Below are 57,048 nucleotides of genomic sequence, written 5' to 3' on the forward strand. Positions count from 1 at the left end.
TACCGCACCGCACTGCGCAACGTGCTGGCCCACAAGGGCCGACTCCTGATGACGGCCCTCGCCGTCATGCTCGGCACCGCCTTCGTCGCCGGCACCATGGTCTTCTCCGACACCTTCGGCAAGGCCATGCAGGACAGCAACTCCAAGAGCTACTCCGACGTGTCGGTCCAGATCGTCGACCGGTCGGCCGGCTCCTCCGCCTCCGCCCGGGAGAAGAGCGAGACGAGCGCGGCCACCCTGACCGACGCCACCGTCCAGCAACTCGGCGCGCTCCCCGGGGCCGCCTCGGCCCGCGGCGTGGTCAGCGGCTTCACCGGCGTCGCCGACCGGAGCGGCAACCTGATCGGCCAGGCCTGGACCGCCAAGGGCGCCAACTTCGCGCCCGGCGCGGACGGCAAGGACGTCCGCTACCCGATGGCGGAGGGTCAGGGCCCGAAGAAGGCCCAGGAGATCGCCCTCGACCGCCGGACCGCCGAGAAGGGCGGCTACAAGGTCGGCGACACCGTCCGGATCGCCTCCAACGGCCCGGTCGCCGAGGCGAAGCTCACCGGCGTCTTCACCACCGACGACCCGGTGGTGAACACCGGCGGCACGCTCACCCTGTTCGACCGCGCCACCGCCCAGCAGCTGCTGCTGGAGCCGGGCCGCTACAGCAGCGTCGTGCTCGCCGCCAAGCCCGGCACCACGGAGGCCGCGCTGCTCGCCGAGGCCCAGCAGAAGCTTCCGGCCGGCCGGCAGTTCGACGCCGAGACCGGTCAGCAGCTCAAGGACGACGAGCAGAAGATGATCACGAGCAGCACCGACGGCATGCGGACCATGCTGCTCGCCTTCGCCGGGATCTCACTCTTCGTCGGCATCTTCATCATCGCCAACACCTTCACCATGCTGGTCGCCCAGCGCACCAAGGAGCTCGCCCTGCTGCGGGCGATCGGCGCCAGCCGCAAGCAGGTCACCCTGTCCGTGCTGATCGAGGCCCTGGTGATCGGCGCCCTCTCGGCCGCGGCCGGCCTGGTGGTCGGCATCGCGATCGGCGCCGGGCTGCAGTCCGCCGTCCACTCGCTGAACGACGGCCTGCCCACCGGCGCGCTGGTGGTCAAGCCGCTGACCGTGGTGGTCACCCTCGTGGTCGGCGTCCTGGTCACCGTCCTCTCCGCGCTGCTGCCCGGGCTCCGCGCCTCGCGGATCGCCCCGGTGGCCGCGATGAGCAGCGGCGACCAGCCGACCAGTCAGAAGAGCCTGCTGGTCCGCAACATCATCGGATCGATCCTCACCGCGGGCGGTGGCGCGCTGGTCGCCTACGGCGCCTCCACCGGCAACGGCGACGGCCGCGCACCGGTCGCCCTCGGCGCCGGGCTCGCCCTGATCGGCGTCTTCATCCTGCTGCCGCTGCTCTCCCGCCCGGTGATCGCCCTGGTCGGCCCGGTGCTCGGCAAGCTGGCCGGTACGCCCGGCAAGCTCGCCCGGCAGAACGCGGTGCGCAACCCGCGCCGCACCGCCGCCACCGCCGCCGCCCTCACCATCGGTCTGACCCTGGTCACCGGCCTGACGGTGATCGGCGCCTCGGTCGGCGGAGCCCTCGACAAGGCCGTCACCAGCTCGATGAAGGCCGACTACCTGATCTCTACCGCGAACGACATGAGCCTGTCGCCGAAGGTCCCCGCCGAGGTCGCCAAGACCGCCGGAGTGACGGCCTCCTCGCCGCTCACCACCGTCTACTGGGACCTGAACGGCACGAACAAGTCGATCAGCGGCCTGGACGCGGACAGCTTCGACCAGCTCGTCTCCGTCAAGCTGACCAGCGGATCCACCGCGGGCTTCGCCCAGGGCCAGGCCCTGATCGACACGGACGTCGCCAAGAAGAACAACGTCACCACCGGCTCGACCCTGACCGTCACCTACCCGGACCAGTCCACGGGCCGGCTGACCGTCGGCGGTGTCTACGAGTCGGGCGGCATGCTCGGCCCGGTGGTGCTGGCCAACAGCGAGATCGTCAAGCACGAGCCCACGCCGTACGTCAGCGACGTCCTGGTCAAGGGCGCCGACGGCGCAACCGACTCGCTCAAGAAGGCGCTCAAGGACGCCACCGGCGCCAACCCGGTGATCGAGGTCAAGTCCAAGCAGGACGTCCGCGACGACTTCAGCCAGATCATCACCATCGCGCTGAACATGATGTACGGCCTGCTGGCGATGTCCGTGCTGGTCGCGGTCCTCGGTGTGGTCAACACGCTGGCCATGTCGGTCTTCGAGCGCAAGCGCGAGATCGGGATGCTGCGGGCGATCGGCCTGGACCGCAGCGGCATCAAGCGGATGGTCCGCCTGGAGTCGGTGGTGATCTCGGTCTTCGGTGCCGGCATCGGCGTACTGCTCGGCTGCTACACGGCCTGGGGGATCCTCGGCACCCTGAAGTCCAGCATGGCGGGCCTGACCACGGCGCTCCCCTACGGCCAGCTGCTGCTCTTCCTCGTGCTCGCCGGCCTGGTCGGCCTGGTGGCCGCGATCTGGCCGGCCCGCCGGGCGTCCAAGCTGGACATCCTGGAGAGCATCAAGACCGACTGATCCACCGGCGCCGGGCACCGCACCGGCGCCGGACACGGAAAGACCCCCACCGGAGGGTTCGGTGGGGGTCTTTCGCTACTTCTGTACTCGCTACTTCTGTACTCCGCCCGGTCGCACGGCCGGCTGAGCACCACGGAGGTCGTGGTCCGGCGACGCTGCCGGGCGGAGGGCCTCCGACTCATTTCCCGGTGCTCCCACACCGGGATCTCAGTCGCTTACTTGCTGCTGGCGAGTTCCTTGTCGGCGGCCGGCTTGGCGGCCTCGACCGGCTTCGGCGCGGGCGCCGCGGCCTCCTGGAACGCCTCGAACGGCTTCTCCATCTGGGCCAGGCCGACGGCCTCGCGCTTCAGGAAGACCGCCAGCGTCCAGTCGGTGAAGACGCGGACCTTGCGGTTCATGGTCGGGACCATGGCGCCGTGGTACAGGCGGTGGAACCACCAGGCCGGACGGCCCTTCAGCTTGTACTTGCCGAAGAGGATCGCCACACCCTTGTGCAGGCCGAGACCGGCCACCGCACCGAGGTTCTTGTGCTTGTACTCGGCCTGCGGGAAGCCGCGCATGCCCGAGATCACGTTGTCGCCGAGGACGGCGGCCTGCCGGACGGCGTGCTGCGCGTTCGGCGGGCACCAGGCGCCCTCGCCCGCGGCGAGGTCCGGCACCTGGGCGTTGTCGCCGGCGGACCAGACGTAGTCGAAGCCCTTGACCTGCAGGGTCGGGGCGGTGTCCACGTGGCCGCGCGGGCCCAGCGGGAGGCCGAAGTTGGCCAGCACCGGGTTGGGCTTGACGCCCGCCGTCCACACGATGGTGGAGGCGTCCGCCTCGACGCCGTTCTTCAGCACGACGTGCTGGTCGACGCAGGAGTCCATCGAGGTCTCGATGTAGATCTCGATGTTGCGCTCTTCGAGCTTCTCCTTGGTCCACAGACCGAGGTCCGGGCCCATCTCCGGGAGGATGCGGTTGGCCGCCTCCACCAGGATGAAGCGCATGTCGTCACGGCTGACGGTCTTGTAGATCTTGGCGGCGTCGCGCGCCATGTCCTCGATCTCGGCGATCGTCTCGACACCGGCGAAGCCACCGCCGACGACGACGAAGGTCAGCGCCTTGCGGCGGATCGCCTCGTCCGTGGTGGACTCGGCCTTGTCCAGCTGCGCCATGACGTGGTTCCGGAGGCTGATGGCCTCCTCGACCGTCTTCATGCCGATGCCGTGCTCCGCCAGACCCGGGATCGGGAAGGTCCGGGAGACCGAGCCGGTCGCGACGACCAGGTACTCGAAGGGCAGCTCGTACGAGTCGCCGGCCGCCGGCTGGATGGTGGCGACCTTGCGGGCGTGGTCCACACCGGTGACAGCACCGGTGAGCACCTCCGCCTTCTTGAGGGCGCTGCGCAGCGGCGCGACGAGGTTGCGGGGCGCGACGTTGCCGCCGGCCGCCTCGGGGAGGAAGGGCAGGTACGTCATGTACGACCGCGGGTCGACGACCGTGACGGTCGCTTCGCCATAGCGCATCTTCTTGAGGATGCGCATCGCGGCATACAGGCCGACGTAACCACCGCCGACAATGAGGATGCGAGGACGCTCCGTGGTGCTCATATCCGAAAGTATCCAGCACCGTCCGGAGCAGCCTTCGTGAGGCCGGTCACAAGCTCCTGGACACCCTGTGCTACACTTCGCGGCCACTTTCTCGGCCCTGGGGAGCTGTCTCACAGCCCTCCCCGCCCCCCCGTGAGGCTATGGACCCGAACGGCCCTGCTGAGCAGCAACGATCCATGGCACGCCTGGGTTCCCGCGCGTGATTTCGATTTTCAAACCCGCACGGGGGCGTCACCTGCGATCCAGCGGGCGACACGACGGACAGGCCTTCGGTCCCACATTTCGGACGTAGCGGACCGGTCAGCGCGACGAATGGCTGGATCGCCATGTGAAGAAATTCACGAACTTTCTCGCAGGGCCCCGGGCGCGCCCCGGCCCCGGACCCCCCGAAGGGGTTCCGAGGCCGGGTCGGTAAGCCTCGCACCGGGCTAGGAGGCGATACTCCAGGCGATGCCGTCCAGGATGTCGTGCTCGCTCACGACCAGCTCGGCGGCGCCGGTCCGCTCCATGATCTCCAGCAGCTCCAGCGCGCCGGCCGCGATGACGTCCACCCGGCCCGGGTGCATCGACGGGATGGCCGCACGCTCGGCGTGGGTGGCGGCGAGCAGCTCGGAAGCGATCCGGGCCACGTCCTCGCGGGTGATCCGCGAGTGGTGGATCCGCTCGGAGTCGTACCCGGGCAGGTCCTGGACGATCGCCGACACCGTGGTGACCGTCCCGGCCAGACCGACCAGCGTCGCCGCACCGGTCAGCGGGACGACCTCCTCGGCCTTGTCCAGCTCGGCCCGGACGTGCGCCCGCGCCTCGGCGACCTGCTCCGCCGAGGGCAGCTCGGCGCCGCCGAAGTGCCGCTCGGTCAGCCGGACACAGCCGATGTCGACCGAGCGGGCGGCCCGGACGTCCTCGGCGCCGAGCACGAACTCGGTGGAGCCGCCGCCGAGGTCGAAGACCAGGTACGGCGCCGGGAACTGGCCGCCGGTGAGCTCCTTGGTGGCGCCGACGAAGGAGAGGTGCGCCTCCTCCTCGCCGCTCACCACCTCGGGCCCGACGCCCAGGATGTCGCGCACGCCCTTGGCGTACTCGTCACTGTTCTCGGCGTCCCGCGAGGCGCTGGTGGCCACGAAGCGGATCCGCTCCGGGGCCACCCCGAAGCCGGCGATCACCTCGGCGTACTCGCGGCAGGCCGCGAAGGTGCGGGCCAGCGCGTCCGGGTGCAGCCGGCCGGTCCGGTCCACGCCCTGACCCAGCCGGTTGATCACCATCCGGCGGTCGAGGTCGGTGATCGCCCCGGTCTCCGGATCGAGGTCGGCGACCAGCAGGCGGATCGAGTTGGTACCGCAGTCGATCGCGGCGACCCGGGTGACACTCATGCGTCGGGCTCCTCGGCATTCTCCTGCGCGGCCCGCTTGGCGGCGCGTTCGGCGGCCTTCTGCTGCTTGGCGGCGATCACGGCCTCGTGGTCCTGCTGCTTGGCGCGGTTCCTCGCGACCCGCTCGCCGGCGGCCTCGACCTCGTCGGGGGAGACGCAGGGGCCCTTGGCCCACCAGTCCTCCAGCATGCCGATCGCCTCGTCGCCGAGCGGGTTGACGCCCTCGCCGGCCGCCAGCGAGTGGCCGACCAGCACGTGCAGGCACTTCACCCGGTCCGGCATGCCGCCGGCGCTGGGGAAGCCCTCCAGCACCTCGATGGCGTCGCGGCGCGCGATGTAGTCCTCGTGCGCCTTCTGGTAGGCGGCGGCCAGCTCTGGGTCCTCGGCGAGCCGGGCGGTCTGCTCCTTCATCACGCCGTCCGCCTCCAGCGTGCCGATCAGCGAGGCGGCCTTGGGGCAGGTCAAGTAGTAGAGCGTCGGGAACGGCGTGCCGTCCGCGAGCCGGGGGGCCGTCTCCACGACGTCCGGGTTGCCGCAGGGGCAGCGGTGCGCCACCGAGCGCAGGCCGCGCGGGACCCGGCCGAGCTGTGCGGCGATGGCCGCGACGTCGGTGTCGGAGACAGAGGGGTGGTTCTCAGTGGTCATGGGGGGAGCTGGCTCCAGCAGGGGCAGGGGCGGGTGAAGAGGGTGGGGCGAGAGCGGCGGTGTCGGCGGCGTCCACCGAGTCCCAGACGCTCGCGTACCAGGGCTTGGCGGCCTTGGCCGCGCCGTCGGAGGGGGCGGGCGGGACGGCGGAGGACTGGGTGGCGCCCCGGCCCGCCGGATCCACCGCGATGTACGGGGTCTCCCCCGGCATCGCGTAGTGCAGCCGGCTGCGGGCCTGCGCCTTGACGTACTCCGGGTCCTGCCAGCGGGTCTTCTCCCGGCGCAGCTGCTCGACCTGTTGCCGGGCGTGCTCGGCCCTCGCCCGCTGGGCGGAGATCTCGGAACGCTGGGAGATGAACTGCCTGGTCGGGTAGGCCAGGATCGCGACCAGGGAGCAGAGCACCAGGACGAGGACGGTCGCCCGGCTCGTGAAGCGAGGCCGGGCGGCAAAGCCCGGGATCCTCCAGCCTGCCATCTCCCGTGTCCCCTCCTGATCGCGACGGTGCCCCGCCGTCCACCCTACGGGGTGAACGGCGGGGCACCGGTCAGGCTTGCGCTACTGGGCGCGCTCGGCCCTCGTGACGGGCCCGGGCCGACGACTGCTCGGCCGCGCGGTCACTACTCGGCGGAGCGGAAGCGCGGGAACGCGCCGCGGCCGGCGTACTCGGCCGCGTCGTCGAGGATCTCCTCGATGCGCAGCAGCTGGTTGTACTTGGCGACGCGCTCGGAGCGGGCCGGGGCGCCGGTCTTGATCTGGCCGCAGTTGGTGGCGACGGCGAGGTCGGCGATGGTGACGTCCTCGGTCTCACCGGAGCGGTGCGACATCATGCAGCGGTAGCCGTTGCGCTGGGCCAGCTCGACGGCGTCCAGGGTCTCGGTCAGCGAGCCGATCTGGTTCACCTTGACCAGCAGCGCGTTGGCGGTGCCGGTCTCGATGCCCTTGGCCAGGCGGGCCGGGTTGGTGACGAACAGGTCGTCGCCGACCAGCTGGACCTTGTCACCCAGCTTGACGGTCATGGCCTTCCAGCCGTCCCAGTCCGACTCGTCCAGCGGGTCCTCGATGGAGACCAGCGGGTACGCGGCGACGAGCTCGGCGTAGTACTCGATGAGCTCGGCGGCGGAGAGCGCCTTGCCCTCGAACTGGTAGGCACCGTCCTGGTAGAACTCGGAGGCGGCGACGTCCAGGGCGAGCGCGATGTCCCGGCCGGGCACGTAACCGGCCTTCTGGATGGCCTCGGTGATGAGGTCCAGGGCCTCGCGGTTGCTGTCCAGGTTCGGCGCGAAGCCGCCCTCGTCGCCGAGGCCGGTGGACAGGCCGCGCTCCTTCAGCACGCCCTTGAGGGTGTGGTAGACCTCGACGCCCCAGCGGACGGCCTCGGAGAAGGACTCCGCGCCGATCGGAGCGATCATGAACTCCTGGATGTCGACGTTGGAGTCCGCGTGCGAGCCACCGTTGAGGATGTTCATCATCGGGACGGGCAGGACGTGGGCGTTCGGGCCGCCCAGGTAGCGGAACAGCGGCAGGTCGCTGGCCTCGGAGGCGGCGTGCGCCACGGCGAGCGAGACGCCCAGGATCGCGTTGGCGCCGAGCGAGGACTTGTCCGGCGTGGCGTCCAGGTCGAGCATGGCCTGGTCGATCAGGCGCTGCTCGGTGGCGTCGTAGCCGACCAGCTCGGGGCCGATCTGCTCGATGACGGCCAGGACGGCCTTCTCCACGCCCTTGCCGAAGTAGCGGTTCTTGTCACCGTCGCGAAGCTCCAGCGCCTCGAAGGCACCGGTGGAGGCACCCGACGGGACAGCGGCACGGCCGGTGCTGCCGTCGTCGAGGCCGACCTCGACCTCGACCGTGGGGTTGCCACGCGAGTCGAGAATCTCACGGGCTACGACGACATCGATGGACGGCACGAGGCATCTCCTAGCGGAAGCAGGTTCGGCTGACGATGGGTGCTGTCGGCCGGATGGTTGCGGAGTCGTTACGACCAGAGCCTAACCGCACGGGCTCCCGGGACCACGTCGGCCTCGGTCCCGTCTCAGCGTGTGGCCGGGCTACCCACCGGTAGTTCACCTGGTTGTCCCACGAAATGCGGCCGGATGCGGACGAAGGGGGCCGAACCGGCCCCCTTCGTGGCGTCACCGCAAGGGGAGTCACCACACGGGCGGTCAGCCGAGGTCGAGCTGCTGGCCCGGGAGGATCAGGTTGGGGTCGGTGCCGACGGTGCCGCGGTTGCCGTCGTACAGCGTCTGCCAGCCGCCCTCGACGCCCTGGGCGGCGGCGATCGTCGACAGGGTGTCACCGGACTGGACGGTGTAGCCGTGCCCGGTGCGCTGCTGGGCGGCGGGAGCGGCCGCGGCCGGGGCGCCGTGGGCGGCGGCGGGGCGGCTGTCCTGGCCCGCGTACCCGCTCGTCTGCTGGGTGGCCTGCTGACCGGCGTACTGCTGGTAGACGCTCTGGTGGCTGGTCCAGTACCAGGCGCCGTCGCTCTGGTACCAGAAGACCTTCGCGTCGGCGTCCCAGCCCGGCTGGCCGGCGAAGCCCGGAGCCCGGCCGTCCTGCTGGGCGGGCTGCTGGGCGGCGGGCTTCGGGGCCTGCTGCTGGGCCGGCTTCTGGGCGGGCTTCTGCGCCGGCTTCTGCGCGGGCTTCGACTGGGCCGGCTTGGCGGCGGCCGTCGGCTCGGCGTCCGAGGAGGTGTCGACCGAGGCCGCCGCCCCGCCCTTGGCCAGGCCCGCCTTCTGGGAGCAGACCGGCCAGGCGCCCGGCCCCTGCGAGGCGAGGACCTTCTCGGCGACCGAGATCTGCTGCGCCCGGCTGGCCTGGTGGGCCTGCGGCGCGTACGAGGTGCCGCCGAACGCCTTCCAGGTGCTGGAGGTGAACTGGAGGCCGCCGTAGAAGCCGTTGCCGGTGTTGATGCCCCAGTTGCCGCCGCTCTCGCACTGGGCGACCGCGTCCCAGGTCGAGGCCGGGGCGGCCGAGGCGCCGGTGGCGGTGAGGAGCGGCAGGGCGAGTCCGACGCCGGCCACGCCGGCAACGGCGATGGCCTTCTCGGTCTGGGTGCGACGACGGTGACGGCCGGTTCCGACGAAGAGCATGGGGAAGTCCTCTCCGCACGCCTGCGAGGTGAGCTGTCGGGTTCGGACCGGGAGGTGGCCCGGCCGCACGACGCGGACGCCTTCTGCCCGCGTGGGCGGCTTCACCCCAAGCCGTGGGGGACGGCAACAAACCTGGTTCCCCCGCCCCTGCCCAAGGGTTCTGGTCGGTTTCCCGTAACGCGGCGGGCAGGATTCGGCGTTCCGCGCACGAGGTCCGCAGCTGCGAACTCCAGGGAGGGTAGACAGATCCTCACATCAATAACAAGCTCATATCGCAGGTATCACACATAAATTACGGCGCGTGGCCGATCGCCTACCAACGACAGAGCTATGTCCGGTTTGATGCTGATTCATACCCGCTGCCAGGGCGTGTCGGCGACATCCCGTCAGCGTGTCGAGGTCTCGGCGCGACGAGATCGAGACACCACCGTGGGCGCCGGACGGATTTGCTCAGAGCCCGTCCACCGGTGCAGCGGAGGGCTTCTCGGGGGTGAATTCCACCGGGAGATCGCGCAGTCCACGCATGATCAGGCCACCGCGCCAGCGGAGCTCCTCCGGGCTGGCGGCGAGTCGCAGATCGGGCAACCGGGTGAGCAGGGTGGTGAGCGCCGCGCGCCCCTCCAACCGGGCCAGCGGCGCACCGATGCAGTAGTGGATGCCGTGCCCGAAGCCGAGGTGCGGGTTGTCCGTCCGGGCCAGGTCGAGGGTGTTCTCGTCGGCGAACCGCGCCGGGTCCCGGTCCGCCGCCGCGAGCACCACCAGCACCGGATCGCCGACCGGGATGTCCACGCCGCCGATGGTCAGCGGGCTGGTCGCGAACCGCCAGGTGGCGAGCTCCACCGGCCCGTCGTAGCGCAGGAGTTCCTCGATACCGGTCTCCAGCAGCGCGGTCTCGCCGCGGGCGATCGAGTCCTGGAGCAGCGCCCGCTGCCCGGGGTTGCGCAGCAGGGCGTAGGTGCCGTTGCCGATCAGGTTCACGGTCGTCTCGAACCCGGCGAAGAGGAGGATGAAGGCCATCGCCGCGGCCTCGTTCTCGGTCAGGTGCTCACCGTGGTCGCTGGCCCGGATCAGCCCCGAGATGAGGTCGTCGCCGGGATCGGCCCGCTTGCGGTGGATCAGCTCCGCCAGGTAGGCGCGCATCCGCTTGACGGCGCGTCCCACCCCGCCGCGCTGCCCGCTGCCATGGCGGATCATCATGCCCGCCCAGTCCCGGAAGTCGTCCTGGTCCTCGGCCGGCACGCCGAGCAGGTCGCAGATCGCGTAGATCGGCAGCGGGAAGGCGAACTCGTGGATCAGGTCCGCCGAGCCGCGCTCCGCGAAGCCGTCGATCAGCCGGTCGGTGAGCTGCTGCACCCGGGGCTCGAACTCCGCCACCCGGCGCGGCGTGAACGCCTTCGAGACCAGCCGGCGCAGCCGGGTGTGGTCCGGCGGGTCGATGTTCAGCAGGTGGGTCATCAGATTGGCCTGGCGCTCGCCGGGGATGCCGACCCGGCCGCTGCGGTGGGCGTGCCCGCTGTGGTGGGCCAGGTTCTTCGAGAGCCGGCTGTCGGCGAGCGCCTGCCGGGCGTCCGCGTACCTGGTCACCAGCCAGGCCTCGACCCCGCTCGGCAGGGTGGTGCGGTGCACCGGTTCGTGCTCCCGCAGCCACGCGTACGCCGGGTACGGGTCGGCGGCGAACTCCCAGGTGAAGAGCGGCGGGCGGGCTGAATCGGGCTGAACTGGCATGTGTCGACCGTATCCGGTGGGGAACCCCGGCGTGGCAGGCGTGAGCCTGGTCACCTGAGGGGTAATCCCTGTTGCGGAGGGTCAGGACCTGCCTACGATCCTCCGCAAGCAAAATGCGTGGGCGCCGGTGCGGAGCCGCCCACAGGGAGGAGCGCACCATGCGGGTCACCGGGGCAGTCGTGGTCATCGCCGTACTCGCCGGCGGGTCGGGAGCCGGCCTCGCCCGCCGGTTCACCGCCGCGGGCGCCTCCGGCGTCCTCATCGCCGACCAGCAGGTCGGCATCGCCGAGGACCTCGCCACCGAACTCGACCGGCCGGGCTGCCCGGTCGTCGGCGTCTGCGGCGACATCCGCCGCCCGAGCGACATCGCCGCCCTGGTCGACACCACCGAGAAGCACCTCGGCCCGATCGACCTGTTCTGCGTCGCCGGGCCGGGCGGCGAGCGCGTCCTCTCCCTCGCCGAGCTGCCGGACCACCTCGACCTGGAGCGACTGGCCGAACTGCTCGCCCTGGTCGGCGAGGCGATCGCCGAGGTCGTCGACGAGGTGGTCCCGGTGCAGCGCCGGGCGGTGGAGGACGTGGCGGCGGTCTGACGGGGGGCGCGGCGGTTCGCGGTGCGGGCGGCGTGCCCGGGCGGCGGTCGCGGTGCGGGCGTGCCCGGGCGCGGGTCTCGGCCCGGGCGTGCCCGGGCGGCGGTCGCGGTGCGGGCGTGCCCGGGCGCGGGCCTCGGCCCGGGCGTGCCCGGGCGGCGGTCGCGGTGCGGGCGTGCCCGGGCGCGGGTCTCGGGCGTGCTCCGGGGGCCGCTCGGGGCTACTCGGGCTTGAGCCCCTCGGCGGCGCGCACGGCGTCCCGGTAGCCGCGCGCGGCCGCCCGGAGCGCGGCGTCCACGTCCACCCCCGCGTCGAACGCCCGCTGCGCCACCGCGAGCAGCAGCCGGCCCGCCGACTCCGCCGTGAGCTCCGCGGGCAGCTCGTAGGCCGCGTCCGGCACACCGGTGAAGCCCGCCCGGCGCACCCGGGACACCAGCTTCGCCGCGTACGCCAGCGCGGGAAGACCGGCCGGCACGCCGTCCAGCACCGACTCGCGCTCCGACTTCTCGGCGGCCTTCAGCGCCTCCCAGTTCGCCTCCACCTCGGCGGCGCCCTCGGCCTCGACGTCCCCGAACACGTGCGGGTGGCGGTACATCAGCTTCTCGACGATGTCACCCGCCACGTCGTCGATGGAGAACGCGTCGGTGGGGTGCTCCTCGGCGATCCGGGAGTGGAAGAAGACCTGGAGCAGGACGTCGCCCAGCTCCTCCCGGAGCGTGTCGCGGTCCCCCTCCTCGATCGCCTCGACCAGCTCGAAGGACTCCTCCACCAGGTACTTCACCAGGCTGGCGTGGGTCTGCTCGGCGTCCCAGGGGCAGCCGCCGGGCGAGCGAAGGCGGTCCATCACCGAGACCAGGTCCAGCAGCCGCGCGCCCGGCAGGTCGTACGAACCGGGCAGCACCTCGATCTCGGGCACCTCGCCCGCGTGCTCGACCGCGAGGCGCGCCAGCGCGTCGGTGAGCCCGGGGTCGCCGTCCGGGCTGCCCAGCCAGACCGTCGGCCCCGAGGCGGCCGGCTGTCCGGTCAGCAGCCGGGCGAGCGCGGGCGCCGAACCGGGCGCCACCACCTCCACCTCGACCCCCGCCTGCCGCACCGCCGGCAGCTGCGGGTGCGCGGCGTCCCCGGCGAGCACCCGCCCGGCCGACCGCAGCGCCTCCCAGGCGGGCCAGGCCAGCAGGCCGGGAGCCACCCGGTGGGTGGTGGTGAGCAGGATCAGCTTCGCGCCCGGAAGATTCGTCACACCCCGAACCTACCCGGCCCCGGTGAGCCCCCGCCTCCACGTTTCACCCGGCCAGGGGGACGGCGGGGCCGGGTGCCGGTCAGGCCGCGTACCGGGTATCGCCCGGCCCGGGGGCGGGTGCCGGTCAGGGTCCGGCAGCGCACTCCGCCCGGCCCGACGGGCGACAAGCCCCCCGTGCGGCGGGACCACAGCACCGGACCGGCCCCACCGCCGCACTCCGCCCGCCCCCGAGGGCGAGGCTGGCCCGGGTGTCGGCCGCGCCCCACCGCCGCGATCCCCCCCCCCCCCCGACACAGAGGGGCAGCGGCAGGCCCCGGTGCCGGTCCGGCTCCGCCCCCTCGGTCGAAGGACGGCGGCAGGCCCATGGGTCCCCGCTCCTCCCGTTCGGCCGCAGCGGCGCGGGCCGGTCGCGCGGCACGGAGTGAGAAGTCGGCCGGTCCGACTTCCCGTGCCCGTCGAACCTGAGGGCCAGCCGGCATGGGCCCCCGCCCGCCCCGTTCCGCCGCAGGGGCGCGTACCGGTCGCGGCGCGCGGAGTGGGAAGTCGGCCGGTCCGACTTCCTGTGCTCGTCGGGCCGGAGGGTCAGCCGGCCAGCCAGGGCGGGGTGTCGGGGAGGAGGGCGACCCGGTCGGCGTTCCAGGTGCCGTAGCGGGGGTTGACGCGCAGGTGGAGGGCGGCTTCGGCCAGGGCGAGGCGGACGGTGTGGTCGCCCGCCGGGGTGGCGGCGTCCTGGCCCGTGGCGGCGGCGAGGCGGCGGATGCTCAGCTCGCGACGGAAGTAGTCGTCGACCCCGGGACCGGCGACACCCCGGGCGGCCAGGACGCGGGCGAGCGGGCCGGCACCGCCGTACCGGTCCTGCGCCGCCGTCCGGGCCGCCGCCACCTCCGCACCGTCCACCGCGAGCCCGCGGTCGGCCGATGCGCGGGCGACGACCGCGTCGAGCACCAGGTCCGCGACGGCCCGTCGTACCAGTCCGTCCGGCGGCCGGCGGGCGTCCGCGGAGGCGCCGCCGGCCACCTCACGCAGCTCCGCGACCCGGGCCTCGACGGCCGCCACCGGGATCCGCCGGCCGTCCAGCACGGCCGCCGTGCCCGGCGTCAGCCCGTCGGCCCCGCAGGCGGCCAGCGTCGGGACGGCGAGCAGGGCGCCGACGACGACGGCGGTCCGACGGTGCATGGCTGGTCTCCGGGGTGGGGCGGCAGGCGTTCGGAGGCGCCTTCCCGCGAGCGGCCGGACGGTGTCCCGAGGGTAGGGCGGCCCGGCCCCCTCGGCGCGGACCGTGCCCCGAACGGCTCACCCCGCGTGCGGCGTCAACCCCGACGATCGTCCAGGTCTCCCCCTGCCTTTCGACCCGGGCCTCGGTCCCCCGGCCACCCCTACCGTCCTGACCATGACGAACAGGGCCAGGAAGAGAGCGGTCAGGACGAGGACGGTCGAGGCGGACGCGGTCGGGGCCGGAAGGGCCGGGGCGAGCAGGGCGACCGGCACCCGGGTGGCGGTCGCGGTGGCGGTGCTGGGTGCGGGCACCGCCGTGGTCGGGTGGCTGGCACCGACAGGCGGTGGGCGGGCCGGGCACGGCGGGCCGGTACGGGTGACCGGCGGCGCGTCCGCCGACGGCTACCGGCGGGTGGCCGATGTCGTCGTCGACGCGCCGCACCGGCTCGCCTCGCTGCTGGAGCCCGCCAGCGAGGCGGGGTTGCTGGTGCTCGGGCTGCTGCTGGTGCTCTGCTGGTGGACGGCCCGGGGCCGACGCGCCGCCGACGCGGTCGCGGGGGTCGCGCTCACCGGCCTCGGTACCGTCCTCGCCTACGGGGCGAGCGAGGTGCTGAAGGTCGTGGTCGACGAGGAGCGGCCCTGCCGCGCCCTGCCCGACGCCCTGCCCGACGCGCTGTCGGCACACCCCGTCGTCGCGCACTGCCCGTCGCCGGGCGACTGGTCCTTCCCCAGCAACCACGCGACCCTGGCCGCCGCCCTGGCGACCGGTCTGGTCCTGCTGCGGCCGCGCTGGGCCCTGCTGGTCGTCCCGGTCGGGGTCGCGACGGCCGCGCTGCGGGTGGCCGCCGGGGTGCACTATCCGCACGACGTGGTCGCCGGGGCCGTTCTCGGCGGGGCGATCACGGCGGCGGTGGTCGTCGCGCTCCTGCCGCTCGCCACGGCGGCGGTGGCATCGCCGGTCGGGATACGGGTGCTGGGCCCGCTGGCGGCGGCGCGGCCGTCAGGCGCGCGGACCGCCCGCGCACGTTCCGCCGGTGGTCAGGCCGGCCTCGTGGGCGAGGACGGCGGCGGCCGCCCGGTTGGCCACTCCGAGCCGCGCCAGGACGGAGCTCACATGGGCTTTCACGGTGCCCTCCACCACCCCGATCCGGCGGGCGATCTGCCCGTTGGACAGTCCGGCGGCGATCAGCGTCAGCACCTCCCGCTCCCGGGTGGTCAGCGCGGCCACCTGTTCAAGCGCGGCGGAACGGCGGTCGGCCGGCCCGCCGGCTCCGGTGGCGGCGAGGTGGGCGACCACGCGCGCGGCCACCTTGGGTGAGAGGTAGGCGGCGCCGTCCGCCACCGCCCGCACCCCGGCGATCAGTTCCTCCGGCTCACCCGACTTGATCAGGAACCCGTTGGCGCCACCGCCGAGGGCCCGCAGGATGAAGTCGTCCTCGCCGAAGGTCGTCAGCATGACGATCCCGGTGGCCGCGCCGGAGCGGCGGATCTCGGCGGCGGCGGTGATGCCGTCCGTGCCGGGCATCCGGATGTCCAGCACCACGACATCGGGGCGGTGGCGGCGGACCAGCTCGACGGCGTCCCGGCCGTCCCCGGTCTCGGCGACGATCTCGATCCCCGGATCGGTGGTGAGCACGGCGCGGACGCCGGCCCGGACCATCGGCTCGTCGTCGGCGATCACCACCCGGATCGGTGTACCGGCGGCGGCCCGCTCGCCGCCGCTCATCCGGCGCTCACGCGATCAGCGCTTCCAAGGAGATCAGTACGTCCCGTTGGAAGCAGAGCCGGTACGCATCGCCGGAACGGTCGTCGTCGAACGGCTCGGCGGTGATCGCGTAGTACTCGCACGTCACTCCTTCTCCCCGGGGTGGCGGGTTCCCCACGGACGGATGGTACGGAAACTGATGGGCAGGCAGAAACCGCTGGACCGTCGCCCGGTCCTGACCGATCCGCAGCGACGCGTAGTCCGCCGGCTCCAGCACGGCGCGGCCGGCGGTGTAGATCGTCCACCCCCGCAGGACGGCGGTCAGCGCCAGCACGGTGACCAGTGGCACCAGTACGGTCGCCGCCATCATCCGGCCCACCCGGCGGCGGGCGCGGCTGAGTTCACGGATGGGGGAAACCGGGGCGGGCCCGGGCGGCGGAGTGACGGCGGCGCCGGCGCGCGGCAGGTGGGCGAGCACCTCGAACCCGCCGCCCTCGGCGCGCGGCCCGTACCGGAAGGTGCCGCCGGCCAGTCTGACCCGCTCGGCCAGGCCGATCAGCCCACGGCCGCCCGCGTTCGGTGCTGCCGGTGCTGCCGCCGGACCCACCGGTGGCGGCCCGTTCACCACCTGGACGCGGACGCCCTCCGGCCTGTGGGCGACCCGCACGCCGACCCTCGCCTGAGGGGCGTGCTTGGCCGCGTTGGTCAGCGCCTCCTGGGTCACCCGGTACACGGCGTGCTCCACCGCGCGCGGCAGAGCGTCCGCCGGGCCCGTCATCGTCAGGCGGACCTGCAGACCGGCGGCGGCCGCCTCCTCCACCAGGTGGGCGACCCCCGCGTCGGCGGGGCCCCGGGCGGCCTCGCCCGCCGCGTCCGTCTCCTCCCGGAGGATGCCGATCACCTCGGCAAGGCGTTCCACGGCCGCTCCGGCGCCCTTGCGGATCTCCTGGGCCGCCTCCCGGTGCGCCGGGGCGAGGTCGGGTGCCAGCTTCAGGGCACCGGCCCGCAGGGCGATCAGGCTCAGGTCATGACCGAGGGCGTCGTGCATGTCCTGGGCGATCCGGGCCCGCTCCCGCAGCCGGGCCTGCTCCGCCACCAGTTGCTGCTCGCGCTCCAGCCGCTCCGCCCGCTCCCAGCCGGCCCGGACCAGTTCCTGGGACTGCCGCCAGAACCGGCCCGCCATCCAGGGCGCCATGCCCGCGCAGACCACCAGCGAGAGGAAGGACGTCCCCGGGACCATCCAGGCCGGTACCGCCAGTGCCACCGTCACCCCGCCCGCCACGACCGCGGCCAGCACGGTCACGGCCCACCGCACGCGATCCGTCCGCCACCCGGCCAGGAACGCCGTGGCGATCGCGGGCAGCGCCCACCAGATGCTCACCGCGCACGCCCCCGTGGCCACCGCCGTACCCACCAGCAGCGCCCCGTCGAGCCACCTGCTCCACCTGCTCCACCACTCACCGTTCACCCTCACGGCTACGACAGTAGGAGGCGAGCAGCAGCACCGAATCTGCCGAAAGTCATACCCGGCCCAGGCGAGCCGCCCCAGCGGGCCACGCTGCTCGCCCGACTCACGCTGCACGCGCGCAGGAAGTCGGACCCGCCGACTTCCCACTCCAGCTCAACGGGCCGGCGGCCAAAGAGCGGCACTCGTGCCGGGGGCGTGGGGGTGTTGGCGGTGCGGTGCGGTGCGGTGCGGTTGGAGGGTGTCCAGGGTCTGCCGCAGTCGGCGGACGGCCGGGTGGTGCGGGCCGTCACGGCATTCGCGGTAGAACAGGAGCTGGAGCAGCCACTGCAAGGCATCCGCGGCGTCACCGCCCGCCGCGAGCAGCGGGCCGATCCACTCCCTCACGTCGAACGCCCGCTCCGGGTCGGGGCCCGGGGCGGCGCCGAGCAGGGCCCGGTACGCGGCGTGCGCCTCGGGGCCAACAGGATCGTGCGGCTGTCGTCACGGAGCGTTACATTGCTGGGGCTGCAGGTCACGGTTGGCCACGGGTACCGCGTGGCCGGCGCCGCGCAGCGCCGGGCCGCCACGGCGGCCGCGCGCTCCGGCGGGCACCGCGCGTCCTCGGCGATCAGGCCGGCCAGGCTGACACCCGGTAGGCGCTGCATCACCAGGTACGGCTCGCCGTCGTCCTCCCCGGCGTCGAAGACGGTGACCAGCCGGACCGGGGTCGACTACGGGGCCGGGTACCCGTAGCCGGGCGCGGGCGGCGGGGTTGGGGTCCCGAAGGGCGGGCCGTACCCGGAGACCGGTGCCTGCGGGTAGGCCGGCCCGGACACGGGCGGTCCGTACGGTGCGGCGGGCGACGGGTAGTACGCCGCACCGGCGGGCGCCTTCGGCCGGCCCGCCTCCCAGACCGCTCGCAGGTCCATCGCCAGGAAGTGCAGCGGTGCGCCGAGCCACATCAGCACCATGGCCACCATGCCGACGGTGTCCGCGGTGGGCGCGTCGCCGGTGCCGCCGGCCACGCCCGCGCAGACCAGGTAGGTGAGGAAGAGTGCGGCGAACACCGCCGCACCGAGGATGTCGTACGCCCGGCGGCGGCGGACCGCCAGCAGCAGCGAGGGGATCATGCCGAGCAGACCGACCGTCACCAGCGGCGTGAGGACGCACAGCACCCGGCCGAGCACCCCGTAGGGCCCGGCCGCCTCCCCGGGCCGCCGGGCCGGACCGGGCGGCGGCGGAGCGGGGTACGGCACCGTGCCCGGCGCCCCGCCGTGGGGCAGGCCACCGGGGAACGCGCCGCCGGGCGGTGGTCCGAACTGCCCGGGGTACTGCCCTGACATGTGCGCTCCTGAGCGGGTGAGGACGGCGGTCGGCCGCGGCACGGACGAACCCCGCACACCGTACCGCCCAGCACCGACCCGCCGGCGGGCTTCGCGGGCCCCGGTCCCAGGGCGAGGAGTCAGGAACGAGGATCCGCGGCACGGCAGAGAGCGGCGGCCCCGGGCGCATCGCCCGGGACCGCCGCCGCACATCCGCCGGAGCGGGCCGCTACTTCTTCGACCCCGCCAGGTCGTCGAACATCGCGGACAGGAACTCACGGCACCAGCCGAGCAGTTCCCGCCCGACCAGCGGCTTGCCGCCGATCCGCCCGGTGGACGGCCGGGGCACCAGCAACTGCTGGGCGGCCGCCTTCACCTGGCTGCGCGGGTAGAGCCGGTTCAGCCGCAGCTGCTGCGACTCGCGCAGCTTCACCGGCCCGAACCGGACGTTGGCGCCGGCCAGCGTGATGTCCGCGATGCCGCACCGGCGGGCGTACAGCCGCAGCGCGGCCACCAGCAGCAGATTCTCCACCGGCTCGGGCAACTTGCCGTACCGGTCGACCAGTTCGTCCCGGACCTGCTGGATGTCCTGCTCCGAGTTGACCGCCGCGATCGAGCGGTACGCCTGCAGCCGCAGCCGCTCGCCCGGCGCGTAGTCGTGCGGCACGTGGGCGTCCACCGGCAGCTCGATCTTGACCTCCAGCGGCTCCTCCTCCGGCTCGCCGCCGCCGGACAGCGACTCCCGGAACTCGGCCACCGCCTCGCCGACCATCCGCATGTAGAGGTCGAAGCCGACGCCCGCGATGTGCCCGGACTGCTCGCCGCCGAGCAGGTTGCCGGCGCCGCGGATCTCCAGGTCCTTCATCGCCACGTACATACCGGCGCCCATCTCGGTGTGCTGGGCGATGGTGGCCAGCCGCTCGTGCGCCGTCTCGGTCAGCGGCTTCTCCGGCGGGTACAGCATGTACGCGTAGCCGCGCTCGCGCCCCCGGCCGACCCGGCCGCGCAGCTGGTGCAGCTGGGAGAGCCCGAAGGTGTCACCGCGCTCGACGATCAGGGTGTTGGCGTTGGAGATGTCGATGCCCGACTCGACGATCGTGGTCGACACCAGGACGTCGAACTCCTTCTCCCAGAAGTCGACGACCACCTTCTCCAGCGCGGTCTCCCCCATCTGCCCGTGCGCGGTGGCGATCCGCGCCTCGGGGACGAGGTCCCTCAGCCGGGCCGCCGCCTTGTCGATCGACTCGACCCGGTTGTGGATGTAGAAGACCTGGCCCTCGCGCAGGAGTTCACGCCGGATGGCGGCCGAGATCTGCTTCTCGTCGTAGGGGCCGACGAAGGTCAGCACCGGGTGCCGCTCCTCCGGCGGGGTGGTGATGGTGGACATCTCGCGGATGCCGGTGACCGCCATCTCCAGGGTGCGCGGGATCGGCGTGGCGGACATCGTCAGCACGTCCACGTTGGCCCGCAGCTTCTTCAGCTGCTCCTTGTGCTCGACGCCGAAGCGTTGCTCCTCGTCGACGATGACCAGGCCGAGGTCCTTGAAGCGGGTCTCCGAGGAGAACAGCCGGTGGGTGCCGATGACGACGTCCACCGAGCCCTCGAACAGGCCCTCCAGCACGGCCTTCGCCTCGCTGTCGGTCTGGAAGCGGGAGAGCGCCTTCACCGTCACGGGGAAGTTGGCGTACCGCTCGGCGAAGGTGGAGAAGTGCTGCTGCACCAGCAGCGTGGTCGGCACCAGCACCGCCACCTGCTTGCCGTCCTGGACGGCCTTGAAAGCCGCCCGCACCGCGATCTCGGTCTTGCCGTAGCCGACGTCGCCGCAGATCAGCCGGTCCATCGGGACGGACTTCTCCATGTCCGACTTGACCTCGGCGATGGTGGTCAGCTGGTCGGGCGTCTCCGCGTAGGGGAAGGCGTCCTCCAGCTCGCGCTGCCACGGGGTGTCCGGGCCGAAGGTGTGGCCGGGCGCGGCCATCCGGGCGGAGTACAGCTTGATCAGGTCGGCGGCGATCTCCTTGACCGCCTTCTTGGCCCGCTGCTTGGTCTTCGCCCAGTCCGCGCCGCCGAGGCGGTGCAGCGTGGGGGCCTCGCCGCCGACGTACTTGGTGACCTGGTCCAGCTGGTCGGTCGGCACGAACAGCCGGTCGCCGGGGTGGCCGCGCTTGGCCGGCGCGTACTCCAGCACCAGGTACTCGCGGGTGGCCCCCTGCACCGTGCGCTGCACCATCTCGACGTAGCGGCCGACGCCGTGCGCCTCGTGGACGACGTAGTCGCCGGCCGCCAGTGCCAGCGGGTCGATCGCGTTGCGGCGCCGGGAGGGCATCCGGCGCATGTCCTTGGTGGAGGACTTCTGCCCGGAGAGGTCCGTCTCGGTGATGACGGTGAGCTTGAGCGCCTCGTCGACGAAGCCGTGCTCGATCGAGCCGCAGGAGACGTAGACGACGTCCCTGGTCGGCGCCTCGCCGAGGTCGGCGACCAGCCGGGCCGGGATGCCCTCGTTGCCGAGCACCTCCGCGAGCCTGGAGGCCGGGCCGTGGCCCTCCGTCACCATGACCACCCGCCAGTCGGCGGCCAGCCGCTCCTTGGCGTCGGCGATGGCCCGGGCGGTGTCGCCCCGGTACGCCTCCACCGCGTGCATGCCCAGGGTCAGGGTGTTGACGTCGAACTCCAGCACCTCGCTGATGCTGGACTCGCTGGTCGCGAAGGGGCTGACCGACCACCAGGGGAGCCCGATCTCGGCGGCGTGCTCGCGCACCTCCGCGAGCGAGCGCAGCGAGGCGGCCGAGACGTCGATCGCCTCCAGGTCGATCGGCCGGTCCCCGCCGGCGGCGGCCGCCACCCAGGAGGCGTGCAGGAACTCCTGGCTGGTCGCCACCAGGTCGGCCGCCCGGGTGCGGACCCGCTCCGGGTCGCAGACCACGGCCACCGATCCGAGCGGGAGCACGTCCATCAGCAGTTCCATGTCGTCCACCAGGACGGGCGCCAGCGACTCCATGCCCTCGACCGCGATGCCCTCGGCGATCTTGTCCAGGATCTCGGCCAGCCCCGGCTGCTGGGCGGACAGCTCGGCGGCCCGCGCCCGCACCTCGTCGGTCAGCAGCAGCTCACGGCAGGGCGGCGCCCAGAGGCCGTGCTCGGCGATCTCCAGCGAGCGCTGGTCGGCGACCTTGAAGTACCGGATCTCCTCGACGTCGTCGCCCCAGAACTCCACCCGCAGCGGGTGCTCCTCGGTCGGCGGGAAGACGTCCAGGATGCCGCCGCGGACGGCGAACTCGCCGCGCTTCTCGACCAGTTCGACCCGGGCGTAGGCGGCTGCCGACAACCGCCGGGCCACCGTCTCCAGATCGTGCGACTCGCCGCGCAGGACGGCCACCGGCTCCAGCTCGGCCAGCCCCTTGACCTGCGGCTGGAGCACCGAGCGGACGGGGGCCACGATCACCTGCACCGGTCCGGCCGCCGGGTCGTCCGCCCGCGGGTGCACGATCCGGCGCAGCACCGCCAGCCGGCGGCCGACCGTGTCCGAGCGCGGCGAGAGCCGCTCGTGCGGGAGCGTCTCCCAGGCCGGGTACTCGGCGACCGTGTCGGGCGGCAGCAGCGAGCGGAGCGAGGCGGCGAGGTCCTCGGCCTCCCGGCCGGTCGCCGTGACGGCCAGCACCGGGCGGCCGCGCTCCCCGGCCGACTGCGCGGCCATCGCGCGGGCCAGCGCGGCGATGGCGAACGGCCTGGCGGCGGGCGGGCCGACCAGGTCCAGGTGGTGGCGAGCGCCGGCCGCGGTACCGATCGCGGTCGCGGCCTCGATCGCCTCGGCGAGCGCGGCGTCCCGCGCGACGACATCGAGCAGTCCGGTCAGGCTCATCAGGAGTCTCTTCTTCGTGCCGTGGCTGGTGCCGCCCGGGCGGCACCAGCCTGCCGGGGCAACGCGAACGGCCCGGCGCGCCGAGCGGCCGGGGGTCTCCAGCCTACGCCGCAGGGCCGACACGCACGCGGCGCACGGGCCCGGCGGGGCCGCGGGACGGGTGCGGCGGGCACGGGGCCGGACCGGGCCGGCGCCCGGACGGGGACGAAGCACCGGCCGCACGCTGCGGCTCCGCCTCCGCGATCCGCCACGAACTGGACATACTCCTGTCACTGGCCGTCCATGGAGATCGCGCACCATGGTGACTGTGCCCGCCGCACCCAACCGTGGGGGATGGCTGCGGAGGGCACAGTCGCACACCCGATGGGGGTCGGGGGTGCGAGGCCGGGCGACCCTGGGTGGGGGCGCCCGCCCAAGCGCCGGGAACCGTGGCGCCCTTTCCTGGAGGGCGCCACGGGTCTCGGCCTCTTTCGTGGTGCGCGGGCACCCGCTCCGCGCGCCCGTCCCCCGCCGCGCACCCCCCTTCCGCGCCCTCGCCGCACCGCGCACCCCGGCCACGCTCCCCGCCGCACCGCGCCCCCGGCCACCACCCACCGGACCTCCGCGCCCGCGCGACCACCACCCCGGCCACCACCACCTGAACGGCCGCCGCCCGCCCGCGCGGCACGGCTCCGCCCACTTCGCCGAAAGGCCACGCGGCCCGGCGCCGCTCCCTACCCTGTGGTGAAGGCCGTGTGGGGATGCCCCGGAGGGGACCAGGGGGCGTCGCGATGGAGGGGGTTCTTCGTCATGCGCGTTGTCATCGCAGGTCAGGGGTATGTGGGGCTGCCGCTGGCGGTCCGGGCGGCCGAAGTCGGCTATCAGGTGGTCGGCTACGACGTGGACGAGCGCCGGATCAAACGGCTGGCGGTCGGCGAGTCCTACGTCGAGGACATCCCGGCCCCCCGGCTGCGGCCGCTGCTGGAGAACGGCAGCTATCTGCCGTCCGCCGAGCCGGCCGACGTGGCCGGCTTCGACATCGCGGTGATCACGGTCCCGACGCCGCTGCGCGACGGGGTGCCGGACCTCTCCTACATCGAGGCCTCGGCCCGGCTGCTCGCCCAGCACCTGCGCCCGGGCGCCACCGTCGTGCTGGAGTCCACCACCTACCCGGGCACCACCGAGGAGCTGCTCGCGCCCCTGCTGGAGGAGGGGTCCGGTCTGACCGCCGGCCGGGACTTCCACCTCGGCTACAGCCCCGAGCGGATCGACCCGGGCAATCCGAACTGGCGACTGGAGAACACCCCGAAAGTGGTCTCCGGCATCGACCCGGCGGCGCTGGCGGCGGTCGACGGCTTCTACGGGCGGCTGGTCGACCGAACCGTCCCGGTCTCCTCCTGCAAGGAGGCCGAGCTGACCAAGCTGCTGGAGAACACCTTCCGCCACGTGAACATCGCGCTGGTCAACGAGCTGGCGATGTTCGCCCACGACCTCGGCATCGACGTCTGGGAGGCGATCGACGCCGCCTCCACCAAGCCGTTCGGCTATCTGCGCTTCACCCCCGGGCCGGGGGTCGGCGGGCACTGCCTGCCGATCGACCCCTCCTACCTGTCCTGGCGGGTGGAGCGGGCGCTCGGCCAGTCGTTCCGCTTCGTCGAGCTGGCCAACGACGTGAACAGCCACATGCCCGACTACGTGGTGCGCCGGCTCGCCGAGGCGCTGAACGAGCGGCAGCGCTCGGTCAAGGGCTCCCGGGTGCTGCTGCTCGGGCTCGCCTACAAGAAGAACACCGGCGACGCCCGGGAGACCCCGGCCGCCCGGGTCGCCGAGCTGCTGACCCGGATGGGCGCCGAGGTCCGGGCCGCCGACCCGCACGTGGTCGTCGGGGTGCACGTCCCCGAGCCGGTGATCCCCGGGCAGCGGTCGGCCGAGCTGGACCCGCACGGCGACCCGTTCGCCGCCGTCCGCCGGGTCGAGGCGACTCCGGAGGAGCTGGCCGGGGCCGACGCGGTGGTGCTGCTCGCCGACCACGACGAGTTCGACTACGAGGCCGTCACCGCGCACGCCCGGTACGTGCTGGACTGCCGCCGCCGGCTCTCGGGCGCGACGGTCGAGGTGCTGTAGGGCCGGTCGGCCCGCGCGAACGCGGTGCCGGGCGTCCGCACCCGCCCGGCACCGCGCACAAGGGATCCGGCCCGCCCCGGCTCCCGGTGACTACCAGCGGGACAGGTTGATGTCGTACATCGTCACCTGGTGGCCCTGGTTGCCGTTGAAGTCGTACTGCTCCCAGTTGAAGACGGTCCAGGAGCCGAGGCCACCCCCCAGATAGGTGATGACCCGGTTGTTGCCCGCGTCGATCCGGTCCACGTTGTAGATCCGGACGGACATCCAGCCGTCATTCGCGAAGCAGAGCCGGCCGCTGTAACCGTAGTTGTACACCTTCGCGAAATCGGTGCGGTTTCCGCATTCGACCTGGCTCACCGCGTTCGCGCCGGTCGTCGGCAGCAGTGCGGCGGCAGCGGCGGTGAGAACGGCGAGGGCACCGATCCGGCGGGCCAGTACATTTCCGGTGCGGCGATCCCTGCGGGGATTTGCGGGATTTGTGCGGCGAATCATGAAACCCCTCCATCGACAGCGGTTGCGACTCCAGAGATTTACATGGGGGCCGGTCGCCGAACAGCTGATTTCCGGCCAAGCCGAAACCCCCGGGACGGGCCGCCGGGCCGGGGTCGAGCGGAATGCGCTAGGGTCCGAACAAGCTTGCCGTGCCCGAGGATCGGAGCAGACGATTGGCACGTCCACCACATTTCGGACGATTCGCCGCCATCACCCTGGCGGCCGTGCTGTCGGCCATTTCCGCAGGCTGCGCCGAGGATACCGGGGGGAACTCGGTGAAATCCGCGCCGACGCCCCCCGCGATCGGCACCCCTGAACCCCCGGAATCCGGCCGCGCCGGAATGACCGGACTACCGCTTTCCGCTTATCAGGCCAATGACCAGGTGGCCGTGAAAGAGATTCAGGCCAGGAATATGCTGGTCGTCTCCTGCATGCAGCGGGCCGGATTCACCGGTTTCGGCGGCGACGGCCTCCAGGCGGCGCAGGCCCCGGACAACGCGACGGCCCTGCCGGCCGGCGCCTGGGGGTACCTCGGGGCCGAGGCCGCCGCCGTCCAGGGGTTCCACCCCCCGAAGCGGGCGCTGCCCCGGCCCGTCGCGCCGGCGGCCGGCCCGGCCGAGGCCTACGACGCGGCCCGGGTCGACTGCGACCGGCAGGCGGCGGAACGGATCGGCTCGCCGCCGGGGCCCGGGGCCGAGCTGGTCGGCCGGCTCTTCGACGAATCGATCGGGGCGACCGGCCGCGACGCCCGGGTGGCCGCGGCGACCGGCGAGTGGTCCACCTGCATGGCCGCCGCCGGCTTCCGCGTCGACGACCCGGCGGCCCTGCCGGAGCGGTACCGGGCGGTCGCGGAGATCACCCCGGGCGAGCTGGCGACGGCCCGCGCCGACGCCGACTGCACGGCCCGGAGCAATCTGGCGGGGATCTGGTTCGCCGTGCTGGCCGGCTACCAGCGGCAGCAGATCGACCGGAACGCGCAGGCCCTGACCGCCCAGCAGGAGGCGGTCAGGGCCCAGGACGCGAAACTCACCCGGCTGGTGGCCGGCGGCTCGTGAGGCCCTCACGGCGTCACGAGCCGCCGGGCCACCCGGTGCCGGGACCGGCGCTCGCGGTGCCTCAGCGCCGCCGGTTGAGGCCCACCGTGTTCGGGGTGGCGTAGTCGCTGCCGTCGTCGACGATCACGATCTTCGGAATGATCCGGGTCTCGTCCTCGGCGGGCCGGCCCGGCGCGTCGGCCGCCTCGTCGTCGGCCACCTCGTCGGCCGCGGTCGCGGCCGACCCGCTCGGCGGTGTGCTCGGCGTGCTCGGCGGCGTGCTCGGCCGGGGCGGCACCCCCGCCGGGGCGGCGGGCGCCACCGGACCGGGCGCGACCGGTCCGGGGCTGACCGGCCCGGTGGCGACCGCGCCGGCGACGGCCGGAGCGGAGTCGGCCGAAGCGGAGTCGGCCGAAGCGGAGTCCGCGGCCGGGGCAGCATCGTCGGGAGCGGCGTCGTCGGGAGCGGCGTGGAAGGGACCCACCGGGCCGGGAGTGACCGGCAGCACCGCGGTGGCCGCCTCGGTGACGGCCCGCTGCCCGCCGCCCACCGCGACGGTCTTGCGCAGGTTCGCCACCGCGATCTCGCCGGTGTCCGCCTCGGAGTCGACCGCCGGCGCGGGCCCGGCCGGGGTCTCGGCCGCCAGGTCGGGCTCGATCGCGCCCACCGCCGCGCCGGTGAGCGAGGCGAGGGTGCCCTTGATGTGGTCCAGGTGCTGCTGCACCGTCTCCTGCCGGGCGGCGAACTCGCGCTGCTCGCGCTCGCTCTCCGCGTTGATCCGCTCGGCCTCGCGCCGGGCCTGCTCGATCAGCTGGTCCGCCCGGGCCTGCGCCTCGGCGTCGGACTGCTTGATCTGCCCGAGCACGGTCTCCCGGTACTGCTCGGCCTCCTTGACCCGGCGCTCCGCGGTCGCCGAGATCTGGGCGTCCTCGGCGTCGGCCCGGGCCTCGGTCGCCGCGAAGGTCTCGTCGGCCTCCCGGCGCAGCTCGGCGAGCTTGGCCTCGGCCAGCTCGGAGGCCTCGGCCGCGGCGACCCGCACCTTGGCGGCGTGGGCGGTGGCGGCGTCCCGCACGGCCCGGCTCTCGCGGTCGGCGTCGGCCCGGATCGCCTCGGCCTCGGCGCGGGTCCGCTCCTCGGTGCGCCGGGCGGCCTGGTCGGCCTCGGCGCGGGTGGTGGCGGCGTACTCCTTGGCGGCCTGGCCGAGCGCCTGACCGGCCTCGTAGACCTCGTCGCGGAGGTCCTCGGCGAACCGCTCGGCGGCCTCCCGGACCGCCCGGGCCTCGTTCGCGGCCATCGTGGCCAGTCCGGCGGCCTGCTCGCTGAGCACCTGGTAGTCCGGGTCCGGAGCGTCGGCGGCGGCCTGCCGGATCTCGGCCAGCCGCCGCTCCATCTCCCGGATTCCGGCGCCCAGCACGCTCAGCCGTTCCCACGCCTCGTCCCGTTGGGCGGTGAAAACGGTCAGGGCTCGGTCGACCTGCTCGGGCGCGTAACCGCGCCGGGCAGCGGTGAAGCCGTGCTGGGGGACGGCATCGCTCATGGGCTCTTCCCCTCGTGTCGCGGGCTGCGGAGCCCATGATCGGACGGAACGGACGGATCCGGAACCGGATCCGGAAGGCGGTCCGGAATCGGACGCCGTACGGATCGGAACGCGGCGAGGAATGGACGAATAGACCCATCCTCTTGACCTATTTTGCGCAGATCAGGGCGAAACCCCAACGAGGCAGAGCCGCGACGGCACGCCGAAGGGGTCGTTCCGGACACCGGAACGACCCCTTCCACCTGCACGGATCCGCGTCGGCCCGCTACAGCAGGCCGTCCCAGAACTGCTCCAGGAGGACGGCCCACCAGGTGTCCGCCGACTGCAGGGCCGCGGGGTCGATCGCGGCGAGCTGAGCCTGGAAGTCGGTCGTCCAGCGACCGGCCTGGTCCGGGGTCAGCCCGTACCGCAGCCGCCACATCCGGCCCAGCAGGGCCAGGGCGCGAACGAACTCCGGTACACCACTGTTGACGAACCGGGGCGGCTCGCCGGTTCCGTCGATGTCCACCGCGACCACGTGCGCCGTGCCGTACTGCACGCAGAGCTGGCGGCCGTAGTCGTTGCCGAGCACCAGGTAGCCGCCGAAGTCCGGGCCGCCGGTCAGTCCGCGCTCGGCGGCCAGCTCGGCGAGCGTCGGGATCGGGCGGCCCTCCTGGGCCTGCGCCCAGAAGAAGGGTCCGAACTCGCGCGGCAGGCCCCCCCACATCAGGGTCTGCGCCACCGGCTCGGGCACGCCCTGGCGGGAGACGGCGCGCTGCTCGAAGTGGAACACGTTCGGGCCGAAGGCCTGGCTCACCTCCTGGCCGAGCTGCTGCGGTGCGATCGGCGGCAGCACCGGGACGCTGCCCGGGGCGGGCGGCGGCACCCGGAACGGGCGGACCCGCTGAGCGCCGGAGGCCAGCTGGTGCAGCTCGTCCAGGTGGTCCAGCAGCTGGGCCATGCCGGCCTGCCGGGAGTGGTGGTCCCGACCGTAGTCGGCGGTGTGGGTGAGCCGGACGTTCGGCCAGGAGGCGGCGATCATCCGGTTGCAGTAGCCGCCCGGCAGGTCGCAGGACTCCAGCTCGGTGTAGAGCTCCAGGACCTGCTCCGGCGGGACGTTCAGCCGGCGCAGGTCCTGGAGGATCTTCCACTCCGGGTGCGGGGTGCCGGGCTCGCTGCGGTGCAGCAGCTTCTGCTCCGAGCCGTCCGGGCCGCGGTAGCTGAGCGCGGCGAAGTAGCCGGGGCCGACGGCCGGCACACCGGGCGGCACCGGGGCGCCCTGCGGCGGACCGGGGACCGGCGCCGGGGCGGCGGCCGGGGCGGGAGCCGGGGCGGCCGGCGAGGCCGCGCCGGGGTAGCCGTAGCCGGCCGCGCCGGGGCCGGGCGGGGGCGGCACGGCCGGGCCGCCGGACGGCGGGGTGCCGGGATCGGCCGGGGCACCGCCCAGCAGCGCCGGGTCGATCGCTCCCGCCAGCTGGGTGCGCTCGTACGCGACCCCGCCGGCGGGCGGGCCGGCGGCGGGTGGCGCGGGCGGGGCCGCGGGGCCGCGCAGGCCGGCCGGCGGTGGGGGCGGCGGGGCACCGGCCGCGCCGCGACCGCCCGCGGCCGCGGCGGGGGCACCCGTGCCCGAGGACTGCCGCAGGCCGCCCGGCGGGGGCGGCGGCGGGGCGGCGGCCGCGCTCCGGCCGAGCGAGACCGGTGCTCCGCCCGGAGCGGCCGTGCCGCCGCGCAGGGCGGCCGGCGGGGGCGGCGGCGGGGCGGCCGCCGCGCTCCGGCCGCGCGCCCCGTGCGACGCGTCGGGCGCCGGAGCGGGCGCGCCGGGGGTACCGGGGGCGCCGGGCAGGCCCATCAGGCCGGGCATCGCGTCCGGCGAGGCCAGCATGGTCGCGGCGTGTTCGACACCGGGGCCGCCCGGCGGGATCGCCGGGCCGCCGGGAGCCGGCGCGCCCGGACCGGGGGCACCGGGCAGGCCCATCAGGCCGGGCATCGCGTCCGGCGAGGCCAGCACGGTCGGGGCCTGCTCGGCCGACGGCGGCACCGGCGCGGCCGGCGCACCGGGGGCCGGGGCGCCCGGGCCCGGGGCACCGGGCAGCCCCATCAGGCCGGGCATCGCGTCCGGCGGCGCCAGCACCGTCGGGGCGGGCTCGACCGCCGGAGCGGCGGCGGGGGGCACCGGGGCCATCCCGTAGCCGCCCTCGGGCAGCAGCACGGTGGCCGCCTCGGCGCCGGGCCGCGGCTCGCCGGCCAGACCGGCGCCGTTGGTCCGCAGACCGTCGGGCAGCAGCACGGTCGCCGCCTCGGCACCGGCGGCCGGCGGGGACGGGACGGGCGGGGCGGGCGGAGCGAGCGGCGTGGCGGGCACCGGCGGGGCGACCGCCGGCGCGGCCGGGGGCGGGCCGCCCTGGCCGGGCGGCGGGGCGAGCATGGTCGGCGCGTCCCCGGCCGGCCGCTCGGAGAGCGGCGGCGTAGTCAGCACGGCGGGTGCCGGCGGCACCGGCGGCGCCTCGGAGCCGGCCGGACCGACCGGAGCGGCCGGAGCGGCGGCGGGTGCCGGAGCCGGCGGGGCCGGATGCGCGGGCGCCGGGGCGCCGAGCCGGTCGGCCTCGGCGGCGATCGCCTCGGCCCCCGCCTCCTGGAGCCACTGCGGCGGGCTGAGCAGGAAGGACGTCGCCTCCACCGGCCCGGGCGCGGGCCTGGCCGCCCCGGCCGGATTGGCCGCGACCGGCCGTCCGTAGACCTCCTCGTACTGCCGGACCACCTCGTTGACCGGCAGCGCCGGCCAGAGTGTGCTGGCGCCGGAGTCCCGGGCGATCACCAGCCGCGCCTCACCCGCCGAGCCGCCCGGGGCCGCCGAGCCCTCGGAACCGTCCGCCGGGCCGCCGGAGCCACCGGCCGCGCCCTCCGCGGGCTGCACCGCCCAGCAGACGAAGCCCAGGTCGAACTCCCGGACCCGTACCTCGCGCTGCTGCGGACGCGGCACCCCGCCGTTGATCCACTCGTCGGCGAGCTCCTGCGCCTGCGTGTACGTCACCACGCCCGGTTCACCCCTGTCCCCTTCGTCCCCGCTTGTTCCGCTACCACCGTCGCCGCAGCCGTACGGGCCACGTCAGCCCACCGGCACGGCGCGGGCGAACCCGCCGTCCACCATCAGCTCCGCGACCGTCTCCAGTTCCGGCGGACTGCCGGCCAGCCGGAGCAGGAAGTCGTCGAAGTCCTCGCCGCAGGGCAGCAGCAGCCGGGCGACCCGCTCCTCGGGCGCCTCGGGGGCGCCGCCGTCACGGGCGTCGTCGTAGAGGCAGAACCAGACCGAGCCGGCCCGGTCGCCGCGCACCTTGAGCGCCACGATGCCGCCCTGGGCGTAGGCGATGCCCAGGTAGTCCTTGGTGAGGTGGTCGCGCAGGCACTTGTTGGCGTAGACGACGTCCTCCGTCCCGTACTCCTCGCTGAGGGTCAGGAACGGCTGGTCGAGCAGCAGCCCCAGCTCGGGGTCGAGCGCCACACCGACCGGGGCCCGGCCGCCGGCCAGCTTGAGGAAGGTCCGGTACGCGCCGGGCAGCCGGTAGCCGAGGCGCTCCTCGGCCCGCTGCACCAGGTCCTCGGGGACGCCGATCGGGTCGCCGCCGTCCCGGGCGAGCGAGAAGTGCACCGGCCGGCGCTCCTGCAAGGGGCGGGTGCCGCGGCGGGTGTGGTCCGCGGTGGAGGTGGCCAGGCCGCCGTGGTGCCGCAGCAGCGCCTTCACCTCGACCGGGACGAGCTCCATCCGCCGCCAGCCGGGCGCGGCCCGGCCGACCGCGTGGTGCCAGGTCCAACCGGGCGGGGTGGCCACGGCGGTCTCCAGGTCGGCCCAGAGCGGATGGCCCTGGGTGAACTGCGCGGCATTGGCCGAGACGTAGTCCGTCAGCCGCAGTTCGTCGACGCCGAAGCCCTCCGGCGGATCGGCCACCTCGGCCGCGGCCGCCGCGTACGGACCGAAGTCCGGGTGACCGTGCTCGTCCACCCTGACCCCGGCGGGGTGCCGCTCCGCGCGGACCGGGTCCGGGAACTGCACCACCTGACCTGCGTACGCCGCGTTGGGCGCGGCGGCGACGCCGGGCCGACCTGTCGTCATCTGGGAGCCCCCACTGGCTGCTGCAAATTCGGTGCGCTTGCTGGACACCAGCGTAGGGGGTCCCCCCGGGCCACGACCCCCCGCCCGGGCACACCGGACAGCCCGCGGGCCACGGGCGGGGAGGCGGCCGCGGGCCCGGACCGCGCCGGCCCGCCGGGGCTCAGGCGGCGAGCGCCTTGGCCAGCGTCTCCACGACGCGTTCCTGCTGGGCCGCGGTGATGTGCGGGTGGAGCGGCAGGGTGAGCAGCTCCCGGGCGGCCCGCTCGGCGACCGGGAACGCGCCCGCGCCGTGGCCGAGTTGCCGGAACGCCGGCTGGAGGTGGACGGGTACCGGGTAGTGGACGCCGACGCCGATGCCCGCGGCCTGCAGCGCGGCCAGCACCGCGTCCCGGTCCCGGCCGGGCCCGATCCGCACCGCGTACAGGTGCCAGACGTGCTCGTTGCCGGGCGCGGTCCGCGGCGGGGTGAGGCCGTCGATCCCGGCCAGCAGCCGGTGGTAGCGCTCGGCGGCGGCCCGGCGGGCCTCGTTCCAGGCGGGCAGCCGGCGCAGCTTGGCCCGCAGCACGACGGCCTGCAGCGCGTCCATCCGGGAGTTGAAGCCGAACCGCTCGTGCTCGTACTTGCGGCCCGAGCCGTGGTCGCCGATCAGGCGGACGGCGGCCGCCAGGGCGTCGTCGTCGGTGACGACGGCGCCCGCGTCCCCGTACGCGCCGAGGTTCTTGCCGGGGTAGAAGCTGGTGGCGGAGACCAGCCCGTGGAGGGCGCGGCCGTGCTGCCGGGCGCCCTGGGACTGCGCGGCGTCCTCCACCACCGGCCGGCCGGCGGCCAGCTCCAGCAGCGGGCCCATCGGGGCGAGCTGCCCGTTGAGGTGGACGGGCAGCAGCGCGACGGCGCCGGGCAGCGCGTCCGCCACGCGCTCGGGGTCGATCAGCAGGTGGTCCGGGTCGGCGTCGACCAGCACCGGGCGCAGCCCGGCCCGGACCACGGCCTCCGCGGTGGCGACGAAGGTGTTGGCGGGGAGCACCACGCCGCCGCCGGGCGGCAGGTCGAGGGCGCGCAGCGCCAGTTCGAGCGCGTCGGTGCCGTTGGCGGCGCCGACGCAGTGCCGGGCGCCGGAGAAGGCCGCGTACTCCGCCTCGAAGCCGGCCGTCTCGGGGCCCTTGACGTAGCCGCCGGTGGCGAGCACCCGGTCGAAGCCGGCCCGGACCTCGGCCTCCACCTCGGCGTGCGCGGCCTTCAGGTCCACCAGCGGAACCGGCTCGTCGACGGGCTGATCGGTGCTCATCCTGGTCTCCCCCTGGGGTGTCTCGGCGGATCGGAGCGGGCGGACGGCGGCGACGGCCCGGCCCCGGGCCGTGGCCGTGAACGTGGCCGTCAACGTGGCCGTGAACGTGGACGGGCGGGGCCGGCCGGGCCGGTTCAGCCGAGCGCCGCGCGCACGGCCCCGACCACCCGGTCCTGCTGCCGCTCGGTGAGCGCGTGGTAGAGCGGCAGGATCAGCGAGCGGCCGGTGAGCAGCTCGGTGGCGGGCAGCGGCACCCGGGCGGTGCCCTGGTACGGGGCCTCCAGGTGGGCCGCCATGATGCCGCGCCGGGCGGAGACGCCGGCGGCGGCGAGGTCGGCGAGCACCGCCCCGCGGTCGGGGGCGGTGTCCGGGAGCAGCAGCCAGCAGGACTGGTAGTTGGTGCTGCCGTGCACCGGGTCGGCCACCAGCCGGCCGCCGGCGCCGGCCAGCAGCTCCCGGTACCGCTCGGCGAGTTCGCGCCGCCGGGCGACCATGGCCGGCAGCTTGCGCAGCTGCACCAGGCCGATCGCCGCCTGGATGTCGGTCATCCGGTAGTTGAAGCCGATCTCGTCGTACGTCTCCAGCCGGCCGGCGCCGTCCTTCGCGGCGTGCCGGTCGGCGGCCGAGACGCTCATCCCGTGCTCGCGCAGCCGGCGCAGCCGGGCGGCGAGCGCGCCGTCCTGGCAGGTGACCATGCCGCCCTCACCGGTCGTGAGCAGCTTGCGCGGGTGGAAGGAGTAGGCGGCCAGCGCCGCCGTGCCGCCCACCGGCCGGCCCCGGTGGACGGAGCCGGCCGCGCAGGCGGCGTCCTCGACCACGGTGGCCCCGCGCGGTTCGACCAGCGCGCGGAGCCCGTCCAGGTCGACCGGGACGCCCCCCTGGTCGACCGCGATCACGGCCCTGGTCCGCTCGGTGAGCAGGGGTTCGACGGTGGCGGCGGTGAGGTTGCCGGTGGTGACGTCCACGTCGGCGAAGACCGGGACGGCGCCGACGTAGGTGACGGCGTTGGCGGTGGCGACGAAGGAGAACGAGGGGACGACGACCTCGTCCCCCGGCCCGACCCCGGCGCCGATCAGCGCCAGGTGCAGGGCGGTGGTGCAGGAGGAGACCGCGACGGCGTGCGGTACCCCGAGGTGCTCGGCGAAGGCCCGCTCGAACTCGGCGACCCGGGGGCCCTGGGCCACCCAGCCGGAGCGGACGGCCTCGGCGGCGGCGAGGGCCTCCTCCTCGCCGAGCCAGGGGATCATGACGGGGATGGTGGACACAGGTGTACTCCGAACTGCCGTGCAGACGAGGGGACTACTGCTCGCGCCACCAGGCGACCAGCCTGCGCAGGCCGTCGTCGAGGCCCAGTTCGGGCTTCCAGCCGAGGTCGCGTTCGGCGGCGGTGATGTCCGCCAGGCGCCGGACCACGCCGCCGGCGGTGCCCCGGGCGGGGCCGTGCTCGACGTCGAGGTCGGTGCGGTCCATCGCGGTGAGCAGGGCGTCGGCCAGCCCTCGCAGCGAGACCTCGGTGCTGCTGGCGATGTTGTAGACCCGGTCGGTGACGGGCGCCGCGGCGGCCAGCAGGTTGGCCCGGGCGATGTCCTCGGTGTAGACGAAGTCCATGGTCTGCGCGCCGTCGCCGAAGATCAGCGGCGGCTGCCCGGCGGCGATCCGCTCCATCCAGCGGATGAACACCTCGGTGTACTTGCCGTGGACGTCCATCCGGGGCCCGTACACGTTGAAGTACCGGAGCGCGACGTAGTCCAGGCCGGCCATCGCGTGGAAGCTGCGCAGCAGGCCCTCGTTGAAGACCTTGGCCGCCCCGTACAGGGTGTCGTTGTGGTACGGGTGCTGGGTCTCCGGCGTCGGGAAGACGTCGGCGAGGCCGTAGACGGAGGCGGTGGAGGAGGCGATCACCTTGCCGACGCCGACCTCCGCGGCGGCCTCGACCACGTCGAAGGTGCCGTCCACCATGATCTCCAGGGCCAGCCTGGGCTCGGTGGCGCACTGGGTGATCCGGATCGCGGCCAGGTGGAACAGCAGGTCGGTGCCGGGGCCCAGCAGCTCGCGCAGCAGGCCGCGGTCGCGGATGTCGCCGTCCACCACCCGCAGCTGCCCGGGTGCGGCGATCTCGCGGGCGTACGCCAGGTTGGCCGCCCGGCCGCGGACGAAGTTGTCGAGCACGACCACCTCGCGGGCGCCCGCCGCGATCAGCTGGTCGACCACGGTGGAGCCGATGGTGCCGGCCCCGCCCGTGACCAGGCAGCGGGAGCCCTCGATCTGTACAGCGTTCACCGCGCGGCGGCCCTCTCGTTCGCGTCGGACAGTTCGTCGGGACCGGCGCCGACCGGGACGGTGGCGCCGCCGAGCTCCAGGCTGAGCGAGGCGGCCTCCAGCAGCTGCAGCACGCGCAGTCCGGCCCGGCCGTCGGTGAGCGGGGCCCGGCCCTCGGTGATGGCGGCGGCGAACTCGGCCATCACGTTGCGCAGCGCCTCCTGCTCGACCAGCGCGGGCGCGACCATCTCGCCCACCCGGTAGGAGATCAGCGTCTGGTGGCGGATCGCGTCGGTCAGCTCGTCGGGCGGGGTGAGGTCCACACCGCGGTCGTGCACCGCGAGCCGGGCCTGCGGGTTGAGGTCGTCCCAGACCAGGGTGCGCCGCGAGCCGCCGATGAGCGTCGTGCGGACCTTCGTCGGGGAGAGCCAGTTGACGTGGCAGTGCGCCAGCGCGCCGTTGCTCAGCCGGACCGTCAGATAGGCCACGCAGGCCCGGCCGGCCCCGATCGGGTCGGCGCCCTGGGCGGAGACCCCGATCGGTTCGACGCCCGGTGGCAGGACGAAGTCCAGGATGGACAGGTCGTGCGGGGCGAGGTCCCAGAGCACGTCCACGTCCGGCTGGACCAGCCCGAGGTTGATCCGCACCGAGTCGAAGAACTGGACGTCGCCGATCTCCCCGCCGTGCACCAGCTCGCGGATCCGGCGCACCACGGGCGTGTAGCAGAAGGTGTGGTCGCACATCAGCACCAGGCCGCGCTCCTCGGCGAGCGCCACCAGCTCGGCGGCCTCCGCGGCCGAGGTGGTGATCGGCTTCTCCACCAGGACGTGCTTGCCCGCCTCCAGCGCGGCCCGGGCCAGCCGGTAGTGCGCGGCGGCCGGGGTGGCGACCGCGACCGCGCCGACCCGCTCGTCCGCGAGCACCTGGGCGAACGAGGTGGTGGACCGGACGGTGCTGTACTCGCCCAGCACCCGGCGGGACCTGACCTCGTCCAGGTCGCAGAGCCAGTGCAGGCGCAGCGCCGGCGTCTGCTGCGCGTTGCGGACCAGGTTCGGGCCCCAGTAGCCGGCGCCGACCACCGCGATCCCGATCGGGTGCGCGGGCGCGGGCTGCGGCGGCGCGCCCGGGGTGGGCACGTGCTCGCCGGGCGCCTCGTTCGCGGTTTCCGTCCCCGTCATCGCAAGACCCCCCTTGCTCGACGCCGGGGCGCCCTTGCCCCGACGGCCTCAACGGCCAGACCGAGCAGAGGAGTTGCCGCACCGGCCGATCAACCCCCCAGGGACCGGCCACCCCCTTGGCTCGCTGCTGGAACGCTACCGGCCGCCGCCCCCGGCCGGAGGCGGATTCGGGAAACCCGGGGACGAGTCGTGACGACGGCGTGCGGATCCGGCCGACACGGCGTGCCCACCGGCCCGCCGGTGGCCGGCCGTCGCCCCCCGGTTGTACGGATGTCGGTGCCATTTGACAGGCTTGCCCCGGACTGACCCCACACGGTCCCGTCACCGGCGGACGAACAGGAGGAGGACGACGTATGACCACCGGCGAACCGGCCGGCCCGCCCGTGCTGCGCCACTTCCGCGACAGCCTGCTGCCCGCCGTCGCCGCCGCCCTGTCGCTGAAGGGCGGCGAGGTGCACACCCTGGCGGGCGACAAGCCCGCCCGGCGCCCGGCCCTGCATCCCCTGGTGGCCGACTTCCTGGACGCGCTGCCGCTGGAGCACCGCGAGCGCTTCACCGGCCGCTGCCCGGAGGCCGTCCTGCTCTCCCAGTACCTGGCCGTCGTGGACGCCAAGCGCTCCAAGCGCGCCGCCCGCAAGCCACTGGGCCTGCCCGAGGCCCGCAAGGCGCTCAAGGGCTCGCGGCTGACCACCGTACGGATCCGCGAGGAGCACGACCCGGCGCACGGCACCCACGCCCCGCCCTGCCGCTCCTGCGTACCGCTGCTGGAGCACTTCGCCGTGCGGAGCGTCGCGGTCGGGCCGCCCGCCCGCTGACCGCGCACCCGCGTACGCCCCCGTCCCCGAGCCGCCGGAGCCCGCCCTGAACCCGCCCAGTCCGCCCAGTCCGCCGCTGCCCCCGCCGACGTCCGGTGGGTCCGCCCTGCGCAGCCGCCCGCGCTTTCCGGCCGATGTCGCCGCCGAACTCAAGGCGGCCGGCTGGCACCCCGGCCGCTGGCAGATCCGCCAGGCCGAGGAGTGGGCCGACGCACTGGCGGCGTACGGCGGCCCGGCCGGCGTCGGTCACGCGGTGTTCCCGGCCGCGGTGGAGGCCTGGGCCGAGTTCGGCGGCCTCGCCTTCGACCTCGACGGCCCGGGGCGCCAGCTGGCCCGGACGCCCTTCCTGGTGGACCCGCTCTGCGGGCTCCACCAGCCGCGCACCCTGGCCGACCTCGGCCGCGCCCTGGACACCCGGCTCGCCCCGCTCGGCGAGGAGGCGTACGGCCAGGCCCTGCTGGCGGTGGACGAGGAGGGCCGGGTCTACAGCCTGGACCACACCGGGGAGTGGTTCCTCGGCCACGGCGTCGACCAGGCGATCAGCACCCTCGTCCTCGGCACCGCGCCCGAGCGGCTGCGCACCGCCGACGAGGGCTGAGCGCACCGCCGACGAGGGCTGAGCGCTCCGGCCCGGGCCGCGCCGGGCGGACGCCGCCCGGCCGGCGGCCTCACCCCAGCCGGTCGGCCCGGACGGCCAGCCTGGACGGCAGCACCGCCTCGACCCGGAAGCCCCCGTCCGCCTCCGGCCCCGCCGAGAAGGTGCCGCCCAGCGCGACCACCCGCTCCCGCATCCCGATCAGCCCGTTGCCCCCGCTGGGCAGCGCCGCCGCCGTCCGCTCGCCGCCCGGACAGGCGTTCACCACGCTGACCCGCACGCCGTTGGGCGCGTAGGCGAGCAGCACGGCGACCTGCGCGCCACCGGCGTGCTTGTGCGCGTTGGTCAGGCCTTCCTGGACCACCCGGTACGCGGTCTGCTCGGCCTCGGTGGTGAACTCCTGGCGGCTGCCGCTGACGGTCAGGGTGACGGCCATCCCGGCCGCCCTCGACTGGTCGACCAGCCGGGGCAGCGCGACCAGCGAGTCCGGCTCCGGCGCGCTGTCGTCCGACATCCGCAGCACCCCGAGGATCTCGCGCAGTTCGTTCAGCGCCTGCCGGCCGACCTCCCCCATCAGCTTGGCGCTCTGGGCCGCCCGCTCCGGGTCCTTCGCCACGATCCGCTCCAGCGCCCCGGCGTGCACCACCATCAGCGACACCCGGTGGGCCACCACGTCGTGCATCTCCCGGGCGATCCTGGTCCGCTCCTCCAGCCGGGCCCGGCGGGCACGCTCGCGGGCCTGCTCGGCCAGCAGGTCCAGCTCGGTCTCCAGGCCGTGCGCGCGGTCCTTGAGCGACTCGATCAGCCGCCGCCGCGCGCCCACGTACAGGCCGGTGACCACCGGCGGCACGGTCAGGCCGACGGCCACCAGCACCGACAGCAGCACCTGCCCCCAGAGCGGCGGCTGCTCCACCGTCAGGTCGGAGGGGGTGAGCATGGACACCAGCATCACGCCGACCGCCTCGGCGAAGGCCAGGGCGGACAGCGCCACCACCCGCCGGCGCCGGCTCGGCCACTCCCAGGTCTCCGCGAGCGTGTAGAGCGACACCGTCAGCAGCACCACGCCCAGCATCCCGGGCATCGCCACCAGGGCCACCAGCACCGGCACCGCCGGCCAGCGCCGCCGCAGCACCAGCGTGGCGCCGGCCGCCGCGCCGAACAGCGCGACCCCGACGATGGCCACCACGCCCAGGTGGACCCGGGGCGCCAGGAAGGCGACCGCGCTGGCCGCGCACTCCAGCGCCGCCAGCGCCGCCAGCCCGATGTCCAGGAGAGCGCTGCGCCGGCGCTCCCACCACCAGAACGACCGGTCCCGCTCGCGCTCCCCAGGCGACTTGCTCATAGCCCCACAGCCTAAGCGTGAACCCCGACCCGTCCCCACCCGGTTCCGCCCCGACACCCGTGCGGGCCTTCAAGTGGTCCAGACCACCTGAACCGGCTGTGATCTTGTCCGCCATCCGGCCACCTCGCGGACAGCAACCGCCCCGACACCTATGCTGGGTCGCGTCGGACAGCGCGGTCCGCACGCGTCACACCCGCCACACGTGTGCGGAGCTGTGACGATGAGCCGTTGCCGAACCCCACCACCACAGGGAGCCAGCCGTGACCGCTCCGGTCCCCACCCCGGCGGACAGCCCCAGCCGTGTCGGCCCCGCCGGCGCCGACGCCGACAACACAGCCCTGCGCGCGGACATCCGCCGCCTCGGCGACCTCCTCGGCGAGACGCTGGTCCGCCAGGAGGGCCCCCAGCTGCTGGGCCTGGTCGAACAGGTCCGCCTGCTGAGCCGCACCGACGGCGAGGCCACCGCCGAACTGCTCTCCGACATCGACCTGGACACCGCCGCCAAGCTGGTCCGCGCGTTCTCCACCTACTTCCACCTCGCCAACGTCACCGAGCAGGTGCACCGCGGCCGGGAGCTGGCCACCCGCCGCGCCCGCGAGGGCTCGCTGCTCGCCCAGACCGCGGACCAGCTCGGCGAGGCGGACCCGAAGCACCTCGCGAACACCCTGGCCCACCTGGCCGTCCGCCCGGTCTTCACCGCCCACCCCACCGAGGCCGCCCGCCGCAGCGTCCTCAACAAGCTCCGCCGGATCGGCGAGCTGCTCGACCGGATCCACCGCGAGCAGATCGCCGCCGGCCTCTCGCACGCCGACCAGGCCCGCACCACCTCCGCCAAGCGGCAGGCCGACCGCCGCCTCGCCGAGGTCATCGACCTGCTCTGGCAGACCGACGAGCTGCGGATCGCCCGCCCGGAGCCGACCGACGAGGCCCGCAACGCCGTCTACTACCTGGACGAGCTCTACCGCGAGGCCGTCCCCGAGGTCCTGGAGGAGCTGCACGAGGAGCTCGCCCGGGTCGGCCTCACCCTGCCCGACGGCGTCCGCCCGCTCACCTTCGGCACCTGGATCGGCGGCGACCGCGACGGCAACCCGAACGTCACCCCGCAGGTCACCTGGGACGTCCTGAACCTCCAGCACGAGTACGGCATCAAGGACGCCCTGGCGGCCGTCGACGACCTGCGCAACTCGCTCTCCACCTCCGAGCGCCTGGCCGGCGCCTCGGCCGAGCTGGTCGCCTCGCTCCACGCCGACCTGGACGTGCTCCCCGAGCTGAGCCCGCGCTACAAGCGGATGAACGCCGAGGAGCCCTACCGCCTCAAGGCCACCTGCGTCCGGCTCAAGCTCGAGAACACCCGCGAGCGGCTCGCCCAGGGCACCCCGCACATCGCGGGCCGCGACTACCTCGGCACCCGCGAGCTCGTCGCCGACCTCCGGCTGATCCAGGAGTCGCTCCGCTCCCACCGCGGCGGCCTGATCGCCGACGGGCGGCTCGCCCGCGCCATCCGCACCATCGAGGCCTTCGGCCTCCAGCTCGCCACCATGGACGTCCGCGAGCACGCCGAGGCCCACCACCACGCGCTCGGCCAGCTCTTCGACCGACTCGGCGAGGAGGCCTGGCGCTACGCGGACATGCCCCGCGAGTACCGGCAGAAGCTGCTCGCCAAGGAGCTCCGCTCGCGCCGCCCGCTCGCGCCCACCCCGGCCCCGCTGGACGCCGCGGGCACCAAGACCCTCGGCGTCTTCAACACCATCCGCGAGGGCTTCGAGCGGTTCGGCGACGAGATCGTCGAGAGCTACATCATCTCGATGTGCCAGGGCGCCGACGACGTGTTCGCCGCCACCGTGCTGGCCCGCGAGGCCGGTCTGATCGACCTGCACGCCGGTATCGCCAAGATCGGCATCGTGCCGCTGCTGGAGACCACCGACGAACTCCAGGAGGCCGACCGGATCCTGGACGAGATGCTCTCCGACCCCTCCTACCGGCTGCTCGTCTCGCTGCGCGGCGACGTCCAGGAGGTCATGCTCGGCTACTCCGACTCCTCCAAGTTCGGCGGCATCACCACCTCCCAGTGGGAGATCCACCGCGCCCAGCGCCGGCTGCGCGACGTCGCCCACCGCTACGGGATCCGGCTGCGGCTCTTCCACGGCCGCGGCGGCACCGTCGGCCGCGGCGGCGGCCCCTCGCACGAGGCCATCCTGGCCCAGCCCTGGGGCACCCTGGAGGGCGAGATCAAGGTCACCGAGCAGGGTGAGGTGATCTCCGACAAGTACCTGCTGCCCTCGCTGGCCCGGGAGAACCTGGAACTGACCATCTCGGCCACCCTGTCCGCCTCGGCGCTGCACACCGCCCCGCGCCAGGCCCCCGAGGAGCTGGCCCGCTGGGACGCCGCGATGGACCAGGTCTCGGCGGCCGCGCACACCGCGTACCGCGCCCTGGTCGAGCAGGAGGACCTGCCGAAGTACTTCTTCGCGGCCACCCCGGTCGACCAGCTCGCCTCGCTGCACCTGGGCTCCCGGCCGTCCCGCCGCCCCGACTCGGGCGCGGGCCTGGACGGCCTGCGCGCCATCCCGTGGGTGTTCGGCTGGACCCAGTCCCGCCAGATCGTGCCCGGCTGGTTCGGCGTCGGCGCCGGCCTCGCCGCCGCCCGCGAGGCGGGTCTCGGGGACGTCCTGGACGAGATGTACGGCCAGTGGCACTTCTTCCGCAACTTCCTGTCCAACGTCGCCATGACGCTGGCCAAGACCGACCTGCGGATCGCCCGCCACTACGTCGAGCAGCTGGTGCCCGCCGAGCTGCACCACATCTTCGACCAGATCACCGCCGAGCACGAGCTGACCCTGCGCGAGGTGCTCCGCCTCACCGGGGAGAGCGAACTGCTGGAGCACAACCCGGTGCTGAAGCAGACCTTCACCGTCCGCGACGCCTACCTCGACCCGATCTCCTACCTCCAGGTCGCGCTGCTGCGCCGCCAGCGCGAGGAGGCCTCCACCGGCCGCCCGGAGGACCCGCTGCGGGCCCGCGCCCTGCTGCTGACCGTGAACGGCATCGCCGCCGGCCTGCGCAACACCGGCTGACCGGCACCCGGCACCGCAAGGGCCCGGTGCCGCCCCCTCGGTCGAGGGGGCGGCACCGGGCCCTTCGCGTCACACCGGTCGTACCGTCGTCACTCCACCGGATCGCCCGCGCGCCGGCGCTTCAGCCAGAGGGCCGCGCCGCCCGCCGCCACGACCAGGCCGCCGCCGACGGCCAGCAGGCCCGCGTCACCGCCGACCGAGCCGCCCAGTACCGGGCCGAACTGGGCCGCCGCGGGATCCTGGGACACCACACCGGGATCGGGGTCCGCCACCGTCTCCGCGTGGGCCACGCCACCGCCCGAGAGCAGCACCCCGGCCGCCCCCAGCGCACCGGCCGTGCCGACCTTGCGACCGAGCTTCCTCAGCCGTACCACCCGAACCCGCCGCAGGCGCCGGACCGGCCGCAAACTCCGCATCGAGAACTCCCCAGGACCCGTTCGCGTACGGGCCCGACGCTATCCGATCCGGCACGGGTTTCTCACACCCATTCAGGTTTGGGCGGCCAAGCGTTGTACGACTGTTGCCCAGCCGCCCCGCCCACCGCGGCGGGCGGGCGGGGATCCGCTCCCTTGCCGAACAACCGTCCTGACGCCGGATCAGGAGTGGTAGACGCCCTGGGCCCGCTCCAGGCCGTCGGTGAGCAGTGCCTCCACGGCGTCCGCCGAGCGGTCCACGAACCACTCCAGCTCCTTGCGCTCGGTGGCGGAGAAGTCCTTCAGGACGAAGTCCGCGACCTCCATCCGGCCCGGCGGGCGGCCGATCCCGCAGCGCACCCGGTAGTACTCCGGGCCCAGCGACTTGGTGATCGACTTCAGCCCGTTGTGGCCGTTGTCGCCGCCGCCGAGCTTCAGCCGCAGCGTCGCGTAGTCGATGTCCAGCTCGTCGTGGACGGCCACCAGGGCCGAGGCCGGCGTCTTGTAGAAGTCCCGCAGGGCGGTCACCGGGCCGCCCGAGAGGTTCATGAAGGTCATCGGCTTGGCCAGCACCACCCGCCGGCCCGCCAGCCGCCCCTCGGCCACCTGCGCGCGGCTCTTGTGCGCCTTGAACCTGGCACCCATCCGCTGCGCCAGCAGGTCCACCACCATGAAGCCGATGTTGTGCCGGTTCCGGGCGTACTGCTCCCCCGGATTGCCCAGCCCGGCCACCAGCCAGGGGCCCTCGTACGCGTCCTCGCTCATCGCATCGCTCCTCGTGCTCTCGCTCGTCGACATCATCCCGGACACACCGCTGCCCCGGCCGCTCCAGTACGGAGCGGCCGGGGCAGCGGTCAGACGGTGCGGGAGGCTCAGGCCTCGGCGCCGGCCTCGGCGGCCTCGGCGTCGGCGTCGGCCTGCGAGGCCTGGGCGCCGATGACCTGCAGCACGACGGTGTCGGCCTCGACGGCCAGCGTGGTGCCCTTGGGCAGCGAGATGTCACCGGCGGTGATCGAGGCACCGGCCTCCAGGCCCTCGACCGAGACGGTCACGGACTCGGGCAGGTGGGTGGCCTCGGCCTCGATCGGCAGCGCGTTGAGGACGTGCTCCAGCAGGTTGCCGCCGGGGGCCAGCTCGCCCTCGGTGAGGACGGGGATCTCGACGGTGACCTTCTCGCCGCGCTTCACGAGGAGCAGGTCGACGTGCTCGATGGTGCGCTTGATGGCCTGGCGCTGGATGGCCTTCGGCAGGACGTACTCGTCCTTGCCCTCGATCGGAACGACCAGCAGGGCGTTCGGGGTCTTGAGGGCCATCATCAGGTCGTGGCCGGGCAGGTTCAGGTGAACCGGGGCGTGGCCGTGGCCGTAGACGACACCGGGGACCAGGCCGGCACGACGGGCCCGGCGGGCAGCGCCCTTACCGAACTCGGAACGGGTCTCAGCGGCGATGCGGATCTCGGACACGACTGCACTCCTCGTGAAAACTGGCGCGGGGGTGCAGGCAACGCGAAAAACCGCCGGGACCACACCCACAGTACGTTCGGGGGTCACTCGGCGGCGTACGACCTCTGCCAACGGCCGGAAGAACCGGCCCCAGCAGCGCGTCGATCACGGAGCACGGGCACCCGACGAGCAGGCACACGGCATCCCTCGCCGAGCATTTTCACGAGTCTAACCGCACCGGTGCCCTCCGACGAAATCGACGGCGACCCCGGCCCTTTGAGGACCGGGGCCGCCTGCGCGGGCTTCGTCAGTGCACGCCCTCGAACAGGCTGGTGACCGAGCCGTCCTCGAACACCTCGCGGATCGCGGCGGCGATCGACGGGGCGATCGACAGCGTGGTGATCTTGTCCAGCTGGAGCTCGGCCGGGGTCGGCAGGGTGTTCGTGAACACGAACTCGCTGACCCGGGAGTTCTTCAGACGGTCCGCGGCCGGACCGGAGAGCACGCCGTGCGTGGCGGCCACGATCACGTCCGCGGCGCCGTTCTCGAACAGCGCGTCGGCCGCGGCGCAGATGGTGCCGGCGGTGTCGATCATGTCGTCGACCAGGACGCAGACCCGGCCCTTGACGTCACCGACCACCTCGGCGGACAGGATGGTGTTGGCCTGGGTCATGTCGCGGCGCTTGTGGATGATCGCCAGCGGCGCGCCCAGACGGTCCGACCACTGGTCGGCGACCTTCACCCGGCCGGCGTCCGGGGACACCACGGTGAGGCGGTCGCGGTCGACCTTGTCGCCCACGTAGTCCGCCAGCAGCGGCAGCGCGAACAGGTGGTCCACCGGACCGGAGAAGAAGCCCTGGATCTGCGCGGTGTGCAGGTCCACCGCCATGATCCGGTCGGCGCCGGCGCTGGCCAGCAGGTCCGCGATCAGGCGGGCCGAGATGGGCTCGCGGCCCAGGTGCTTCTTGTCCTGGCGGGCGTACCCGTAGAACGGCAGGATCGCGGTGATGCTCCGGGCCGAGGCCCGCTTCAGAGCATCGATCATGATCAGCTGTTCCATGATCCACTGGTTGATGGGAGCCGTGTGGCTCTGCATCACGAAGCAGTCCGCACCGCGCGCGGAGTCCAGGAAGCGGACGTAGATCTCACCGTTGGCGAAGTCCAGGGCCTTGGTCGGGACCAGCTCGGTCCCGAGCGCCTCGGCCACCTCCCTCGCCAGCTCAGGGTGGGCACGGCCGGAGAAGAGCTTGAGTTTCTTCTCACCCGACGTCGTGATCCCGCTCACTGCACCGTCTCCTCGCGTTGCTGACGCTGAACCCGTCCGCACCGCAGGCAGGCACGAGCCCGCTGGCGATAGGGGTCGGGGAAATGTCGGTACGCCTGGACACGGGCGGTAAGCCCAGTGGCGCACGTATGTCCCCAAGGTTACGCGCCCGTGCGGAAACCGTCCGCCCCGGGACCGCCCCTCGGACTCCCACCCGGCCCGTCAGACCTCCGCGGCCCCGTCCGTCGCGGCAGCCGCGGCCTGCGCCGATGCGGTCCCGGGGCGCTTGCGCTCCACCCAGCCCGCGATGTTGCGCTGCTGCGCCCGGCTCACGCCCAGCGCCCCGGGCGGAACGTCGCCGGTGATCACCGAGCCGGCCCCGGTGTAGGCGCCGTCACCGACCGTCACCGGGGCGATGAACATGTTGTCCGAGCCGGTCCGGCAGTGCGCCCCGATCACCGTGCGGTGCTTGTTCACCCCGTCGTAGTTCACCGTGACGGAGGCCGCGCCGATGTTGCTGCCCTCGCCGATGGTGGCGTCCCCGATGTAGGACAGGTGCGGCACCTTGGCGCCCTCGCCCAGCTCCGAGTTCTTCACCTCGACGTAGGTGCCGACCTTCGCCTTGCGCCCGAGCCTCGCCCCCGGCCGCAGGTAGGCGTACGGGCCGGCGGTGGCGAAGTCGCCCACCTCGGCGCCGTCCGCCGTGGTGTTGCTCACACGCGCGCCGGCGCCGATCCGGGTGTCCTTGAGCGTCGAGTTCGGGCCCACCTCGCAGCCCTCGCCCAGATGGGTGAGGCCCTGCAGCTGGGTGCCCGGCAGGACGACCGCGTCCGGCTCGTAGGACACCTGGACGTCGAACCAGGTGGTCGCCGGGTCCACCACCGTGACGCCGGCGCGCATCGCCCGCTCCAGCAGGCGGTCGTTCAGCAGGCGCCGGGCCTGGGCCAGCTGCACCCGGTCGTTGATGCCGAGGATGTCGCGGTAGTCCGCGGCCACCACGGCGCCGACCCGGTGGCCGGCCGTCCGCAGGATCTCCAGGGTGTCGGTGAGGTACTCCTCGCCCTGGACGTTGTCGGTGGTGACCCGGGACAGCGCCTCGGCCAGCAGCTTGGCGTCGAAGGCGAAGACCCCGGAGTTGATCTCGTCGACCGCCCGCTGGGCGTCCGAGGCGTCCTTCTCCTCGACGATCGAGGCGACGGCGCCGTCCGCCTCGTCCCGCAGGATCCGCCCGTAGCCGAACGGGTCCGGGACGACGGCCGTCAGGACGGTGACGCCGTTGCCCTGTTCGGCGTGCGCGCCGGCGAGGGCCGCCAGCGTCGCGCCGGTCAGCAGCGGCGCGTCCCCGGTGGTGACGATCACCGTGCCGTCCAGCTCCACGCCGTCGGCCGCCAGGGCCTCCAACGCGGTGCGGACGGCGTGCCCGGTGCCCTTCTGCTCCTCCTGCACCACAGCGCGCGCCGCCGGGTAGTGCGCCCCCAGGTGCTCCTGCACCTTCTCCCGCATGTGCCCGACCACGACGACCAGCTGCTGCGGAGTCAACTCCTGTGCTGCCGCGACCGCATGGCCCACCAGCGACCGCCCGCAGACCTCGTGCAGCACCTTGGGCAGGCTGTTCGACTTCATCCTGGTCCCGCCACCGGCGGCAAGCACGACAACGGCGGCAGGCGAATTGGCACTCACGGGGGGAGGCTCCTCAGTCGGTTCACAGAGAGGGCAGTGCAGCCCGGCCGGGACCCAGGCCGGTCGCCTTCGCACAGTCCGCCGAGCAGCCCCGACAATACCGGGGGGCGGGGGATGCGCCCGAAACAGAGCGCCCGCTGGCTCCGCCGCTAGGATTCGAACCCAGACAAAGGCCTCCAAAGGGCCCTGTGCTGCCATTACACCACGGCGGATCGATCATCAACTCGCAGCGCCCGAGGCGCTCCGACACAGCCTAAGGGTTGCGGCCGCATAGCTCCACCACCCCGGCGCGGCCGGCCCGGCCCGCGCGGATCCGGGCGTTGTCCATCCAGTCGGGTGAAATACGCCGAGCCGCCCGCGGCCACGTATTCCCCTGACGGCCGAACGCAACCTACGATGCCGTAGGTTACGCAGACGTAACCTCCACCCCGCCCTCAAGGGACACCCATGACCATCCAGGCCGGCGAGGCGCGCGCCGATACCGCGCACTCCATCGATCCCGCCCCGACCCTGCTCTCCGCCACCCGCGGCGGGGAGAACCAGGGCCTCGCCGAGCGGGTCGCGCTCGGGCTGTTCATCGCCGTGCCGTTCGCCGCCCTGCTGGCGGCCGTGCCGGTGGCCTGGGGCTGGGGCCTGGGGTGGACCGATCTCGCGATCGCCACCGTCATGTACTTCCTCACCTGCCACGGCATCACGATCGGCTACCACCGCTACTTCACCCACGGCTCCTTCAAGGCCAACCGGGCCCTGCGGATCGCCCTCGCGGTGGCCGGGTCACTGGCCATCGAGGGCCCGCTGGTCCGCTGGGTGGCCGACCACCGCAAGCACCACCGGTACAGCGACAAGGACGGCGACCCGCACTCGCCGTGGCGCTACGGCGAGACCGTCCCGGCCCTGCTCAAGGGCCTCTGGTGGGCGCACATGGGCTGGCTCTTCGACGAGGAGCAGACCCCGCAGCTCAAGTACGCGCCGGACCTCGTGGACGATCCGGCCATAAGGCGGATCTCCCGGCTGTTCTGGCTCTGGACCTCGCTCTCGATGCTGATCCCGCCGCTGGTCGGCGGGCTGGTCACGCTCTCCTGGCAGGGTGCGCTCTCCGCCTTCTTCTGGGGTTCACTGGTCCGGGTCGCCCTGCTGCACCACGTCACCTGGTCGATCAACTCGATCTGCCACGCGCTCGGCAACCGCCCGTTCCGCTCCCGCGACCGCTCCGGGAACGTCTGGTGGCTGGCGGTGCTCTCCTGCGGCGAGTCCTGGCACAACCTGCACCACGCGGACCCGACCTCGGCCCGGCACGGCGTGCTGCGCGGGCAGGTCGACTCCTCGGCCCGGCTGATCCGCTGGTTCGAGCTGGCCGGCTGGGCCCGGGACGTCCGCTGGCCGGACGCGGAGCGGATCGCCGCCCGCCGCGCCGCATGAGGGCTCGCCTGCAGCATGATGGAGGGGTGAACGGGAGCAGCGCAGACAGCACAGGCGGCCACGAGAGCCCGCGGACGGACGCCGCACCCGATCCGGTGCAGGCCCGTCCGCGTGCCGCTGCCCCGGCGGGCGCCGCCGCGCCCGCGGGCCGCCGCCGCAGCGGCCGGGTGCGGATGACCGGGAAGCAGCGGCGGGAGCAGCTGCTGGAGATCGGCCGGTCGGTGTTCGCGGAGCGCGGCTACGACGGCACCTCGGTCGAGGAGATCGCCGAGCGGGCCGGGGTGTCCAAGCCGGTGGTGTACGAGCACTTCGGCGGCAAGGAGGGGCTCTACGCGGTGGTCGTGGACCGCGAGATGCAGCTGCTGCTGGACATGGTGACGGGGGCGCTGACCGGCGGGCACTCGCGGGAGCTGCTGGAGCAGGCGGCGTTCGCGCTGATGGACTACATCGACACGTCCACGGACGGCTTCAAGATCCTGGTCCGGGACTCCCCGGTGGCCCAGTCGACCGGCACCTTCGCCTCGCTGATCAGCGACATCGCGACGCAGGTCGAGGACATCCTGGGCCTGGAGTTCAAGGCGCGGGGCTTCGACGCGCGCCTCGCCCCGATGTACTCGCAGATGCTGGTGGGCATGGTCGCGCTGACCGGCCAGTGGTGGCTGGAGGTGCGCAAGCCGCAGAAGGCCGAGGTCGCCGCCCATCTGGTGAACCTCGCCTGGCACGGCCTGGAGGGGATGGAGCGCCACCCCAAGCTGGTCGGCGACCGCAAGTCCTAGGCCCGGGCCGCCGCCACCGTCCGGCCGCTACCGCTTCACCCCGATGGCGAAGATCCGCCGGAACGGGAAGACCGTGCCGTACGGGCCGGCAGGGTAGGCCTCGCGGAGCAGGGCCCCGTACTCGGCGAGGAAGGCCGCCCGCTCGGCCGGGTCGGTGAGCCGGGTCAGCACCGGCCGCAGGGCGGTGCCCTTGACCCACTCCAGGACCGGGTCCGCCCCGGGGAGCAGGGTGCTGTAGGTGGTCTCCCAGACGTCGGCGGCGCAGCCGGCCCCGGCCAGGGCCGCCAGGTAGGCGCCGGGTTCGTGGACGCCGGCCCGGGTGGCGCCCTCGCCCAGGGCGTCCCGCCAGCGGGGGCTGCGGCGGAGCCCGGCGAGCAGGGTGTGGCTGGGCGAGTCGAAGTTGCCGGGCACCTGGAAGGCGATCACGCCGCCCGGCTCCAGCGCCGCCGCCCAGCGGGGCAGCAGGTCGAGGTGCCCGGCGGGGCCGGCGGCCCCGTGCTCCGGGGTGAAGCCGATCCACTGCAGCGCCGCGTTGGAGACGATCAGGTCCGGTGCGGCCGGGGCCGGGTCGTAGCCGCGGGCGTCGGCGAGCAGGTAGTCCGCGGTGGGCTCGCCCTCGGCGCGGGCGGTGGCGAGCATCTCGGCGGAGTTGTCGAGGCCGGTGATCCGGGCCCCGGGCCAGCGTTCGCGCAGGACGGCGGTGGAGTTGCCGGGGCCGCAGCCGATGTCCAGGATCCTGGCGGCCGGTTCGTGCGGGAGGACGGGGACGCGGGCGAGCAGGTCGCGCAGCGGGCGGGTCCGTTCGTCGGCGAAGCGCAGGTACTGCTCCGGGTCCCAGACGGGGGTGCTCATGGTCGACCTCGCAAGTATCTCGACATCAAGATATCCAGTCGCAGGTTCCACGTTACATTTCTCGATGTCAAGAGACTTCACATCGACACATCCCCCGATACACTGATCGTCATGGAGGACGAGGTCGACCGCCTGGTCGCAGCATGGCGCCGAGAGCGCCCCGACCTCGACGTGGAACCACTTGAGGTGCTCAGCCGGGTCAGCCGACTCGCCCGGCACCTCGACCGCGCCCGCCGGACGGCCTTCGCCGAGCACGGCCTGGAGCCCTGGGAGTTCGACGTCCTGACCGCGCTGCGGCGCGCCGGCTCCCCCTACCAGCTCTCCCCCGGCCAGCTGCTCACCCAGACCCTGGTCACCTCCGGCACGATGACCAACCGGATCGACCGGCTCACCGGCAAGGGCCTGGTCAAGCGCCTGCCCGATCCGGACGACCGGCGTGGCGTGCTGGTCCGGCTCACCGAGGACGGCCGCGACCGGGCCGACCAGGCGCTCGCCGGGCTGCTGGCCCACGAACGCGAGCTGCTGGCCCAGCTCACCGGCGCCCAGCAGGGCGAACTCGCCGGACTGCTGCGGCAGCTGGTCGCCCCCTTCGACAACATCCCGAGCTGACCGCCGCCCGGTCCGCCGTCAGAAGCCGTCCGGGTACGGGGAGCTGAGCGCGGGCACCGGGGCCGGCTCGGCCTCCGCGGTGCGGTAGCCGGGCAGCAGCTCGGCCAGCCGCCGGCGCACCTCCCCGTCGCTGTTGCCGACCGCCGCCGCGTACAGGCCCGTCAGACCGCCCGCGAGGTCCTCGGGGCCGCCGCCGCACCCGGCCACGGTCGCGTAGATCCGGGCGTGCGCGGTGGGCAGCCGCTCCTCGCCCTCCGAGAACAGCGCCTCGTTCAGCTTCTCGCCCGCACGCAGCCCGGTGAAGCGGATCTCCACCTCGTCCCGGCCCAGTTGCACCTGCTCGGCGAAGTTGTGGACCAGGTCGACGATCCGCACCGGATCGCCCATGTCGAGCACGAACACCTCACCGCCGCGGGCCATCCGGCCGGACTCCAGCACCAGACCGACGGCCTCCTCGATGGTCATGAAGAACCGCGTCACATCGGGGTGGGTGATGGTCACCGGGACGCCGCTGCGCAGCTGCTCGGCCAGCACCGACAGCAGCGAACCGCGCGAGCCCAGCACGTTGCCGAACCGGACCGCCGAGAACACCCCGGTGCCCAGGTTGCGCGCGTCCCGGGCGTTCGCCTGCACGATCAGCTCGGCCAGCCGCTTGCTGGCGCCGAGCACCGAGGTCGGATCGGCCGCCTTGTCGGTGGAGATCAGCACGAACCGCTCGACACCGGTGGCCAGCGCCGCCTCCACCAGGTGGTCGGTGCCCAGCACGTTGGACTTGACCGCCTCGCTGGGGTGACGCTCCAGAAGCGGAAGGTGCTTGTGCGCGGCCGCGTGGAAGACCACCTCGGGCTTCAGGTCGCGGAAGATCTGCTGGATCCGCGGCCGGTCCCGGATGTCCGCGATCACCAGGGACTCGTCGGTCAGCAGCGCCTCACCCCAGATCTCCAGCTGGAGCCGGTGCAGGTTGGACTCGTCGTGGTCCAGCATGTAGAGCGCGCTCGGGTTGAACGCGTGGACCTGGCGGCAGAGTTCGCTGCCGATCGAGCCGCCGGCCCCGGTCACCAGCACCCGGCGGCCCTCGATCACGTCCCGCACGTCGGCGGAGACCACGTGGACCTCGCGCCGCCCGATCAGCCGGTTGACGTCCAGGCTGCGCATGTCCGAGCCGACCACCTCGCGGCGCAGCGCGGCCAGGAAGGACGGCAGGTAGCGGACGGCGGCGCCGGCCGCGGCGGCGGCGGCCGCCAGCGCCCGGACCCGCTGCGGGGCCAGGCCGGGGATGGCGAGCGCGACCACCTGGACGCGGTGGCGGACGGCGAGCTCGGTGAGCTCGGCGAGGGTCCCGAGGACGGGGACGCCGCCCACGACCCGGCCCGCCTTGGCCGGGTCGTCGTCGAGCAGGCCGATCGGGTCGAGGCCGAACTCCGGTGTCCGGCCGAGGTCGCGGACCAGCGCCGTCCCGGCCGCACCGGCTCCGACGATCAGCGTGCGCAGGCCCGTCGGCGGTGTCGCGGCCGCGGTGGCCGCGGCCGGCGAAGGGGCCTCCCCGCCCCCGCTCGGGCCGGACCGGGCTGCGTGCGGGCGTGCGGAAGTGCTGTGCGGCGACATCTGTCCTCCGGATTTCCCTGACCTGACGGACCTGAGCCGGTACCTGGGTGTGACGGGCGGATCAGCCGGCGCCGGGAGCTGTGGTCGAGGCGACGGACGGCGGGGCAGTGGGCGCGGCCGGCTCGGAGGGGCTGACGCCCGCCCGCCGGGCGACCGCGACGGCGGCCAGGGTGGAGTGCACCCCGAGCTTGCCGAGGACGTTCTGCATGTGGGTGCGCACGGTGTGCGGGGAGAGGTAGAGCCGTTCGGCGACGGCCTGCCGGCCCAGGCCGGCCACCATGCAGCGCAGGATCTGCTTCTCCCGGGGGGTGAGCGTGTCGACCAGGCGCTCGCTCTCGGTGCGGTCCCGCCGGGCGGTGGTGAGCTCCCGGATGACACCGGTCAGCAGGGCGGGCGGCAGGTGCGTCTCGTCGCGCAGCACGCCCCGGACCACGGCCAGCAGGCGGGCCAGCGAACTCTCCTTGGCCACCCACCCGGTGGCGCCGGCATGCAGGGCGCGGGCAGCGCGCAGCGGGTCGTCGGCGGCGGCCAGGACGATCGCCCGCAGCGCGGGATGGTGGCGGCGGACCCGGGCGAGCAGGGTGATCCCGTCGGGCGCCGGGGCGGCGTGGTACCGGTCGGGCGGATACGGCCCGGGCGGGTACGGGGTGGTCGGGCAGGCCGCGGCAGGGGCGCCGCGGGCCGGGACACCGGGGCCGGCGGGCGGCCCGGGTGCGGCGGCCGGGCGGCGGGGCGCGGACAGCGTCACCGGCGGGCGCCGTCGCAGGGCCTCGGGCGGGTCGGCACCGGGCTGGCGCGGTGTGCGCGCTCCGTCGGCGTCGGCACCGAGGTCGGCGTCGATCAGGACGACGTCGAAGGCCCGGCCCTCGGTGGCGGCACGCTCCAGGGCACGCTCGGCGGCGGCCGCGCTGCCGGCCGCGCCGACCTCCACATCGGGCTCGGCGGCGAGCGCCGCAGCCAGCGCCTCGGCGAAGATCCGGTGGTCGTCGACCACCAGGACGCGGATCCGCCCCATCGTCACTCCCCCCTGTTCGGCCGAGCTGCGCCCGGGGCGCCGGCGCGGACCACCGCCGTGGCCCCGGTCCTGCTCCGCCGCCCACCCCCCGGCTCCCGGGAGGACCAAAGCACCGACCCCCACCGGTACCGGAATCAGCGTACGGGGTGGGGGGCGGCCCGGTGGGGGTTTGGTGAAGTTTCGTCAGGAGGTGCGGACTTGGCGTGATTCGGCGACGGCGCTGCCTCCCGGCGGGCGGCGGTGACCAGGGTGGTGGCGGCCCGGACGACGCCGTGGAGGGGGCGGCCCGGGTGTCCCGGCGACCGGCGGCCGGTCAGGCGCCGTAGGGGCGGACGGCGCGGGCGTCCCGCAGCGCGTGGGCCCACCAGGTGAGCTGGTCGAGCATGCCCTTGGCGGCGCCGGTCGGGACGGTCGGGTCGACGGGCTCGCCGTCCTCCCCGAAGGCGCCCCAGACGCTGTGGAAGCTGACGGAGTCCCGGACGGTGACGGTGTGCAGCTCGGCGAAGATCAGCCGGAGCTGCTCGACCGCGCGCAGCCCGCCGCCGAGGCCCCCGTACGAGACGAAGCCGACCGGCTTGGCCTGCCACTCGGCGCGGTGCCAGTCGATGGCGTTCTTCAGCACGGCGGGGAAGCTGTGGTTGTACTCGGGCGTGATCACCACGAACGCGTCGGCGGCGGCCAGCCGGGGCGAGAGCGCGGCGAGGCACTCGGCCTGCTCGGCCGTGGGCTCCTCGCCCAGGTGCGGCAGCGGATGGTCGGCCAGGTCGATGACATCGAGATCGAGATCGGCCCGCTGCCCGGCGGTGCGCACGAACCACTCGGCGACGGTGGGCGCGACGCGGCCCGGGCGGTTGCTGCCGACGATGACGGCGACGCGGTACGGGGTCTCGGACATGACGGTCTCCGGGAGTTGGTCTCTGCGGTCACCGCCCGATCGGACGGCCCGTCAGGTAAAGTACAACGTTCATGGCAATAGGTACAACGCTTATGGCAAACTTCTCGGGAGCCCCTCGATGACCGGTGAGAACGACACCCCGACCGCGCCCCGCCGAGGACTGGCCGAGAAGCGACAGGCCATCACCCGGGCCGCCCGGAGGGTCTTCGGCCGGGACGGCTACTCCCGCGCCGGCATCGACGCCATCGCGGCCGAGGCGGGGGTGTCCACCCGCACCATCTACAACCACTTCGCCGGCAAGGAGCTGCTTTTCCGGACCGTCGTCCAGGAGAGCACCGGACAGGTCGGGAACGCCCAGCTGGAGGTCATCGACCGCCACCTGGCCAAGGTCACCGACCTGGAGTCGGACCTCGTCGCGCTGGGCCTGGCCTGGGTGGGATCGCTGACGGCGTTCTCCGACCACTTCGCGCTGGTCCGGCAGATCAACGCCGAGGCGGCGCACCTCCCGAAGGACCTGCTGGAGGCCTGGCAGGCCGCCGGGCCGCGTCGGGCCGTGGTCGAACTCGGCTGCCGGTTCGGTGGGTTGGCCGACCGCGGACTGCTGGACGCCCCCGATCCGGAGCGCGCCGCGCAGCACTTCGTCCTGCTCGTCGGCAGCGAGATCACCCAGCGTTCCTACTGGGGGGCGTTCCCGCTCGCCCCGGCGGAGACCGAGGAGCTCGTCACCACCGGCGTGCGGGCCTTCCTGCGCGCCTATGCCGCGCGCCCGGCGCACTGACCACCGACAGACCGGCACACTGCTCGCGACGGGCGCACCGGCGAGCGGCGGGAACGGCGAAGCGCCGCCCCCGGGGTGGGGAGCGGCGCTTCGTTCACGGCACGGGCCGACGACCACGGGCCGACGAGGGCGGGCCGAGGCCTAGAGGCCGTTCTTCTCCAGGGTGAACTTCCAGGCGTCGGCGACGATGTCGTCGAGGTTGGGGCGCTTGGGGGTCCAGCCGAGCCTCTGGTGGGCGCGCTCGGCGGAGGCCACCAGGACGGCCGGGTCGCCGGCCCGTCGCTCGGCGGTGACCACCGGGATCTCGCGGCCGGTGACGCGCTTGACCGACTCGATGACCTCGCGGACCGAGAAGCCGCTGCCGTTGCCGAGGTTGCAGATCAGGTGCTCGCCCGCTTCGGCGGCGTCCAGCGCCAGCAGGTGGGCGTCGGCGAGGTCCGCGACGTGGATGTAGTCCCGGACGCAGGTGCCGTCCTCGGTCGGGTAGTCGTCGCCGTAGACCGCGATGTGCGGGCGCTGCCCGAGCGCGGCCTGGAAGACCAGCGGGATCAGGTGCGACTCGGGGTCGTGCCGCTCGCCGTAGGCGCCGTACGCGCCGGCCACGTTGAAGTAGCGCAGCGAGACGGCGGCCAGGCCGTGCGCGACGGCCTCGCTGGTGATCAGGTGGTCGACGGCCAGCTTGGTGGCGCCGTAGGTGTTGGTGGGCGCGGTGCGGGCGGTCTCGGCGATCGGCACCGACTCCGGCTCGCCGTAGGTGGCGGCGGTGGAGGAGAACACCAGCTTGCGCACGCCCGCCGCGCGCATCGCGCTGATCAGCTCCAGCGAGCCGGCCACGTTGTTGCGCCAGTACTTCTCCGGGTCCGCGACCGACTCGCCGACCTGCGAGGAGGCCGCGAAGTGCAGCACCCCGTCGAAGGAGGCGTCCAGGACCTCGCCCGCCTCCTGGATGCGCCCCCGCACGAACTCGGCGCCGGCCGGCACACCCTCGCGGAAGCCGGTGGAGAGGTCGTCCAGGACGGTCACCTGGTGTCCCGCCTCCAGCAGGTGGGCGGCGACCACGCTGCCGACATAGCCGGCGCCACCCGTGACCAGGTACTTACTCATGATGAGACCTCCAGCGGGCGATGGTCCGCCGGTGGGCGGCCATCGGTGACGTACGTACGACTGGGGCCTATTGTCCCTGGCCGCGGGAGTGCTCCGGACCGCCGGCCGGACCGCCCGCTCAGTCCCGCGCCATCCGCTCCAGCAGTCCCGTCCGGGCGGCCACCGCCGCCGCCTCCAGCCGGGTCCGCGCGCCGAGCTTCATCAGCACCCGCTGGACGTGCGTCCGGGCGGTGCTCGCCGCGATCCGCATCCCGGCGGCGATCGCCGCGGTGTCCTCGCCGTCCGCGATCCGGGCCAGCACCTGCACCTCACGGCGGGTCAGCAGCCGCAGCAGGCGGAGCGCTTCGTCGTCCGGCTCCGCGGCCGGGCGCAGCAACTGGTCGAAGGCGCCCCGGAGCACGTCCACCGCGACCGCCGCCTCCCCGGCCCGGGCCCGCCCGATGGCCCGCTCGACCACTTCGATCCGCTCGTCGCTGGGCACGTAGCCCGCCGCGCCCGCCGCGAACGCACCGGCCACGCCCCGCAGTTCACCGACCGGACCGAGCACGATGACGGCCACCTCGGGCCGCTCCCGGCGGATCCGGCGCAGCCCGTCGAAGGCCCCGGGATCGGCCGGACCGGCCACCCCGAGCAGGCACACCTCGGGCCGGCGCCCGGCCACCAGGTCGGCGGCGGACCCGGCCGGCGAGCCGACCGCGAGCACCCGGTGACCGCGCAGCTGGAGCGCGGTGGCCAGCGCCTCGGCCAGCAGCCGGTGGTCGTCGACCACCACGAGTCGAACGCCCATGACACCCTCCCCGTCGGGGTCCGGCCCGCGCCCGCACCCGGTGGGGCGGGCGGCCGATGACGCACCATCACAGCGCATTCGGCACCCGGCCCGCTAGCCCGCCTCCGGCCCGGCGACGGCGGGCGGACACGAAAAAGACCCTCGCCGTTGGGCGAGGGTCTTTCACTTGGAGCCCCCATGCGGAATCGAACCGCAGACCTTCTCCTTACCATGGAGACGCTCTACCGACTGAGCTATAGGGGCGAACCGGTCGAACAAG

At 74.0% G+C, this 57,048-nt stretch carries 46 protein-coding genes, 2 tRNA genes, 1 pseudogene and 1 riboswitch; of the genes and pseudogenes, 13 read left to right on the forward strand and 36 right to left on the reverse strand.

All coding sequences use genetic code 11. The annotated features are described in order from the left end of the window. A partial coding sequence (locus tag ACIF6L_RS25045) for an ABC transporter permease (protein WP_396492585.1) occupies positions 1–2,556 on the forward strand: 2,556 nt, incomplete at its 5' end. Positions 2,557–2,771: 215 nt separating this feature from the next. Here the strand turns inward: ACIF6L_RS25045 and ACIF6L_RS25050 are convergent. The 7 genes from ACIF6L_RS25050 to ACIF6L_RS25080 form a co-directional block, all read right to left on the reverse strand. Beyond that, positions 2,772–4,145, reverse strand: a complete 1,374-nt coding sequence (locus tag ACIF6L_RS25050; RefSeq protein ID WP_329489347.1) for an FAD-dependent oxidoreductase — start codon at positions 4,143–4,145, stop codon at positions 2,772–2,774. Between the two features lie 428 nt (positions 4,146–4,573). Continuing rightward, positions 4,574–5,515 carry a Ppx/GppA phosphatase family protein gene (locus ACIF6L_RS25055; protein WP_329489346.1) on the reverse strand — a complete coding sequence of 314 codons (942 nt, stop codon included), beginning with the start codon at positions 5,513–5,515 and terminating at the stop codon, positions 4,574–4,576. Next, positions 5,512–6,177, reverse strand: a complete 666-nt coding sequence (locus ACIF6L_RS25060) for a DUF501 domain-containing protein (protein WP_380390315.1) — start codon at positions 6,175–6,177, stop codon at positions 5,512–5,514. The genes ACIF6L_RS25055 and ACIF6L_RS25060 overlap by 4 nt, the downstream gene beginning before the upstream one ends. Further along, positions 6,149–6,634, reverse strand: coding sequence for a septum formation initiator family protein (locus tag ACIF6L_RS25065; protein ID WP_396488670.1), 486 nt, complete (start codon positions 6,632–6,634; stop codon positions 6,149–6,151). The genes ACIF6L_RS25060 and ACIF6L_RS25065 overlap by 29 nt, the downstream gene beginning before the upstream one ends. A gap of 143 nt (positions 6,635–6,777) precedes the next feature. Then, positions 6,778–8,064, reverse strand: coding sequence for a phosphopyruvate hydratase (gene eno, locus ACIF6L_RS25070; RefSeq protein WP_329489343.1), 1,287 nt, complete (start codon positions 8,062–8,064; stop codon positions 6,778–6,780). Positions 8,065–8,319: 255 nt separating this feature from the next. Further along, a complete protein-coding gene (locus tag ACIF6L_RS25075; protein ID WP_396488672.1) occupies positions 8,320–9,246 on the reverse strand; it encodes a transglycosylase family protein in 927 nt (308 codons plus the stop codon). A 4-nt stretch (positions 9,247–9,250) separates the two neighbouring features. Continuing rightward, positions 9,251–9,423, reverse strand: a riboswitch (cyclic di-AMP (ydaO/yuaA leader). Between the two features lie 273 nt (positions 9,424–9,696). Continuing rightward, positions 9,697–10,971, reverse strand: coding sequence for a cytochrome P450 (locus ACIF6L_RS25080; protein ID WP_396488674.1), 1,275 nt, complete (start codon positions 10,969–10,971; stop codon positions 9,697–9,699). 158 nt (positions 10,972–11,129) lie between these two features. Between ACIF6L_RS25080 and ACIF6L_RS25085 the strand changes: the two genes are divergently transcribed. Then, complete coding sequence (locus ACIF6L_RS25085; protein ID WP_359809271.1) at positions 11,130–11,564, forward strand: SDR family NAD(P)-dependent oxidoreductase; 435 nt, start codon at positions 11,130–11,132, stop codon at positions 11,562–11,564. A 217-nt stretch (positions 11,565–11,781) separates the two neighbouring features. Here ACIF6L_RS25085 and ACIF6L_RS25090 read toward each other — a convergent pair whose 3' ends face one another. The 3 genes from ACIF6L_RS25090 to ACIF6L_RS25100 all read right to left on the reverse strand — a co-directional run bounded on the left by ACIF6L_RS25090 (position 11,782) and on the right by ACIF6L_RS25100 (position 14,586). Further along, positions 11,782–12,801 (reverse strand): MazG family protein, encoded by a 1,020-nt coding sequence (locus tag ACIF6L_RS25090; protein WP_329489339.1) that lies wholly within the window; start codon positions 12,799–12,801, stop codon positions 11,782–11,784. Between the two features lie 582 nt (positions 12,802–13,383). After that, positions 13,384–13,977 (reverse strand): hypothetical protein, encoded by a 594-nt coding sequence (locus tag ACIF6L_RS25095; RefSeq protein WP_396488677.1) that lies wholly within the window; start codon positions 13,975–13,977, stop codon positions 13,384–13,386. Positions 13,978–14,418: 441 nt separating this feature from the next. Then, entirely contained in the window at positions 14,419–14,586 is a 168-nt protein-coding gene (locus ACIF6L_RS25100; protein WP_329492413.1) for a hypothetical protein, read from the reverse strand. On the opposite strand from ACIF6L_RS25100, the pseudogene ACIF6L_RS25105 reads away from it, so the two are divergent. After that, positions 14,522–14,923: pseudogene (locus tag ACIF6L_RS25105) on the forward strand (phosphatase PAP2 family protein); the annotation flags it as partial. The gene ACIF6L_RS25100 and the pseudogene ACIF6L_RS25105 sit on opposite strands and share 65 nt — an antisense overlap. Positions 14,924–15,016: 93 nt before the next feature. Here ACIF6L_RS25105 and ACIF6L_RS25110 read toward each other — a convergent pair. Continuing rightward, complete coding sequence (locus ACIF6L_RS25110) at positions 15,017–15,742, reverse strand: response regulator (protein ID WP_396488679.1); 726 nt, start codon at positions 15,740–15,742, stop codon at positions 15,017–15,019. 7 nt (positions 15,743–15,749) lie between these two features. Beyond that, positions 15,750–17,195, reverse strand: coding sequence for a sensor histidine kinase (locus ACIF6L_RS25115; RefSeq protein WP_396488681.1), 1,446 nt, complete (start codon positions 17,193–17,195; stop codon positions 15,750–15,752). A 219-nt stretch (positions 17,196–17,414) separates the two neighbouring features. On the opposite strand from ACIF6L_RS25115, the gene ACIF6L_RS25120 reads away from it, so the two are divergent. Next, a complete protein-coding gene (locus ACIF6L_RS25120; RefSeq protein ID WP_396488683.1) occupies positions 17,415–17,921 on the forward strand; it encodes a hypothetical protein in 507 nt (168 codons plus the stop codon). Here ACIF6L_RS25120 and ACIF6L_RS25125 read toward each other — a convergent pair. Both ACIF6L_RS25125 and mfd read right to left on the reverse strand, forming a co-directional pair. Further along, entirely contained in the window at positions 17,900–18,511 is a 612-nt protein-coding gene (locus ACIF6L_RS25125; RefSeq protein WP_396488685.1) for a hypothetical protein, read from the reverse strand. The genes ACIF6L_RS25120 and ACIF6L_RS25125 overlap by 22 nt on opposite strands. A 208-nt stretch (positions 18,512–18,719) precedes the next feature. Next, complete coding sequence (gene mfd, locus ACIF6L_RS25130; RefSeq protein ID WP_396488687.1) at positions 18,720–22,349, reverse strand: transcription-repair coupling factor; 3,630 nt, start codon at positions 22,347–22,349, stop codon at positions 18,720–18,722. A gap of 789 nt (positions 22,350–23,138) precedes the next feature. Between mfd and ACIF6L_RS25135 the strand changes: the two genes are divergently transcribed. Then, a complete protein-coding gene (locus ACIF6L_RS25135; protein ID WP_396488689.1) occupies positions 23,139–24,452 on the forward strand; it encodes a nucleotide sugar dehydrogenase in 1,314 nt (437 codons plus the stop codon). Between the two features lie 90 nt (positions 24,453–24,542). On the opposite strand, the gene ACIF6L_RS25140 is transcribed toward ACIF6L_RS25135, so the two are convergent. Then, complete coding sequence (locus tag ACIF6L_RS25140) at positions 24,543–24,944, reverse strand: beta/gamma crystallin domain-containing protein (RefSeq protein WP_359809257.1); 402 nt, start codon at positions 24,942–24,944, stop codon at positions 24,543–24,545. Positions 24,945–25,333: 389 nt separating this feature from the next. Between ACIF6L_RS25140 and ACIF6L_RS25145 the strand changes: the two genes are divergently transcribed. Next, a complete protein-coding gene (locus ACIF6L_RS25145) occupies positions 25,334–25,999 on the forward strand; it encodes a hypothetical protein (protein ID WP_396488692.1) in 666 nt (221 codons plus the stop codon). A gap of 61 nt (positions 26,000–26,060) precedes the next feature. On the opposite strand, the gene ACIF6L_RS25150 is transcribed toward ACIF6L_RS25145, so the two are convergent. From ACIF6L_RS25150 to ACIF6L_RS25180, 7 genes are all read right to left on the reverse strand, one after another. Beyond that, complete coding sequence (locus ACIF6L_RS25150; RefSeq protein WP_396488694.1) at positions 26,061–27,515, reverse strand: hypothetical protein; 1,455 nt, start codon at positions 27,513–27,515, stop codon at positions 26,061–26,063. 265 nt (positions 27,516–27,780) lie between these two features. Next, positions 27,781–30,528 carry an SUKH-4 family immunity protein gene (locus ACIF6L_RS25155; protein WP_396488696.1) on the reverse strand — a complete coding sequence of 916 codons (2,748 nt, stop codon included), beginning with the start codon at positions 30,526–30,528 and terminating at the stop codon, positions 27,781–27,783. Positions 30,529–30,600: 72 nt separating this feature from the next. Then, positions 30,601–31,602 carry an SMI1/KNR4 family protein gene (locus ACIF6L_RS25160; RefSeq protein WP_329489328.1) on the reverse strand — a complete coding sequence of 334 codons (1,002 nt, stop codon included), beginning with the start codon at positions 31,600–31,602 and terminating at the stop codon, positions 30,601–30,603. A 160-nt stretch (positions 31,603–31,762) separates the two neighbouring features. Then, positions 31,763–32,887, reverse strand: a complete 1,125-nt coding sequence (locus ACIF6L_RS25165; protein WP_396488698.1) for a DegT/DnrJ/EryC1/StrS family aminotransferase — start codon at positions 32,885–32,887, stop codon at positions 31,763–31,765. Between the two features lie 134 nt (positions 32,888–33,021). Continuing rightward, positions 33,022–34,152: a DegT/DnrJ/EryC1/StrS family aminotransferase gene (locus ACIF6L_RS25170; protein WP_396488700.1), complete on the reverse strand. Its 1,131-nt coding sequence runs from the start codon at positions 34,150–34,152 to the stop codon at positions 33,022–33,024. Positions 34,153–34,186: 34 nt separating this feature from the next. After that, a complete protein-coding gene (locus ACIF6L_RS25175; protein WP_359809247.1) occupies positions 34,187–35,167 on the reverse strand; it encodes an NAD-dependent epimerase/dehydratase family protein in 981 nt (326 codons plus the stop codon). Continuing rightward, the gene (locus ACIF6L_RS25180) at positions 35,164–36,324 is read right to left on the reverse strand and encodes a Gfo/Idh/MocA family protein (protein WP_396488702.1); all 1,161 of its coding nucleotides are present in this window, start codon (positions 36,322–36,324) and stop codon (positions 35,164–35,166) included. Before ACIF6L_RS25180 ends, ACIF6L_RS25175 begins: the two co-directional genes overlap by 4 nt. Before the next feature lie 353 nt (positions 36,325–36,677). Here ACIF6L_RS25180 and ACIF6L_RS25185 point away from each other — a divergent pair, with 353 nt between their 5' ends. Continuing rightward, positions 36,678–37,139 (forward strand): YwqJ-related putative deaminase, encoded by a 462-nt coding sequence (locus ACIF6L_RS25185; RefSeq protein WP_329489323.1) that lies wholly within the window; start codon positions 36,678–36,680, stop codon positions 37,137–37,139. Positions 37,140–37,215: 76 nt separating this feature from the next. Continuing rightward, positions 37,216–37,737, forward strand: a complete 522-nt coding sequence (locus ACIF6L_RS25190) for an SUKH-3 domain-containing protein (protein ID WP_396488934.1) — start codon at positions 37,216–37,218, stop codon at positions 37,735–37,737. A gap of 70 nt (positions 37,738–37,807) precedes the next feature. Here ACIF6L_RS25190 and ACIF6L_RS25195 read toward each other — a convergent pair whose 3' ends face one another. Next, positions 37,808–39,076, reverse strand: coding sequence for a histidine kinase (locus tag ACIF6L_RS25195; protein ID WP_329489322.1), 1,269 nt, complete (start codon positions 39,074–39,076; stop codon positions 37,808–37,810). 260 nt (positions 39,077–39,336) lie between these two features. Here ACIF6L_RS25195 and ppc point away from each other — a divergent pair, with 260 nt between their 5' ends. Further along, entirely contained in the window at positions 39,337–42,150 is a 2,814-nt protein-coding gene (ppc, locus tag ACIF6L_RS25200; protein WP_380390979.1) for a phosphoenolpyruvate carboxylase, read from the forward strand. A gap of 89 nt (positions 42,151–42,239) precedes the next feature. On the opposite strand, the gene ACIF6L_RS25205 is transcribed toward ppc, so the two are convergent. From ACIF6L_RS25205 to ACIF6L_RS25230, 6 genes are all read right to left on the reverse strand, one after another. Next, positions 42,240–42,566 (reverse strand): hypothetical protein, encoded by a 327-nt coding sequence (locus ACIF6L_RS25205; RefSeq protein ID WP_352290665.1) that lies wholly within the window; start codon positions 42,564–42,566, stop codon positions 42,240–42,242. Positions 42,567–42,746: 180 nt separating this feature from the next. Continuing rightward, positions 42,747–43,328, reverse strand: coding sequence for an aminoacyl-tRNA hydrolase (gene pth, locus ACIF6L_RS25210; protein WP_329489320.1), 582 nt, complete (start codon positions 43,326–43,328; stop codon positions 42,747–42,749). Positions 43,329–43,435: 107 nt separating this feature from the next. Continuing rightward, complete coding sequence (locus ACIF6L_RS25215) at positions 43,436–44,026, reverse strand: 50S ribosomal protein L25/general stress protein Ctc (protein ID WP_329489319.1); 591 nt, start codon at positions 44,024–44,026, stop codon at positions 43,436–43,438. Positions 44,027–44,312: 286 nt separating this feature from the next. Continuing rightward, the gene (locus ACIF6L_RS25220; RefSeq protein ID WP_329489318.1) at positions 44,313–45,290 is read right to left on the reverse strand and encodes a ribose-phosphate diphosphokinase; all 978 of its coding nucleotides are present in this window, start codon (positions 45,288–45,290) and stop codon (positions 44,313–44,315) included. A 201-nt stretch (positions 45,291–45,491) separates the two neighbouring features. Then, a complete protein-coding gene (gene glmU / locus ACIF6L_RS25225; protein ID WP_352290664.1) occupies positions 45,492–46,949 on the reverse strand; it encodes a bifunctional UDP-N-acetylglucosamine diphosphorylase/glucosamine-1-phosphate N-acetyltransferase GlmU in 1,458 nt (485 codons plus the stop codon). A gap of 138 nt (positions 46,950–47,087) precedes the next feature. After that, a tRNA-Gln gene (locus tag ACIF6L_RS25230) sits at positions 47,088–47,161 on the reverse strand. A 235-nt stretch (positions 47,162–47,396) separates the two neighbouring features. Between ACIF6L_RS25230 and ACIF6L_RS25235 the strand changes: the two genes are divergently transcribed. Further along, on the forward strand, positions 47,397–48,368 hold the full coding sequence (locus ACIF6L_RS25235; RefSeq protein ID WP_396488707.1) for an acyl-CoA desaturase: 972 nt from the start codon (positions 47,397–47,399) through the stop codon (positions 48,366–48,368). Between the two features lie 95 nt (positions 48,369–48,463). After that, entirely contained in the window at positions 48,464–49,144 is a 681-nt protein-coding gene (locus ACIF6L_RS25240; protein ID WP_352290676.1) for a TetR/AcrR family transcriptional regulator, read from the forward strand. 27 nt (positions 49,145–49,171) lie between these two features. On the opposite strand, the gene ACIF6L_RS25245 is transcribed toward ACIF6L_RS25240, so the two are convergent. Next, the gene (locus tag ACIF6L_RS25245; RefSeq protein ID WP_396488709.1) at positions 49,172–49,996 is read right to left on the reverse strand and encodes a methyltransferase domain-containing protein; all 825 of its coding nucleotides are present in this window, start codon (positions 49,994–49,996) and stop codon (positions 49,172–49,174) included. A 111-nt stretch (positions 49,997–50,107) separates the two neighbouring features. Between ACIF6L_RS25245 and ACIF6L_RS25250 the strand changes: the two genes are divergently transcribed. Further along, positions 50,108–50,605 carry a MarR family transcriptional regulator gene (locus tag ACIF6L_RS25250; RefSeq protein ID WP_352290661.1) on the forward strand — a complete coding sequence of 166 codons (498 nt, stop codon included), beginning with the start codon at positions 50,108–50,110 and terminating at the stop codon, positions 50,603–50,605. An 18-nt stretch (positions 50,606–50,623) separates the two neighbouring features. Here the strand turns inward: ACIF6L_RS25250 and ACIF6L_RS25255 are convergent, their stop codons facing one another. From ACIF6L_RS25255 to ACIF6L_RS25265, 3 genes are all read right to left on the reverse strand, one after another. Beyond that, positions 50,624–52,210: a polysaccharide biosynthesis protein gene (locus ACIF6L_RS25255; protein WP_396488711.1), complete on the reverse strand. Its 1,587-nt coding sequence runs from the start codon at positions 52,208–52,210 to the stop codon at positions 50,624–50,626. 61 nt (positions 52,211–52,271) lie between these two features. Next, on the reverse strand, positions 52,272–53,225 hold the full coding sequence (locus tag ACIF6L_RS25260) for a LuxR C-terminal-related transcriptional regulator (RefSeq protein WP_396488713.1): 954 nt from the start codon (positions 53,223–53,225) through the stop codon (positions 52,272–52,274). Between the two features lie 313 nt (positions 53,226–53,538). Next, the gene (locus tag ACIF6L_RS25265; RefSeq protein ID WP_359809235.1) at positions 53,539–54,120 is read right to left on the reverse strand and encodes an NAD(P)H-dependent oxidoreductase; all 582 of its coding nucleotides are present in this window, start codon (positions 54,118–54,120) and stop codon (positions 53,539–53,541) included. Between the two features lie 118 nt (positions 54,121–54,238). Here ACIF6L_RS25265 and ACIF6L_RS25270 point away from each other — a divergent pair, with 118 nt between their 5' ends. After that, entirely contained in the window at positions 54,239–54,898 is a 660-nt protein-coding gene (locus ACIF6L_RS25270) for a TetR/AcrR family transcriptional regulator (protein WP_396488715.1), read from the forward strand. 141 nt (positions 54,899–55,039) lie between these two features. Here the strand turns inward: ACIF6L_RS25270 and galE are convergent, their stop codons facing one another. The 3 genes from galE to ACIF6L_RS25285 all read right to left on the reverse strand — a co-directional run bounded on the left by galE (position 55,040) and on the right by ACIF6L_RS25285 (position 57,032). Continuing rightward, entirely contained in the window at positions 55,040–56,002 is a 963-nt protein-coding gene (gene galE, locus ACIF6L_RS25275) for a UDP-glucose 4-epimerase GalE (protein ID WP_329489309.1), read from the reverse strand. 118 nt (positions 56,003–56,120) lie between these two features. Further along, positions 56,121–56,789 (reverse strand): LuxR C-terminal-related transcriptional regulator, encoded by a 669-nt coding sequence (locus ACIF6L_RS25280; RefSeq protein WP_329489308.1) that lies wholly within the window; start codon positions 56,787–56,789, stop codon positions 56,121–56,123. Positions 56,790–56,956: 167 nt separating this feature from the next. Then, positions 56,957–57,032: transfer RNA gene (locus tag ACIF6L_RS25285), tRNA-Thr, on the reverse strand. Between the last annotated feature and the right edge of the window lie 16 nt (positions 57,033–57,048).

The sequence above is a fragment of the Kitasatospora sp. NPDC086009 genome (genome assembly GCF_044540385.1).
In the GTDB taxonomy this organism is placed as follows: domain Bacteria; phylum Actinomycetota; class Actinomycetes; order Streptomycetales; family Streptomycetaceae; genus Kitasatospora.

Excerpts from the sequence above, each read along its gene's own strand:
- ACIF6L_RS25050 (WP_329489347.1), bottom strand. The coding sequence starts at position 4,145 with ATGAGCACCACGGAGCGTCCTCGCATCCTCATTGTCGGCGGTGGTTAC.
- ACIF6L_RS25055 (WP_329489346.1), bottom strand. The coding sequence starts at position 5,515 with ATGAGTGTCACCCGGGTCGCCGCGATCGACTGCGGTACCAACTCGATC.
- ACIF6L_RS25065 (WP_396488670.1), bottom strand. The coding sequence starts at position 6,634 with ATGGCAGGCTGGAGGATCCCGGGCTTTGCCGCCCGGCCTCGCTTCACG.
- ACIF6L_RS25075 (WP_396488672.1), bottom strand. The coding sequence starts at position 9,246 with ATGCTCTTCGTCGGAACCGGCCGTCACCGTCGTCGCACCCAGACCGAG.
- ACIF6L_RS25080 (WP_396488674.1), bottom strand. The coding sequence starts at position 10,971 with ATGCCAGTTCAGCCCGATTCAGCCCGCCCGCCGCTCTTCACCTGGGAG.
- ACIF6L_RS25085 (WP_359809271.1), top strand. The coding sequence starts at position 11,130 with ATGCGGGTCACCGGGGCAGTCGTGGTCATCGCCGTACTCGCCGGCGGG.
- ACIF6L_RS25095 (WP_396488677.1), bottom strand. The coding sequence starts at position 13,977 with ATGCACCGTCGGACCGCCGTCGTCGTCGGCGCCCTGCTCGCCGTCCCG.
- ACIF6L_RS25110 (WP_396488679.1), bottom strand. The coding sequence starts at position 15,742 with ATGAGCGGCGGCGAGCGGGCCGCCGCCGGTACACCGATCCGGGTGGTG.
- ACIF6L_RS25125 (WP_396488685.1), bottom strand. The coding sequence starts at position 18,511 with ATGTCAGGGCAGTACCCCGGGCAGTTCGGACCACCGCCCGGCGGCGCG.
- mfd (WP_396488687.1), bottom strand. The coding sequence starts at position 22,349 with ATGAGCCTGACCGGACTGCTCGATGTCGTCGCGCGGGACGCCGCGCTC.
- ACIF6L_RS25135 (WP_396488689.1), top strand. The coding sequence starts at position 23,139 with ATGCGCGTTGTCATCGCAGGTCAGGGGTATGTGGGGCTGCCGCTGGCG.
- ACIF6L_RS25140 (WP_359809257.1), bottom strand. The coding sequence starts at position 24,944 with ATGATTCGCCGCACAAATCCCGCAAATCCCCGCAGGGATCGCCGCACC.
- ACIF6L_RS25150 (WP_396488694.1), bottom strand. The coding sequence starts at position 27,515 with ATGAGCGATGCCGTCCCCCAGCACGGCTTCACCGCTGCCCGGCGCGGT.
- ACIF6L_RS25160 (WP_329489328.1), bottom strand. The coding sequence starts at position 31,602 with ATGACGACAGGTCGGCCCGGCGTCGCCGCCGCGCCCAACGCGGCGTAC.
- ACIF6L_RS25165 (WP_396488698.1), bottom strand. The coding sequence starts at position 32,887 with ATGAGCACCGATCAGCCCGTCGACGAGCCGGTTCCGCTGGTGGACCTG.
- ACIF6L_RS25180 (WP_396488702.1), bottom strand. The coding sequence starts at position 36,324 with ATGACGGGGACGGAAACCGCGAACGAGGCGCCCGGCGAGCACGTGCCC.
- ACIF6L_RS25185 (WP_329489323.1), top strand. The coding sequence starts at position 36,678 with ATGACCACCGGCGAACCGGCCGGCCCGCCCGTGCTGCGCCACTTCCGC.
- ACIF6L_RS25195 (WP_329489322.1), bottom strand. The coding sequence starts at position 39,076 with ATGAGCAAGTCGCCTGGGGAGCGCGAGCGGGACCGGTCGTTCTGGTGG.
- ACIF6L_RS25205 (WP_352290665.1), bottom strand. The coding sequence starts at position 42,566 with ATGCGGAGTTTGCGGCCGGTCCGGCGCCTGCGGCGGGTTCGGGTGGTA.
- pth (WP_329489320.1), bottom strand. The coding sequence starts at position 43,328 with ATGAGCGAGGACGCGTACGAGGGCCCCTGGCTGGTGGCCGGGCTGGGC.
- ACIF6L_RS25235 (WP_396488707.1), top strand. The coding sequence starts at position 47,397 with ATGACCATCCAGGCCGGCGAGGCGCGCGCCGATACCGCGCACTCCATC.
- ACIF6L_RS25245 (WP_396488709.1), bottom strand. The coding sequence starts at position 49,996 with ATGAGCACCCCCGTCTGGGACCCGGAGCAGTACCTGCGCTTCGCCGAC.
- ACIF6L_RS25250 (WP_352290661.1), top strand. The coding sequence starts at position 50,108 with ATGGAGGACGAGGTCGACCGCCTGGTCGCAGCATGGCGCCGAGAGCGC.
- ACIF6L_RS25255 (WP_396488711.1), bottom strand. The coding sequence starts at position 52,210 with ATGTCGCCGCACAGCACTTCCGCACGCCCGCACGCAGCCCGGTCCGGC.
- ACIF6L_RS25260 (WP_396488713.1), bottom strand. The coding sequence starts at position 53,225 with ATGGGGCGGATCCGCGTCCTGGTGGTCGACGACCACCGGATCTTCGCC.
- ACIF6L_RS25265 (WP_359809235.1), bottom strand. The coding sequence starts at position 54,120 with ATGTCCGAGACCCCGTACCGCGTCGCCGTCATCGTCGGCAGCAACCGC.
- ACIF6L_RS25270 (WP_396488715.1), top strand. The coding sequence starts at position 54,239 with ATGACCGGTGAGAACGACACCCCGACCGCGCCCCGCCGAGGACTGGCC.
- galE (WP_329489309.1), bottom strand. The coding sequence starts at position 56,002 with ATGAGTAAGTACCTGGTCACGGGTGGCGCCGGCTATGTCGGCAGCGTG.
- ACIF6L_RS25280 (WP_329489308.1), bottom strand. The coding sequence starts at position 56,789 with ATGGGCGTTCGACTCGTGGTGGTCGACGACCACCGGCTGCTGGCCGAG.